This window comes from Flavobacterium sp. CF136, assembly GCF_000282055.1.
Classification (GTDB): domain Bacteria; phylum Bacteroidota; class Bacteroidia; order Flavobacteriales; family Flavobacteriaceae; genus Flavobacterium.
Genome location: NZ_AKJZ01000009.1, coordinates 1 through 55,086, shown reverse-complemented (window position 1 = coordinate 55,086; position 55,086 = coordinate 1). Strand labels below are relative to the sequence as shown.

At 32.3% G+C, this 55,086-nt stretch carries 70 protein-coding genes and 1 tRNA gene (1 of these 71 only partly in view); 13 read left to right on the top strand and 58 right to left on the bottom strand.

Translation table 11 applies throughout. The annotated features are described in order from the left end of the window. On the top strand, positions 1-289 hold the 3' portion of the coding sequence (locus PMI10_RS03370; protein WP_007804487.1) for a GIY-YIG nuclease family protein. It extends 29 nt beyond the left edge of the window; the window shows 289 of its 318 coding nt (coding positions 30-318); its start codon lies beyond the left edge, outside the window; it ends in the stop codon at positions 287-289. 155 nt (positions 290-444) lie between these two features. On the opposite strand, the gene PMI10_RS03365 is transcribed toward PMI10_RS03370, so the two are convergent. The 4 genes from PMI10_RS03365 to PMI10_RS03350 all read right to left on the bottom strand — a co-directional run bounded on the left by PMI10_RS03365 (position 445) and on the right by PMI10_RS03350 (position 3,773). Next, positions 445-1,320, bottom strand: a complete 876-nt coding sequence (locus PMI10_RS03365) for a cation diffusion facilitator family transporter (protein WP_007804485.1) — start codon at positions 1,318-1,320, stop codon at positions 445-447. A gap of 13 nt (positions 1,321-1,333) precedes the next feature. After that, positions 1,334-2,647, bottom strand: coding sequence for a UDP-N-acetylglucosamine 1-carboxyvinyltransferase (murA, locus tag PMI10_RS03360; RefSeq protein WP_007804483.1), 1,314 nt, complete (start codon positions 2,645-2,647; stop codon positions 1,334-1,336). 103 nt (positions 2,648-2,750) lie between these two features. Continuing rightward, entirely contained in the window at positions 2,751-3,473 is a 723-nt protein-coding gene (locus tag PMI10_RS03355) for a DUF4290 domain-containing protein (protein ID WP_007804481.1), read from the bottom strand. A 3-nt stretch (positions 3,474-3,476) separates the two neighbouring features. Beyond that, positions 3,477-3,773, bottom strand: coding sequence for a DUF493 family protein (locus tag PMI10_RS03350; RefSeq protein WP_007804480.1), 297 nt, complete (start codon positions 3,771-3,773; stop codon positions 3,477-3,479). Positions 3,774-3,917: 144 nt separating this feature from the next. Between PMI10_RS03350 and PMI10_RS03345 the strand changes: the two genes are divergently transcribed. The 6 genes from PMI10_RS03345 to PMI10_RS03320 all read left to right on the top strand — a co-directional run bounded on the left by PMI10_RS03345 (position 3,918) and on the right by PMI10_RS03320 (position 9,510). Continuing rightward, positions 3,918-4,703 carry a hypothetical protein gene (locus PMI10_RS03345; protein ID WP_007804478.1) on the top strand — a complete coding sequence of 262 codons (786 nt, stop codon included), beginning with the start codon at positions 3,918-3,920 and terminating at the stop codon, positions 4,701-4,703. Between the two features lie 222 nt (positions 4,704-4,925). Next, the gene (locus PMI10_RS03340; protein WP_035631290.1) at positions 4,926-5,459 is read left to right on the top strand and encodes an AAA family ATPase; all 534 of its coding nucleotides are present in this window, start codon (positions 4,926-4,928) and stop codon (positions 5,457-5,459) included. Between the two features lie 64 nt (positions 5,460-5,523). Then, the gene (locus PMI10_RS03335) at positions 5,524-7,419 is read left to right on the top strand and encodes a RecQ family ATP-dependent DNA helicase (RefSeq protein WP_007804474.1); all 1,896 of its coding nucleotides are present in this window, start codon (positions 5,524-5,526) and stop codon (positions 7,417-7,419) included. Next, positions 7,419-8,366, top strand: a complete 948-nt coding sequence (gene fmt / locus PMI10_RS03330; protein WP_007804472.1) for a methionyl-tRNA formyltransferase — start codon at positions 7,419-7,421, stop codon at positions 8,364-8,366. The genes PMI10_RS03335 and fmt overlap by 1 nt, the downstream gene beginning before the upstream one ends. A 182-nt stretch (positions 8,367-8,548) precedes the next feature. Beyond that, positions 8,549-8,821: an HU family DNA-binding protein gene (locus PMI10_RS03325; RefSeq protein ID WP_007804470.1), complete on the top strand. Its 273-nt coding sequence runs from the start codon at positions 8,549-8,551 to the stop codon at positions 8,819-8,821. 128 nt (positions 8,822-8,949) lie between these two features. Then, the gene (locus PMI10_RS03320) at positions 8,950-9,510 is read left to right on the top strand and encodes a YqgE/AlgH family protein (protein ID WP_007804468.1); all 561 of its coding nucleotides are present in this window, start codon (positions 8,950-8,952) and stop codon (positions 9,508-9,510) included. On the opposite strand, the gene PMI10_RS03315 is transcribed toward PMI10_RS03320, so the two are convergent. Beyond that, the gene (locus tag PMI10_RS03315) at positions 9,507-10,346 is read right to left on the bottom strand and encodes an aminotransferase class IV (RefSeq protein ID WP_007804465.1); all 840 of its coding nucleotides are present in this window, start codon (positions 10,344-10,346) and stop codon (positions 9,507-9,509) included. The two genes, PMI10_RS03320 and PMI10_RS03315, sit on opposite strands and share 4 nt — an antisense overlap. 54 nt (positions 10,347-10,400) lie before the next feature. After that, positions 10,401-10,793, bottom strand: coding sequence for an START-like domain-containing protein (locus tag PMI10_RS03310; RefSeq protein ID WP_007804463.1), 393 nt, complete (start codon positions 10,791-10,793; stop codon positions 10,401-10,403). Between the two features lie 155 nt (positions 10,794-10,948). On the opposite strand from PMI10_RS03310, the gene PMI10_RS03300 reads away from it, so the two are divergent. Then, positions 10,949-11,022: transfer RNA gene (locus tag PMI10_RS03300), tRNA-Met, on the top strand. A gap of 120 nt (positions 11,023-11,142) precedes the next feature. Beyond that, on the top strand, positions 11,143-12,369 hold the full coding sequence (locus PMI10_RS03295) for a tyrosine-type recombinase/integrase (RefSeq protein WP_007804461.1): 1,227 nt from the start codon (positions 11,143-11,145) through the stop codon (positions 12,367-12,369). 193 nt (positions 12,370-12,562) lie between these two features. On the opposite strand, the gene PMI10_RS03290 is transcribed toward PMI10_RS03295, so the two are convergent. The 10 genes from PMI10_RS03290 to PMI10_RS03245 form a co-directional block, all read right to left on the bottom strand. Next, on the bottom strand, positions 12,563-12,973 hold the full coding sequence (locus PMI10_RS03290) for a type II toxin-antitoxin system HicB family antitoxin (RefSeq protein ID WP_007804457.1): 411 nt from the start codon (positions 12,971-12,973) through the stop codon (positions 12,563-12,565). A gap of 46 nt (positions 12,974-13,019) precedes the next feature. Then, positions 13,020-13,208: a type II toxin-antitoxin system HicA family toxin gene (locus PMI10_RS03285; protein WP_007804455.1), complete on the bottom strand. Its 189-nt coding sequence runs from the start codon at positions 13,206-13,208 to the stop codon at positions 13,020-13,022. A gap of 173 nt (positions 13,209-13,381) precedes the next feature. After that, on the bottom strand, positions 13,382-13,606 hold the full coding sequence (locus PMI10_RS03280) for a hypothetical protein (RefSeq protein ID WP_007804452.1): 225 nt from the start codon (positions 13,604-13,606) through the stop codon (positions 13,382-13,384). Between the two features lie 50 nt (positions 13,607-13,656). After that, positions 13,657-14,277 (bottom strand): hypothetical protein, encoded by a 621-nt coding sequence (locus tag PMI10_RS03275; protein ID WP_007804450.1) that lies wholly within the window; start codon positions 14,275-14,277, stop codon positions 13,657-13,659. Next, entirely contained in the window at positions 14,274-14,714 is a 441-nt protein-coding gene (locus tag PMI10_RS03270; RefSeq protein ID WP_007804448.1) for a CHAP domain-containing protein, read from the bottom strand. The genes PMI10_RS03275 and PMI10_RS03270 overlap by 4 nt, the downstream gene beginning before the upstream one ends. A 2-nt stretch (positions 14,715-14,716) precedes the next feature. Further along, the gene (locus PMI10_RS03265; RefSeq protein WP_007804446.1) at positions 14,717-15,313 is read right to left on the bottom strand and encodes a hypothetical protein; all 597 of its coding nucleotides are present in this window, start codon (positions 15,311-15,313) and stop codon (positions 14,717-14,719) included. Positions 15,314-15,317: 4 nt separating this feature from the next. Beyond that, entirely contained in the window at positions 15,318-15,713 is a 396-nt protein-coding gene (locus PMI10_RS03260) for a hypothetical protein (RefSeq protein WP_007804444.1), read from the bottom strand. After that, positions 15,710-16,084 carry a hypothetical protein gene (locus PMI10_RS03255; RefSeq protein ID WP_007804442.1) on the bottom strand — a complete coding sequence of 125 codons (375 nt, stop codon included), beginning with the start codon at positions 16,082-16,084 and terminating at the stop codon, positions 15,710-15,712. The genes PMI10_RS03260 and PMI10_RS03255 overlap by 4 nt, the downstream gene beginning before the upstream one ends. 3 nt (positions 16,085-16,087) lie before the next feature. Further along, positions 16,088-16,837, bottom strand: a complete 750-nt coding sequence (locus PMI10_RS03250; RefSeq protein WP_007804440.1) for a LamG-like jellyroll fold domain-containing protein — start codon at positions 16,835-16,837, stop codon at positions 16,088-16,090. Between the two features lie 2 nt (positions 16,838-16,839). Next, on the bottom strand, positions 16,840-18,633 hold the full coding sequence (locus tag PMI10_RS03245; protein ID WP_007804438.1) for a hypothetical protein: 1,794 nt from the start codon (positions 18,631-18,633) through the stop codon (positions 16,840-16,842). A gap of 303 nt (positions 18,634-18,936) precedes the next feature. Here PMI10_RS03245 and PMI10_RS03235 point away from each other — a divergent pair, with 303 nt between their 5' ends. Next, complete coding sequence (locus PMI10_RS03235; RefSeq protein WP_007804434.1) at positions 18,937-19,251, top strand: hypothetical protein; 315 nt, start codon at positions 18,937-18,939, stop codon at positions 19,249-19,251. 166 nt (positions 19,252-19,417) lie between these two features. Here PMI10_RS03235 and PMI10_RS03230 read toward each other — a convergent pair whose 3' ends face one another. From PMI10_RS03230 to PMI10_RS21520, 18 genes are all read right to left on the bottom strand, one after another. After that, a complete protein-coding gene (locus tag PMI10_RS03230; protein WP_007804430.1) occupies positions 19,418-21,442 on the bottom strand; it encodes a hypothetical protein in 2,025 nt (674 codons plus the stop codon). Between the two features lie 3 nt (positions 21,443-21,445). Then, the gene (locus PMI10_RS03225) at positions 21,446-23,686 is read right to left on the bottom strand and encodes a hypothetical protein (protein ID WP_007804429.1); all 2,241 of its coding nucleotides are present in this window, start codon (positions 23,684-23,686) and stop codon (positions 21,446-21,448) included. Further along, entirely contained in the window at positions 23,686-27,888 is a 4,203-nt protein-coding gene (locus PMI10_RS03220) for a hypothetical protein (RefSeq protein WP_007804427.1), read from the bottom strand. Before PMI10_RS03220 ends, PMI10_RS03225 begins: the two co-directional genes overlap by 1 nt. Then, positions 27,878-28,486, bottom strand: a complete 609-nt coding sequence (locus PMI10_RS03215) for a hypothetical protein (protein ID WP_007804425.1) — start codon at positions 28,484-28,486, stop codon at positions 27,878-27,880. Before PMI10_RS03215 ends, PMI10_RS03220 begins: the two co-directional genes overlap by 11 nt. Beyond that, positions 28,483-28,941 (bottom strand): hypothetical protein, encoded by a 459-nt coding sequence (locus PMI10_RS03210; protein ID WP_007804423.1) that lies wholly within the window; start codon positions 28,939-28,941, stop codon positions 28,483-28,485. Before PMI10_RS03210 ends, PMI10_RS03215 begins: the two co-directional genes overlap by 4 nt. Further along, entirely contained in the window at positions 28,877-29,110 is a 234-nt protein-coding gene (locus PMI10_RS03205; protein WP_035631281.1) for a hypothetical protein, read from the bottom strand. The genes PMI10_RS03210 and PMI10_RS03205 overlap by 65 nt, the downstream gene beginning before the upstream one ends. Then, positions 29,110-29,994 (bottom strand): hypothetical protein, encoded by an 885-nt coding sequence (locus PMI10_RS03200; RefSeq protein ID WP_007804422.1) that lies wholly within the window; start codon positions 29,992-29,994, stop codon positions 29,110-29,112. Before PMI10_RS03200 ends, PMI10_RS03205 begins: the two co-directional genes overlap by 1 nt. A 12-nt stretch (positions 29,995-30,006) precedes the next feature. Next, the gene (locus PMI10_RS03195; protein ID WP_007804420.1) at positions 30,007-30,534 is read right to left on the bottom strand and encodes a hypothetical protein; all 528 of its coding nucleotides are present in this window, start codon (positions 30,532-30,534) and stop codon (positions 30,007-30,009) included. A gap of 1 nt (position 30,535) precedes the next feature. Continuing rightward, positions 30,536-31,114, bottom strand: coding sequence for a hypothetical protein (locus PMI10_RS03190; protein ID WP_007804417.1), 579 nt, complete (start codon positions 31,112-31,114; stop codon positions 30,536-30,538). Position 31,115: 1 nt separating this feature from the next. After that, positions 31,116-32,681, bottom strand: coding sequence for a major capsid protein (locus tag PMI10_RS03185; protein WP_007804415.1), 1,566 nt, complete (start codon positions 32,679-32,681; stop codon positions 31,116-31,118). 3 nt (positions 32,682-32,684) lie between these two features. After that, positions 32,685-33,074, bottom strand: coding sequence for a hypothetical protein (locus PMI10_RS03180; protein WP_007804413.1), 390 nt, complete (start codon positions 33,072-33,074; stop codon positions 32,685-32,687). Between the two features lie 20 nt (positions 33,075-33,094). After that, complete coding sequence (locus PMI10_RS03175; protein ID WP_007804412.1) at positions 33,095-33,766, bottom strand: hypothetical protein; 672 nt, start codon at positions 33,764-33,766, stop codon at positions 33,095-33,097. 139 nt (positions 33,767-33,905) lie between these two features. Then, entirely contained in the window at positions 33,906-35,324 is a 1,419-nt protein-coding gene (locus PMI10_RS03170; RefSeq protein ID WP_007804410.1) for a phage portal protein, read from the bottom strand. Positions 35,325-35,330: 6 nt separating this feature from the next. Next, positions 35,331-36,809: a hypothetical protein gene (locus PMI10_RS03165; protein WP_007804409.1), complete on the bottom strand. Its 1,479-nt coding sequence runs from the start codon at positions 36,807-36,809 to the stop codon at positions 35,331-35,333. A 5-nt stretch (positions 36,810-36,814) separates the two neighbouring features. Then, positions 36,815-37,063 (bottom strand): hypothetical protein, encoded by a 249-nt coding sequence (locus PMI10_RS03160; RefSeq protein WP_007804408.1) that lies wholly within the window; start codon positions 37,061-37,063, stop codon positions 36,815-36,817. Positions 37,064-37,070: 7 nt separating this feature from the next. Further along, positions 37,071-37,451 carry a hypothetical protein gene (locus PMI10_RS03155; RefSeq protein WP_007804407.1) on the bottom strand — a complete coding sequence of 127 codons (381 nt, stop codon included), beginning with the start codon at positions 37,449-37,451 and terminating at the stop codon, positions 37,071-37,073. After that, complete coding sequence (locus PMI10_RS21990) at positions 37,448-37,597, bottom strand: hypothetical protein (RefSeq protein ID WP_157489703.1); 150 nt, start codon at positions 37,595-37,597, stop codon at positions 37,448-37,450. Before PMI10_RS21990 ends, PMI10_RS03155 begins: the two co-directional genes overlap by 4 nt. Positions 37,598-37,669: 72 nt before the next feature. After that, the gene (locus PMI10_RS21520) at positions 37,670-38,287 is read right to left on the bottom strand and encodes a terminase small subunit (protein ID WP_007804405.1); all 618 of its coding nucleotides are present in this window, start codon (positions 38,285-38,287) and stop codon (positions 37,670-37,672) included. Between the two features lie 149 nt (positions 38,288-38,436). Between PMI10_RS21520 and PMI10_RS03145 the strand changes: the two genes are divergently transcribed. The 3 genes from PMI10_RS03145 (at position 38,437) to PMI10_RS03135 (ending at position 39,298) form a co-directional block, all read left to right on the top strand. Next, positions 38,437-38,745, top strand: a complete 309-nt coding sequence (locus PMI10_RS03145; protein WP_157489701.1) for a hypothetical protein — start codon at positions 38,437-38,439, stop codon at positions 38,743-38,745. A gap of 44 nt (positions 38,746-38,789) precedes the next feature. Further along, positions 38,790-39,005 (top strand): hypothetical protein, encoded by a 216-nt coding sequence (locus tag PMI10_RS03140; protein WP_007804403.1) that lies wholly within the window; start codon positions 38,790-38,792, stop codon positions 39,003-39,005. A 98-nt stretch (positions 39,006-39,103) separates the two neighbouring features. Then, positions 39,104-39,298, top strand: a complete 195-nt coding sequence (locus PMI10_RS03135) for a hypothetical protein (protein ID WP_007804402.1) — start codon at positions 39,104-39,106, stop codon at positions 39,296-39,298. Positions 39,299-39,616: 318 nt separating this feature from the next. Here the strand turns inward: PMI10_RS03135 and PMI10_RS03130 are convergent, their stop codons facing one another. From PMI10_RS03130 to PMI10_RS21510, 24 genes are all read right to left on the bottom strand, one after another. Then, positions 39,617-39,823, bottom strand: a complete 207-nt coding sequence (locus PMI10_RS03130; RefSeq protein ID WP_007804400.1) for a hypothetical protein — start codon at positions 39,821-39,823, stop codon at positions 39,617-39,619. A gap of 275 nt (positions 39,824-40,098) precedes the next feature. After that, a complete protein-coding gene (locus PMI10_RS03125; protein WP_007804398.1) occupies positions 40,099-40,701 on the bottom strand; it encodes an ASCH domain-containing protein in 603 nt (200 codons plus the stop codon). 155 nt (positions 40,702-40,856) lie between these two features. Continuing rightward, on the bottom strand, positions 40,857-40,979 hold the full coding sequence (locus PMI10_RS22380; RefSeq protein ID WP_007804397.1) for a hypothetical protein: 123 nt from the start codon (positions 40,977-40,979) through the stop codon (positions 40,857-40,859). Beyond that, entirely contained in the window at positions 40,976-41,233 is a 258-nt protein-coding gene (locus PMI10_RS03120; RefSeq protein ID WP_007804396.1) for a hypothetical protein, read from the bottom strand. The genes PMI10_RS22380 and PMI10_RS03120 overlap by 4 nt, the downstream gene beginning before the upstream one ends. Before the next feature lie 4 nt (positions 41,234-41,237). Continuing rightward, positions 41,238-41,642: a hypothetical protein gene (locus PMI10_RS03115; protein ID WP_007804395.1), complete on the bottom strand. Its 405-nt coding sequence runs from the start codon at positions 41,640-41,642 to the stop codon at positions 41,238-41,240. Between the two features lie 2 nt (positions 41,643-41,644). After that, a complete protein-coding gene (locus PMI10_RS03110) occupies positions 41,645-42,046 on the bottom strand; it encodes a hypothetical protein (RefSeq protein ID WP_007804393.1) in 402 nt (133 codons plus the stop codon). Positions 42,047-42,049: 3 nt separating this feature from the next. After that, a complete protein-coding gene (locus PMI10_RS03105; RefSeq protein WP_007804391.1) occupies positions 42,050-42,364 on the bottom strand; it encodes a hypothetical protein in 315 nt (104 codons plus the stop codon). Between the two features lie 50 nt (positions 42,365-42,414). Beyond that, positions 42,415-42,711, bottom strand: coding sequence for a hypothetical protein (locus tag PMI10_RS03100; protein WP_007804389.1), 297 nt, complete (start codon positions 42,709-42,711; stop codon positions 42,415-42,417). 291 nt (positions 42,712-43,002) lie between these two features. Next, complete coding sequence (gene dnaN / locus PMI10_RS03095) at positions 43,003-44,118, bottom strand: DNA polymerase III subunit beta (RefSeq protein WP_007804385.1); 1,116 nt, start codon at positions 44,116-44,118, stop codon at positions 43,003-43,005. After that, positions 44,096-44,407 carry a hypothetical protein gene (locus tag PMI10_RS03090; RefSeq protein WP_007804383.1) on the bottom strand — a complete coding sequence of 104 codons (312 nt, stop codon included), beginning with the start codon at positions 44,405-44,407 and terminating at the stop codon, positions 44,096-44,098. The genes dnaN and PMI10_RS03090 overlap by 23 nt, the downstream gene beginning before the upstream one ends. After that, positions 44,407-46,218, bottom strand: a complete 1,812-nt coding sequence (locus PMI10_RS03085; RefSeq protein ID WP_007804381.1) for a DNA cytosine methyltransferase — start codon at positions 46,216-46,218, stop codon at positions 44,407-44,409. Before PMI10_RS03085 ends, PMI10_RS03090 begins: the two co-directional genes overlap by 1 nt. Beyond that, entirely contained in the window at positions 46,215-48,857 is a 2,643-nt protein-coding gene (locus PMI10_RS03080; RefSeq protein ID WP_007804379.1) for a DNA methyltransferase, read from the bottom strand. The genes PMI10_RS03085 and PMI10_RS03080 overlap by 4 nt, the downstream gene beginning before the upstream one ends. Next, entirely contained in the window at positions 48,835-49,095 is a 261-nt protein-coding gene (locus tag PMI10_RS03075) for a hypothetical protein (protein ID WP_007804378.1), read from the bottom strand. The genes PMI10_RS03080 and PMI10_RS03075 overlap by 23 nt, the downstream gene beginning before the upstream one ends. A 95-nt stretch (positions 49,096-49,190) precedes the next feature. Next, on the bottom strand, positions 49,191-49,628 hold the full coding sequence (locus PMI10_RS03070; RefSeq protein ID WP_007804376.1) for a hypothetical protein: 438 nt from the start codon (positions 49,626-49,628) through the stop codon (positions 49,191-49,193). Next, positions 49,625-49,849 carry a hypothetical protein gene (locus PMI10_RS03065; RefSeq protein ID WP_007804373.1) on the bottom strand — a complete coding sequence of 75 codons (225 nt, stop codon included), beginning with the start codon at positions 49,847-49,849 and terminating at the stop codon, positions 49,625-49,627. The genes PMI10_RS03070 and PMI10_RS03065 overlap by 4 nt, the downstream gene beginning before the upstream one ends. Before the next feature lie 3 nt (positions 49,850-49,852). Further along, positions 49,853-50,077: a hypothetical protein gene (locus PMI10_RS03060; protein WP_007804372.1), complete on the bottom strand. Its 225-nt coding sequence runs from the start codon at positions 50,075-50,077 to the stop codon at positions 49,853-49,855. Continuing rightward, on the bottom strand, positions 50,074-50,484 hold the full coding sequence (locus PMI10_RS03055; RefSeq protein ID WP_007804370.1) for a hypothetical protein: 411 nt from the start codon (positions 50,482-50,484) through the stop codon (positions 50,074-50,076). The genes PMI10_RS03060 and PMI10_RS03055 overlap by 4 nt, the downstream gene beginning before the upstream one ends. A gap of 4 nt (positions 50,485-50,488) precedes the next feature. Further along, a complete protein-coding gene (locus PMI10_RS03050) occupies positions 50,489-51,112 on the bottom strand; it encodes a hypothetical protein (protein WP_162129556.1) in 624 nt (207 codons plus the stop codon). Between the two features lie 4 nt (positions 51,113-51,116). After that, positions 51,117-52,037, bottom strand: coding sequence for a DUF4373 domain-containing protein (locus tag PMI10_RS21515; RefSeq protein ID WP_007804367.1), 921 nt, complete (start codon positions 52,035-52,037; stop codon positions 51,117-51,119). A gap of 5 nt (positions 52,038-52,042) precedes the next feature. Then, on the bottom strand, positions 52,043-53,203 hold the full coding sequence (locus PMI10_RS03040) for a DEAD/DEAH box helicase (RefSeq protein ID WP_007804366.1): 1,161 nt from the start codon (positions 53,201-53,203) through the stop codon (positions 52,043-52,045). 2 nt (positions 53,204-53,205) lie between these two features. After that, positions 53,206-53,793, bottom strand: a complete 588-nt coding sequence (locus PMI10_RS03035) for a hypothetical protein (protein WP_007804365.1) — start codon at positions 53,791-53,793, stop codon at positions 53,206-53,208. Positions 53,794-53,804: 11 nt separating this feature from the next. Further along, complete coding sequence (locus tag PMI10_RS03030) at positions 53,805-54,092, bottom strand: helix-turn-helix domain-containing protein (protein ID WP_007804363.1); 288 nt, start codon at positions 54,090-54,092, stop codon at positions 53,805-53,807. Beyond that, positions 54,089-54,529 (bottom strand): hypothetical protein, encoded by a 441-nt coding sequence (locus PMI10_RS03025; RefSeq protein WP_007804360.1) that lies wholly within the window; start codon positions 54,527-54,529, stop codon positions 54,089-54,091. The genes PMI10_RS03030 and PMI10_RS03025 overlap by 4 nt, the downstream gene beginning before the upstream one ends. Before the next feature lie 6 nt (positions 54,530-54,535). Continuing rightward, a partial coding sequence (locus tag PMI10_RS21510; RefSeq protein WP_007804358.1) for a hypothetical protein occupies positions 54,536-55,086 on the bottom strand: 551 nt, incomplete at its 5' end.

Here is a 55,086-nt window from a genome sequence, read left to right as displayed (position 1 = left end):
TTATTATGTTTATATCATAACAAATAAGCATCGCTCTACTTTTTATATTGGAGTTACAAATAATTTAAAACTAAGACTCGAACAACATAAAGACAATCTAGAAACCGGAAGCAAAACTTTTGCATCAAAATACAACATCGAATTTCTGGTTTATTATGAAAAGTTCACTTGGATCCAGGAAGCAATTGCTAAAGAAAAAGAATTAAAAAAATGGAGAAGAGATAAAAAATTAAAATTAATTAAAGAATTCAATCCTGAATTTGAATTTTTAAATTATCATTTTGAATAAACAAACAATACTTGTCATTTCGACCTTTTTGGGAGAAATCGCATCCAATATTCAACTACTGTATTTCTCTGCTTGTGTGACTTCTCCTTCGTCGAAGTGACAAAAACGAGTCACTAAAAACCCTCTGAACCTTTACCACTTTGAACCTTCAAAAATCAATGATAATCATCCGGTTCAATATGAATTAAAACATTCCCTAATTGAGGTATTTTTTCTTTTAAGATATCTTGTAATTTATGTGATAATTCATGTCCTTCTTTTACAGATATTTTTGCTGATACAATGGCATGAAGATCTACATGATACCGCATTCCCGTTTTACGAATAAAACATTTTTCAGTTCCTAAAATTCCATCAACAGCTAAGGCAGTTACTCGAATTTCTTCGACTAAATCATCATTTAAATGCTCATCCATAATTTCGCCAAGTGCTGGCCTGAAAATTTTATAACTGTTGTATAGGATAAAAAAAGCAGCAAAAAGTGCCGCCCAGTCATCTGCAGATTCATATCCTTTTCCCATAAACAGTGCAATAGATATTCCGATAAATGCCGCTACAGAAGTTATGGCATCACTACGATGATGCCAGGCATCAGCTGCTAATGACGAACTATTGATTTGCTTGCTGCGTTTCATTACCAATCGAAATGAATATTCTTTCCAGATAATAATAGCTCCTAAAACATATAATGTCCATGATTTTGGCAAATCATGTGGAGTTTGAATATTGGCAATACTTTCATATCCAATAATAGTTGCTGAAGTAATTAAAAATCCGACTACTAAAAAGGTAATTAATGGTTCAGCACGGCCATGACCATAAGGATGATTTTCATCAGCCGGTTTATTAGAATATTTGATTCCGAATAGAACCAGACAAGACGAAAATATGTCCGTAGTTGATTCGATCGCATCGGCAATCAGGGCATAAGAATTGCCAAAAAAACCTGCCAGCCCTTTTAAGATGGCCAAGCAGGTGTTTCCAGCTATACTAAAGTAAGTAGCTTTTATAGCTTTTTGTTCATTCGTCATTTGAGACTTTTATCTACGCTCTCACGATTTTTGCTCCAATTGCTCTTAAACGCTCATCGATACGCTCGTATCCACGATCGATTTGTTCAATATTTTGAATTGTACTTGTTCCCTTTGCAGAAAGTGCAGCAATTAATAATGAAATCCCCGCACGAATATCAGGAGATGACATTGTTGTAGCTTTTAATTGAGATTCGAAATTATGTCCCATAACCACCGCTCTGTGCGGATCACATAACATAATTTTCGCACCCATATCAATTAATTTATCTACGAAAAACAAACGGCTTTCGAACATTTTCTGGTGAATCAAAACATCTCCTTTTGCTTGAGTTGCCACAACCAAAACAATACTCAATAAGTCAGGTGTAAATCCTGGCCAAGGAGCATCCGCAATTGTTAAGATCGAACCGTCAATATCTGTTTTTACTTCGTACCCGTCTGTATGGGCAGGAATATAAATATCATCTCCGCGTCTTTCGATTGTAATTCCAAGTTTTCTAAATGTATTCGGAATCAAGCCTAAGTTTTCCCAGCTTACATTTTTAATTGTGATTTCACTTTTTGTCATAGCTGCAAGACCAATCCAGGAGCCAATTTCGATCATATCCGGTAAGATTCTGTGCTCACATCCACCAAGGCTTTCAACACCTTCGACAGTCAATAAGTTAGATCCAACTCCGGTAATTTTAGCTCCCATTGAGTTCAGCATTTTACACAATTGCTGTAAATATGGTTCACAGGCAGCATTATAAACAGTAGTTGTTCCTTTTGCCAAAACAGCAGCCATTACAATATTTGCTGTTCCGGTTACTGATGCTTCATCAAGTAACATATCTGTTCCTTTCAATCCTTCTTCCGGTGATTCTACTCCATAAAAGTGATCTTCTCTGTTGTATCTGAATTTTGCCCCAAGATTAATAAACCCTTCAAAGTGTGTATCTAATCTGCGACGACCAATTTTATCACCACCCGGTTTTGGAATATATCCTTTTCCGAAACGTGCCAAAAGCGGTCCAACAATCATAATAGAACCACGAAGCGCCCCTCCTTCTTTCTTGAAAGCTTCGGTTTCTAAATATCCAACATTAACCTCATCAGCCTGAAACGTAATCGAACCCGGCTCATTGCGTTGGATTTTTACCCCTAAATTACCCAACAAAGTAATTAATTTATTGATGTCAATAATATCGGGAATATTATTAATTTTTACTTTATCTCCCGTTAAAAGCACGGCACATAAAATTTGTAATGCTTCGTTTTTTGCTCCTTGCGGAGTAATTTCTCCTTTTAAAGGAATTCCTCCTTCGATTTTAAAAATTCCCATATATTCTTTTTAAGGTTCTGAGTTACTGAGATTCTAAGGTTCTAAGTTTTCTCTTTAAAAAAGACTTAGCAACTTAGTTACTTAGCTGCTTAGCAACTTTTTTTTATTTCTGATTGTTGTTTTTTTGAAATGGCTTTGGTTTTCCCGGTCCTTTATTGTTTTTGTTGCCTTGAATTTTTGGTTGTCCGGGCGGTGTAATTTTATTTGACATACGTTTGTTGGTACGCAGTAAATCAGTTGTGTTTAAAAGTTCTTCTGTGCTTTGCAACAAGTTGATTTTCCCTCCGGATAATTCAAATAAATGTTCAAAAATCACATCGTCTTTCACTGTGTCTTTGTTCCAGCTTAAATACGATTTTTTCATGTGATTGGCGATTACCAGCACCAATGCATTTTTCATCTCCCCTTCCTCCCATTTATTGGCAACATCAATCATATATTTGATGTTATTACCATAAAATCTGTATTTTGGAAAGTTTTGAGGATACTGTAAAACATCCGGTTTTAGCTGTAACACATCACGTGACGGAATAGGATATGGCGATTCTACATCTAATTTAAAATCAGACATGATAAAAAGCTGATCCCATAATTTATGTTGAAAATCAGGCACATCACGCAAATGCGGATTCAGACTTCCCATAACCTGAATGATGTATTTCGCCGCTTTGTTGCGCGTTTCAGCATCTTCAATAATGGTAGCCTGATCGATCAGTTTTTGCAAATGACGACCATATTCCGGAATAAGTAAACGTTGTCTTTCAGAATTATATTCTAAGTTGAAAACAACGTCATTCGCGACTTCTTTTTTATATTTTTCGACCATAAGTTATAATGAAACTATACCTTCTATTGTAGAAACTTCTTTGTATTTACTGATGATTTCATCAGCACTGTTCATCGTTACATCTACAGAAACACTGGTAAATTTACCTGTTTTAGATTTTGTTGTTTTGATAACCGCACCCATTCTGTCAAAAGCTTTTTCAACCCGCTCCACATTATCGGCTACGGTAGGCACTATAAATTTATACAAATATTCTGCCGGCCAAGTGTTTGAATTGTCTAACTCAACCTTTAATCTTTCGTAAAATTCAGCGGTATTTTTTTCTTTATCGTTCTCCATTCGTAATTAAAAATAAACGCAAATATACGGTTTTGATTTCAGATTTTTTATATTGAAAAAAGATATTAATACGTGTATTTTTTTCACCACGAATTACACTAGTTTGCACTAATTATTATTACGAATAAACTTAGATATAAAGTTATGAATACAAGAGTCATATTGTCCTTAGCTATTTTAGTATTATTTATTCAGTGTAAAGAGCAAAAAACTAAAAAAGATACAACTAAAAAGGAACAAATTACTGCGCAAAATACATATAATTTTATTGGAACCGGAAGTATCAAATTTCAATTATTCTCTGACAGCAGCTATATTTTTACCGTAATACAAAAAGATTTTGATTATGAAAAAATCGAAAAATATAAAGGATTTTGTTATTTAAAAAGTGATACTTTATACTTCATGCCTATTAAGTTTAAATTTAATCGAAGTGAAAAAGCAGTAATTAAAAACAATTTCATCGAATTTGTTGATGGTGAATCACCTTTAAAAATAGAAATTAAAAAAAATCTATTTCACACAAAAGCCAAATTAGATCTTAAAAAATATAATGGTTACGCGTTTTTTACTTTTAATCCAGAATTTCAAAGATTCACATATTATGGTTATAAGCCCAAAACTATAAAACCTTCTGATTTAAATCAAAGTGAATTAATTGAACTTGATAAAATCCTACAACGATGTTTTAAAGAAAACGCTTCTAAACTAAGAAATATCAATCAATATGTCAAACAATGTGTTGTTGTGATAAATGAGAAACAAGAAAAAGAAGTTTGGATAGCATGTTATTGCAAAGATCCTTACAATAAAGAATCCTATAAATATTCTTTAATTAGAATGAATGACGGAGGAGAATGCAACATTAATTTAAAAATCAATTTAACCATTCATAATTACTCAGATTTAAATATTTCTGGTCGGGCATAAATTTATTTTTCTGCAGATTTTAAGATCACTCCCGAAAACAAAACCATGTTTCCTACCTAGCCCTGATTGAGGTGATATCCTTTTGTGGCAGGGTTTGCCATAAAAGATATAGCCGAAAGCAGGAACCCATATCCACTGAAAATGCTAAATTATTCGCTTTTGACAAATATTCTTTTTAATTACAAATAACTTTAGGTAAATTTGTGCTTTATTTTTAGAATAGTGCAAAAAGAAATCATAGTTCTCCTTGGCGGTCCTGGTACAGGAAAATCTACTCTTATTAACGAATTAGTCGCTCGTGGCTATTGCTGTTACCCTGAAATTTCAAGACAAGTTACACTCGAAGCACAGCAACGTGGAATCGATCAATTGTTTTTGGAACAGCCTTTATTATTTAGTGAAATGCTGCTGGAAGGACGCATCAAGCAATACGAAAAAGCTCTTAAGGAACCTGATAATGTGGTTTTTATTGATCGCGGAATTCCTGATGTTGTGGCCTATATGGATTATATTGGTGATGAATATCCAGAATCTTTTAGAGAAGCATGCGAGGATTATAAATACTCAAAAACTTTTATTTTACCACCTTGGGAAGAAATTTATATGAGCGACACTGAGCGTTACGAGAATTTTGAACAGGCTGTAACGATTCAGAATCATCTTATTGAAACATATAAAAAATACGGCTACGACTTAATAGAAGTACCAAAAGATACGGTTGAAAACAGAATTCTTTATATCTTAGATAAAATTTAGTCGTGTTTTAAAGTTGCGAAACTAGAAACTGCTTTCTAAATTTTTTAACTTTAAAACGAGACCAATGCCAGAAGCGCAAGAAATTCTTTTAAAATACTGGAAACACGAAAATTTCAGACCTCTCCAAAAAGAAATTATTGATTCGGTTTTGGATGGTCAGGATACTTTTGCTTTGTTGCCAACCGGGGGAGGAAAATCGATTTGTTTTCAGGTTCCGGCCATGATGCAGGACGGAATTTGTCTGGTGATTTCGCCTTTGGTAGCACTGATGAAAGATCAGGTTGCGAATTTACAGAAAAGAGAAATTAAAGCTATTGCGCTCACAGGTGGAATTCATACAGAAGAGATCATTGATCTTCTGGATAATTGCCAGTTCGGGAATTACAAGTTTTTATATCTTTCGCCTGAAAGATTACAATCGGATTGGATTTTGGAACGTATCAAAAATTTGCCTATTAATTTAATTGCGATTGATGAAGCGCATTGTGTTTCGCAATGGGGACATGATTTTCGTCCGGCATACCTGAAGATTTCAGAACTTAAAAAATTCTTTCCCAAAATTCCTTTTTTAGCTTTGACTGCCACAGCGACACCAAGAGTCATTGAAGATATCAAAACCGAATTAGGATTAAAAGACACAAAACTTTTTCAGCAGTCTTTTGCCAGGGAAAATATCGCGTACATGGTTTTTGAAGTTGAAGATAAAATGTATCGCGTTGAACAAATCCTGAAGAAAAACCCACAACCTTCTATTATATATGTGCGAAACAGAAAATCATGCCTGAATCTTTCGACACAATTGCAGTCGCTGGGTTTTAGGGCAACTTATTATCACGGCGGACTTTCGTCTAAAGAAAAAGATAAAAATATGCAGCTGTGGATGTCGGAAGAAGCACAGGTTATTGTGGCAACAAATGCTTTTGGAATGGGAATTGACAAAGCCAATGTAAAAACGGTTATTCACACACAACTTCCTGAAAACATAGAAAATTATTATCAGGAATCCGGAAGGGCCGGAAGAAATGGTGGTAAATCTTTTGCAGTTTTACTGACCAATTCATCAGACACCAATCAAACGGAACAACAGTTTTTGAGTGTTCTGCCTGATAAAAAGTTTCTGAATATAGTTTACGTCAAACTTTGCAACTATTTTCAGATTGCTTATGGCGAAGGTTTAGACGATTCATTTTCGTTCAAACTGAATCACTTTTGCCAGAAATACGACTTCCCTACCCTAAAGACTTATAATGCTTTACAGTTTCTGAATCAGCAGGGAATAATTACAATGTCTCAGGAATTCTCAGAAAAGATTACGATGCAGTTTTTAATCGAATCCAAAGAAGTCATTCGATACATTAGCCTGAATCCGAACGAAGAAGAAATTATTTTGGCTATTTTGAGAACTTATCCGGGGATTTACGAAATGAAAGTTGCTTTTAATCTTTCCTTAATTGCAAAAAAATCGAATCACACTGAAGAACAAGTTTCTGCCGTTTTAGAAAAATTAAGAGAAAAAGAAATTATTGAATATAAATCTAAAAATAACGATGCTACCATATTATTCAATGAAATTCGGGAAGATGACCGAACGATAAACAGGGTTTCTAAATATTTAGAAAGACAAAATCAACTTAAAAAAGATCAGCTTATGTCTGTTCTTCATTATATAAAGGAAGACAAGACCTGCAAAAACCGATTAATTCTGGATTATTTTGGAGAAAAGACCGAAGCCAATTGTGGTGTTTGTTCTTATTGCATCACGAAAAAAGGTAAAATCACCGAAGCTGATTCGATTGCTGACAAAATTCTGGCATTATTAAAAACAGCAGCTTTAACATCAAGGGAAATTCAGACCCAAATAAAAATGGATGCGAATGATATTATTTTGGTGCTTCAGGAATTACTGGAAAACAATCATATTACCATATTAGCGAATAATAAATACACTTTAAAATCATAATGGAAAAATTGAGAATTATATTTATGGGAACTCCTGAATTTGCTGTAGGCATTCTGGATACCATTATTAAAAACAATTACGATGTTGTCGGTGTGATTACCGCTGCAGATAAACCTGCAGGACGCGGGCAAAAAATAAAATATTCGGCAGTGAAAGAATATGCACTGGCGAACAACCTTACTTTATTACAACCAACTAATTTAAAAGACGAAAGTTTTTTAGCTGAACTAAAAGCCTTAAATGCTAATTTACAAATTGTGGTTGCTTTTAGAATGTTACCAAAAGTAGTTTGGGAGATGCCGAGTTTTGGCACTTTTAATCTTCATGCTTCTTTATTACCAAATTATCGTGGTGCAGCGCCTATTAACTGGGCTATTATTAATGGGGAAACCAAAACCGGTGTTACGACTTTCTTTATTGATGATAAAATAGATACCGGGGCAATGATCTTAAATTCGGAAATTACGATTGAACCAACAGAAAATGCCGGTCAATTACACGATCGATTAATGCATTTAGGAAGTCAGACTGTTATTGATACTTTGCAGGTTATTGAGAAAGGAAATGTTACTACAACAATTCAGGAAGACAATGCTGAAATTAAAACGGCTTATAAACTCAATAAAGAAAATTGTAAAATCGACTGGACAAAATCCGGAGATGAAATCAATAATCTGATTCGGGGTTTAAGCCCATATCCTGCAGCGTGGTGTTTTCTAAAAGACAAAAATGAAGAATTAAGTATCAAAATATATGAAGCAAAACTGATTGAAGAAGTCCATTCTTATGAAATTGGAAGCCTGATTAGCAGCAAAAAAGAAATTAAAATTGCTGTTCAAAATGGCTTTATTCAGCTTTTGAGTTTGCAATTACCCGGAAAAAAGAGAATGCAAGTAGCGGAATTATTAAATGGAAGTGCTTTTTCGGAGACAGCAAAAGTCTATTAAGCTCAGTAAAACAGGGGTTTTTACCTGTTTTTGACCGACAAACAACACGTTTTATGAACAAAAAAAGCAAGTTATTAACAATTTTTACTAAATTTAAAGAAAACACTTGCAAGGAACGGATTTCCTGCTAAATTTGTGTATTAACAATTTTTTTTTTAACCAACAATTAATAACTAATTATTATGAACAAATCAGAATTAATCGATGCTATCGCTGCTGATGCAGGAATTACAAAAGCTGCGGCTAAATTAGCTTTAGAATCTTTTTTAGGTAATGTAGGGTCAACTTTGAAAAAAGGAGGAAGAATTTCATTAGTAGGTTTTGGATCATGGTCAGTATCAGCCAGAGCTGCCAGAGACGGTAGAAATCCTCAAACAGGAAAAACTATTCAAATCGCTGCTAAAAATGTAGTTAAATTTAAAGCTGGAGCTGAATTAGAAGGTGCAGTGAACTAAGTAAGAAAGTTCCCTAAACTTATAATATAATCAAAACCTTCCACATGGAAGGTTTTTTTATACGGTTTAACGATTTTATTTGGGATTTTAAATATTTTATGATTAAATTTAATAAAAATTGTAGCCGTATGATTTCAGAAAAATTAAAAAAAGGACACCTGCTTATTGCCGAGCCTTCTATAATTGGAGATTTATCATTTAATAGATCGGTAATTTTATTAGCAGACCATAACAAAGAAGGATCAATAGGTTTTATCATCAATAAACCATTAAAATATACTATTAATGATTTAATACCTGAAATTGATGCCTCTTTCAAGATATATAATGGAGGGCCTGTAGAACAGGATAATCTTTATTTCATTCACAATATTCCAGAATTAATTCCGAATAGTGTTGAGATTTCTAATGGAATTTATTGGGGAGGTGATTTTGAATCAACCAAAGACTTAATAAACGACGGATCTATCAATAAAAACAATATTCGTTTTTTCTTAGGATATACCGGTTGGGACGAAAATCAGCTTGAAAATGAAATGCAGGGCAACTCCTGGATTATTGCCGATAATAATTATAAAAATAAAATTATCGGAAAATCTACCACCCATTTTTGGAAGGAACAAATTATTGAGCTGGGAGGCGATTATCTTATTTGGTCAAATGCACCTGAAAATCCATATCTGAATTAATTTTCAGAAATGGATTCATTCAGTTTTTGCACTAATAAATGAGCCACATTATTCGTAAACTCTTTTTTTCGGTATTTTGTTATCGGCTGTATTCCCGTGATTACGTTTGTCAGAAATAATTCGTCAGCTTTTTGAAGATCGAAAGGCGAAATTATTTCTTCAACAACTTCAATCCCTTCTGTTTTTTTAGCCAAAGCCAAAATTTGCCTGCGCATTACTCCATTTAGGCAGCCTTCAGAAATTGGCGGGGTAATTATTTTTTTGCCAATCACCATAAATAAGTTTCCCTGTAAAGCTTCAACAACATTTTTAGCATCATTAAGCAAAATACAGTTTTCAAAACCATTTTCACTGGCAAAAATACTTCCGGTAATATTAATCATCTTATTAGTTGTTTTAATGGATGATAATAATTGTCTGGACACATAGAAGTCTTTATACAAATCAACTTCATAATGAGACTCATTTAAAGCATAAGAAGCATTTTCAAGCGAAGTTGTGTGAATCAAAAAAGAAACCTCGTTCGTTTGAGGTAAATATAATCCGCCATTATTTCTAAAAACAGTAATTCTTGCTCTGGCCGATGCAGAAAATCCATTTTCCTGAACCACTTTTAAAATTTGTTCTTCAAAGTATTCCATTGTAAAATTCATCGGAATCTCCATTCGAACAACACGCATAGAAGCCATTAATCTAAAATAATGATCTTCAAGAAATAAAATTTTATTGTTAACTATCTTTACTGTTTCAAAAACACCGTCTCCATACAAAAATGCCCTGTTTTGAGTTAGTATATTATCGCCCTGCGCTATTATGTTTCCGTTAAAATTGATCATAAAAAAACCCTGAATTTTGTTCAGGGCAAATATAAGTCATAAAATAGAATTTTACTAAACTGATCCTATTAGATGTTTCAAATCCGAAATTTGATTCTCCCACAATTGTTTAGCTTCTCCTACTTCCTCTTTTTCAGCAAAATCGATAACCATTAATGACACATCTTTTGTTAATTCATCGACTAATATATGTAGTTCAAAAAAATACTCAGTGTCTTTACTAGCTTCATCTACCCATTTGAATTTTACTTTTTCACCGGTTTTTTTCGAAGCCAAACGCGCTTTTTCCTGCGAATCATTCCAGATAAAAGTAAAAAACTCACCTCGAGAATTTACATTATCAGCAAACCATTCAGACAAACCGGACGGAGTTGATATATATTGATATAATAACTGAGGAGAAGAATTAATCGGAAACTCTATTTCGTAGCGTATTTTTGAATCCATGTGATGCGTTTAATTTTTTTGGAAATATAAGAATATCTGTTCAAAAAAAAAGGTTTTTTAAAAATATTTTTTTTTCTTTGATTTATGCTTGTCAGCTTTAATATAATTTTTATATTTGCACCCGCAATGAGGAACTCGGTTCCCGATGCAATATTGGCGAGGTAGCTCAGTTGGTTAGAGCGCAGGATTCATAACCCTGAGGTCACGGGTTCAACTCCCGTCCTCGCTACAAGAAGGAAATAGCTTAAAACCCACTCCCAACAAGGGTTTTAAGCTTTCTTCAATCACTTTCGAAATGTGTAGTTACATTAAACGACAATGTAAACGGCAATGTAAAACTACACAATCAATGAAAAATTTACCTAATGGATGCTCATGCACTGAATTGTGGGTATCGCCTGAAAACTGGCAAACAACAACGTCAAAAGCTTCTTTAAAAAAACAATGGTACGTCCAATGCGATTACTATGATCCATTATTTAAAGAAAAATATCCAAAGGGATTTCCGTTCCGGAGAAAGCTAAATAAAATAAAAACTCTTGAAGGCCGAAGAGCTGCAGCAAAATTACTTTTAGAAGAAATTCCTAAGCTTTTTGAAGAAATGGGGTATAATCCCATAACCAAACAATATATGATTGAGACGGAATCTGAGCCAGAACCTGAAGATAAATATTTAACTGAAATTTGCCCAGACACTCCTTTTTTAACTGCATTGGATTTAGCACATAAAAGCATTAAAGTTGTAGAATCAACTTATAATGATATAAAATATATGCTTGATAGATTCAAAGTAGCCGCTCAACAGTTGAGGTTTGAAGAAATAAAAATATATGATATAAAAAGAAAACATATCCGTTTTACATTGGATCAATTAGAAAAAACAGAAGAGAGTTTCTCAGCTCACAAATTCAACAAGTATCGCGGATATCTTTCTACACTTTATAAAGAGTTGATGGAATATGAAGCTGTTGAGAGTGATATTATTTTGGAAATTAAAAAGCGTGTTCATGAAACACAAATAAGAGAAATTCTTACTGAAGAACAGAGAAAATATGTTAATGAACATTTAAAAAATAACTTTCCTGACTTTTGGAGATTTACAATTTTATTCTTCCATTCTGGTGGTCGTATTACTGAGCTACTAAACTTAAAAGTTGATGACATTTCGTTAGTCAATCAAAGATATCGTGTTCTTATAAAGAAAGGAAAGCAAAATAAATGGGTTGAACGTGTAATAAAAGATGTTGCAATGGATATTTGGATTAAATCTCTTTATGGAGCGAAAAAAGGAGATTATTTATTTTCTCGTGGATTGGTTCCTGGTCCTACTACTATTCGTAGGGAACAGATAGATAGACGTTGGAGAACACATGTAAAGAAAAAGTTGAATGTTACTGCTGATTTTTACAGTTTGAAACATTTAAATCTTGACCAAACGGCTGCTATGTTATCTTTGAAGGATGCAGCTGCTATGGCTAATCATACATCTACAAAAATGGTTGAGAAGCATTATGCTGTTGGAGAAAAAGAACGTCAATTTGAAAGGCTAAAAACGCTTAATAATAAATTTGCATAATGGAAATACCTGATATCATAATCTCATTAATAATACTCGCTTTAGTATTTACTATACTTTGGAATAAATTTAAAGGAAATCCAAGCAATAAATATCATAACGATAGCTGGAAAAAAAGAAAAAGCGGCCGTTAGTGGTCGCTTTTTCATTATTAATTGTAATAATAAGTTATAAAATATTGTCTTGTCAACTTTTATACCAAAGTTAAATCGCTAAGTTCATTTGCTAATTTGTGTAATCCTTTGGATATTTGCTCCATTTTATCTCCAGATAAAGGTGCTAATCCTTTTGTGTATTGTCGGAATAAACTTTGATTTATTTCTGCATAATGTTCTGCAAAAGCAGATTTATTAATCACATTGAAATAATCAAATACTTGCTCTAAATCTATCTCATAGGATAATTCAAAATCTCCTATCGTAACGGTTTCTCCTTTTTCCTGTAAATACTCTACATGATATTGAAGGACTTCGTTAAAATTTTCTTTTAATTCAGATATGCTACTCCCGACTGTAGCTAATCCATTTGTTTCTTTTGCATAAGCGGAAAAACCGGTATTAGTTTTCTCGATTATGACTGTTATCCTGCTTTTTTTTGCTTTCATAATACTTTTTGTGATTGTTTTTTTTGGTTTTTAAAAATCAACAGGACTATTTAAGCCCTGCTGATTTTAAGATACTGTTTAAAGTACCGTTTGCCATTTCTTTACTCCCATGTCTTGGTATGGTAAGTTGACCCGGCTTGTTGGCATGTCTATATAAATCATGGTTTGCACCGCTCCTATGTAGATACCAACCATCTTTTGTGAGTATTTTTAATAACTCATTGACTGATGCCATTTAAATTGGTTTTAGGTTAGACAATATTTTAAAGAACTTCCTTATTACTCAACAAATATATAACAATATTGTTATATAACAATATTGTTATAGTGTTTTTTTTAAAATATTTTAAAATAAAAAAGCGCTTCATTTCTGAAACGCTTCAATTAACTAACCAAAAAACAATAAAACTATTCTATTTCTGTAAAATCTACAAAGTAGTTTTTACCCGGTTTAAACACTCCGTCCGCTGGCGCATCATTTGTAATATTCACCTCTATACTGCCATTAGGGGTATATTTTGTGAAATCCGCATTTTCTTCAGCAGTTCCATATACTGCTCTTAATTTAGCTGTTTTACTTCCTTCGAAATTTGTAACTGATTCACAAACGAATTTTGCTCTTACTACTGGCATAACTTTTATATTTATTTATTCACTCCTACTCATTAGCTTTTCGGATCCCGCTATTTTTTCTTTTCAATTTTCATCACCCTGCTTTCGCCACACTCATCAAAATTTATTGATGTAAATTCCTTTTTACCAAATAACCGGGTTTTAATTCCTAAAAATTTCCATTGTCGGCGCTCCCAATAAGCAACAGCATCAGACTTATTTTTAAATTCACGATCATTCACCACAACTTTCAATTTCTGTCCATCAAACGAAACAATTCCATCAACAGTTAGACATTTAGTTGTGTCGCTCCAGGTTTGTTCTTTCGGAATACTGTTTTTGATTGCAGCTACCAACCCAGACACATCAGTTTCGCGCTTTGAAGTATCACGATATTTATAAGAATTAGAAACAATGCTTTCAATTCGGCTTACTTTTATACCGGCATTATCAAGCTTCTTTTTTAAATCTGAATTTTGATACTGAAGATAATCTTTAATCTCGTTAGCCGTCAAAATTTGAGTTGTAAAACGCAAACTATCAGACTTTCGTAACTGGCTTGCATTTTCGGTTTGCCTGGAATTTTCTAATTTTTGGAACTGATAATCTTTATAAAACCAAACCACAGCAATCACTAAAGCAATTACTGCGATGTATTTTATATTTTTCCAAATCAAACTTAACGTAATCATGGATGAACGAAAATTGCAGTTTTCTTATTTCGGTTTCTTCTCATAACCGAACCGCCGTTACTATCATTTCCGACAGCCGTATTACCCTCAATTGTTTCAAATGTGTCGGATGTTAGCCACCTTACAAATATACCGGTATGATCATATCTTCCGTCTGAATTCCAATCAAAAAATACAATATCACCTTCAACCGGTGTACTGGTTATTTGATTCATTTTTTTAAAGTATGCTACAGCCGTTTGACATCCGGCATATCCTTTTGAAAATCCAATTTTTGGTAACATAAAACCTGCCTGAGCATAACACCAACTTACGAAAATTCCACACCAAGCAACACCATCAAGTCCAAACCATTTACTATATTTAGTTTTATTTGAATTGGCTGGCTTTTCTGTTTGTCCAATTTCTTTTTCCGCTATTCTTATTATTTCGTTCATAATTATTCTTCTTTAAATTCTTTTTTAATTTCTTTATAAGACCTGAAAACTGAAAATATTTTATCAATTAAATCATAACCCAATTTTTTCACATTCTCCATAACAATTGAATGAACTTCAAAAACACAGCATATAGCTATTACAACAATTGTTATTGTCCACTTTTCATCAGAAAAAGAAAGCAGAAACGACTTTATCTTAAACATGCTTTGAATTGTTTTAGTTCCAATTATAGCAAACATATACATGGTCATTTTTAGCAACGAAAGACGTAATTTTTCACTTTCAATCACATTATAATAAAACTTTATCTTAAAAAGTAAACGTGCAAAATATTTATGATCCGTAGTATCTTTCGTAGCAAATTGCCCTTTCTTTTTTGCGGCATCTTTTGCAATTTTAAATGAAACCAAAATCCCCGTTAAAAAATCTATAATTAATAAAACTCCCAAAAGCATTAATACTTGTTTTTCAATATGTAAAGTCGATATTAATGCAAGAGTAGGAATTGAAAGGGCAATTCCTTTTGATGTTGTGCTTACTTTTTTAGCAGTCAGTAAAGGCTTTGCCAAATAGTTTATATAATTAGAAATATCCATATGCTTAATTATTTTCGTGGTAAAATTTATCTTCAATACTAACAGCATCAACACAATGATTCTTTCCAAGTACTTTGTCTAAAAAAATACGCATTTTGGTATCTTTTATATGTAATAAAATTAATCCTGTTACAGCCGATATGGTTTGATACCACTTGCCATATTTAATAGATCCTGTAATCTTAAAACAATCATTCAACAACTCACCAGCCCCAGCATTTGCCAGACCATCTAAAATTAGATTTACACTTCTCAGGATTGGAGTAAACTGTTTTGAAAAGGAATAATCCAATTTCCATATGTGTTTACCGCAGGTATAAATTATACCTACTACAAATAGTAATGGAAATATTAAAATTGCCATTATAAAAAGTCCGATTTCGATTATTAGTTTTTTCATTCTGCTGTGAATTCCCAATCAATTGGTGTTAGTCCATAGATAGTATTTCCGCTATCTAGTAAATTTGTCTGAGTGTCGAGCATCAAACCTATTTTCATTTTTTTGCGCTCTCGTTCCGTTTTTGGCAGCAATAAAACTTCTGGGAAATTATCTTCGATGTAAGAATCTAAATAATTAATTTCGTCAGCAGTTTTAGTTACCGATTTGGAATCACGATATGTTTTATTTCCGTCCTCATCCACAACCCAATCAGTAACTGTGAACGTTGTTGCTCCTGATTGGTCAACAATTGGATTTGTCAATTCTATTCTTATTTTTCCTGATTTTTGACTTCTTGAATAATACAAGATAATCTCCTTTGTTTGTATCATAATTTAATATGGATAAGTTCTACTATTACCTCCGTTATATACATAGTCTATTTCAGACTGATTCAACGCTTTATTTTTAGAAACACCTACTTCTTCTATATATCCCTGATGTCTCAAATAAGGGCTTGATAAATCCCAAGAATTCAAACCTATCCTAACGCCATTTGTGCCATTTGTCATTCCAGTATATGTGCCACTATTATTATTTGAAACAGTTTGTAAAACACTGTTTATATAAAATTTCATCCCAGCATTTGTTTTAGATCCATCATCTGTATAAACTAAATTATACCAAGTATTTAAAGAAAAAGGATTCGCCATTTTTATACCCTGATAAATAGAACCGGAAGCATTAAACTTAAAAAACTTTAATTCTCCCTCGTGCAACACAAGCTGCCATTCATTATTCGTACCTGTACCTCGTTTATTTATTAACCAATTACCATAAGTACTCCCACTTATTGCTACAGTAAAAACTGTAAAATTTACCCACATAGACATAGAAAAAGCAAGATCATTCACTCCGTCAGTAAATGAAAAACTATTTGTGTCGGCTATATCTATTCTATCAGTTGAACTATCAAATCTGGCCGCACTCCCTGTTTTTCCAGCAACATAATCAATTCCTGTAGCTGATCCGTTAGGACTTAAACCTGTTGATTCATTTGCGTTTCCATCCAGCTTATAATATGCTGACAAAGAAGCGTTAATTCCTTTTTTATTGCCTAATATTTGTCTTTGAAATAAATTCATAATTAAATAGTTCCAGCCGTTAAATATTCGTTCGAATTTCCAGTATTTAAAAAAGTACAGCTTAGTTTTTCTGCCATTGTGGTACCAACATTGTTAAGCAATGTTACTGAGCCCCCAAGTGACATTGTTAAAGTACAACTCGCTTTTGTTGCAATTGTAACTCCGAAATTAGTTGCCAATCCATTAGGAAGTGTAACTGTATAAGATCCTGTAAGCAAAAGAACCTTTCCGTTATGAGTATCATCCAAAGTGGTATTTCCGCTTATTATTACTACTGGCGTATATCTTGGAGAATAAAGATTGTCGTTGTAAGTTTTAAAAAATGCTTTAAAATTAGTGAGAGAAACCTTTTTTTGTTTATTAGAATCAGCTGAATCAACTACTGAAATACTATCGGCATCAACAGGAGTAGTTTTTGATGTTAAAGAATTTACAAAAGTTCCGAATATTGAATCAGTTAATTTTTGTTGAAAATATGCAATTGCCCCAGCAATGTGTAAATACAAAGATGTAGAAGCTTCATTTCCGACAACCGTTCCAGTTTTATTTGAAGTATTTTCTTTACCTGAAATTGCTGAAGTTATTAAGGCATTAACAGCAGAATTGAAATCTGATAAATCAGAAGAAGTGATAACTACATTTCCTGTCCTACCCGCTACAGTATTAACTCTGTCTGTGTAATCAGCTAAATACCAATTTGAAGCATAAGTAGAAGTACTCGCATTATCCACAACAGCAATTATTCTGTCACCATTGTTAAATTTAACTCCGTCAATAGTAGTTTCAGTTACACCATTAACTAAATAACTCCAGCCAGCTTGTGCAACTCCTGAACCTGGAAATACTCCAGTAGTCTGATCCCAAGTTCCTTTAAGCACAACAGCTGCATCCAACTCATTTACACGAGTCTCAATATCATCTAAATTAACCGCTTGAGTAATTGTAATGAACGATACTTTATTCTTTTCAGCGGTTGTATAATCTTCTGTACTTAGTCCTTTTCCGGTAACTTTATCAACTTTCAAGTCAACATCTTCCATTAAAGCAATAATACCATCTTTACCTTGAAGTTGCTGTATATAATCTCCAATTACATCACTAACAGCAGTAATTGAGACACTTCCATTATCTTCAGATTCTTGGTTTTTATAAAACCTGAAAAAATCTTCAAAAATAGCCGTATAACTATCTGTTGCATCAGATCTGAACTTTGTAATTTGCCTAAAAGTCTTTTCTCCTTCTATATCTTGATTTGAAAATCTATCAACAAAATTATCTCCTGTGATTGGTGGAGTTGGATCTCCAACACTTGAATCTGTTACATCTAATTCAGTTACTAAAACTGTATTTATTGGGATATTAGGTCTGAAAGTTATTCCAGCAGTTTCATCTCCCTGAACCAAAACTATATTATTAGAGGTATTAGCGACTAAAATATCTTTTCGCTGCAAACCGGTAGCACAATATGGAATTGTGATTTCAATAGGTGAAATATTGCCATAATACACATCTGAAATCCTCCAAACAGCATCTGCAGGTATTGTAATTTCATTACCATCTAAAGTTATTTCGCCAATTGAAACTAACATATCGTAGTTCCCTGAATTTAAAATATCAATTAACTGCTGAATACTTATTCTTTGTGAAACTCCGTCAATAGATACATGGATTCTGGATGCAGGATTAATTGTGTCCTGAGGCTCTAATTCATCAATTTTTTTTGCATTATTAGAAGTTGCATTAAGCATTGCCGTAAGTGCAGCTAAACGTTCAGTTACAAATGTTTGAAAACTCATGATGAAAAATTTATTCAACAAATGTAAATATTTTTTATCTATTTATAATAATTCTAAATAGATAAATGAATTAGTTAAAACTTTAATTTTTAATAACTTTGCTTTTATGATTCAACTAATTATACTTTTTTTCGTTGTTGTTGGCGGTTGTACGCTAATTGGTAAGCTATTGGGTAATGCCATATTTACAAATAAAAGTGATTCAAGCTATGTTGATCGTTCAACTACAATAGTACATCATCACCATTATCATGACAATAGAAGTGTGTATGTAGATGGCAAACAATTTAAAGATTTTAAAAAATGAGCACAGTTAATAAATACCTTGATTCCTGTAAAAATTTATTTCAATCTATAAGAGAACTAGATGCGTCTATAGGGTATTTTAACTATGCATTAAATGATCTGTCAAAAAATAACCTTGCTAAAATTTCAAAATTTGATAGGAACACTCTTGATTTTATTCAGGAACATACAAAACTATATTTTTGGGTTTTAGAATTTTTTTATATAGAATTTGAAATATTTCCATATGATGAAGAATTACACCTATTTGACACTATGGAATGTGATGATATAATTGAGCTTATTAAAAAAGATTTTAAAAATGGAAAGTAAATTAGTGAGCCAATACGAATCTTTGAATAAGTCTTTAATGAAAATGAAAGCAGAATACAAAATTACACCTTCAAAATTTCTATTAAAAAATATAGAATATAACTAAAACAAGAAAAGCCACTAAAATTAATTAGTGGCTTTTTTAATTCCCTATAATTCTAGGGAATTAGTAACTTACATATCCGGATTCCGTTGAAATTAATCCTGGAACTTCAATTTCTGTTCCATCAAAATCAAGATTACCACTACCTTGTGAATTATAAACATTGCCGGTTTTAAGCATGTTAGCTGTTAAAACATATAAATTTGATTTCTCCAATGGACCTTCGGTATTAAAACTTCCATTTTTTACATATCCTACACCGTTTAACCAAACTCTCTCATGTGATAAGGCTATCATAATTTTTCTCCAAATTTCTTTTGTTACCGGCTCAAAAACAACTTCATCACCTTCGTATAAATCAGCAGTCAACAAAATTGTATCTGTATCTGTTTTATGAACTTCGCTATCTTCGTCAACTTTACCTCTTATAATGGTATAAGGAATTCTAATTTTAAATTCAATTCCCGTAGAATAGAAAACATCAGTATTAGTGGTATTATAGTAATGAATTTCCAATACATTATCATGTTTCACTTTAGACCAAATTACCTCACTCAAATGTGTTATAGTAGTGAAATTGGGATCCGAATTCACAAGCCTAACTCTAAATTTTTGATCAATGTAATTAACCATATCAATAGAATATTCGTAAACTTCATAATTAAATCTATTGAATATTGATCCGGCGACAACACTAATTTCAGGACCAATGTAATTTTGTGAAAAAACGATTACATCGGCATTCTTGGTTTCATCATACACAATTTGCTCAATCAAAAACCACGCATTCGAAATAACAATATAATTTCCAACGATAGCCCACTCCGGCAATAATCCATTTAATGAATAAGTGCCGCTTACAACATCAGTATCATAGTCATAAGTGTTTCCAGATAAAAAATACACTCCGGTTTTCCCATCTCCTAAATTATACTTTCTGGCATCTCGTTTGTCTTTTATTCCAATATTATTTGTTTTCTTAACTATAGGTACATTCACCTCTGTGAGATCTTCTTTTATCACTGTTGCTACATTTGAAGCGTAATTGCTTTTAAACTGAGTTGCAGGAATATCAGCGCTTTGAAACTGTTGATATTCCTTATATGGTAATTCAACATCAACTTCACAACTCAATGTGTTTTCATCATTTTTATAATTTTCAGAATCTCCCCAAGTTATGCGATTTGCATAACGAATAGAATTAGCTTTTGAGATGTAAAAATATGGTGACTGAATACCAAATTCATTTACTGAAAAAGGCTTATTAAATGAACACCCAAATTGATCACGAACATATAAGGTAAAATTACCAACATCAAGGCCTGAAAAAACATTTTCTGTTTGCCAGGTTGAATTGTTTAATGAATATTCTAAATCTAACCCAGAAGTATTAACGTTTTCAACGGTTACAGTTGCACCATTTGGACTATTATTTACATTTATTGTAAAATTAGAAGCAGTTAAAAGAGATGGTAAAACAATTAATTGTGATACTTGAGTACCATTTACATCTTCTAACAATAAGTTTATAGTATCACCTCTCAACCAGTCAAAAGATAATGGATTGTCAGTATTTGGATTAACAGATATCGGACTTAATATTTTTGTAGCTAACTCATCAGTTTCAACAATTACTTTTACATTTTGACACTGATTTGTTGTAGCGGCATCGAAAGATGTGTCAATTATATTAAAATCAGGCAATGCTTCCTCATTTTCAATAGTAACATCAACATCTGCAGTATTAATATCAACAATAAAAAAAGCATTCGGATAATTGGCTTCAATAATTACGGTTCCAGTGCCTGAATCGGTAGGTCCGTTAATTGAGGTTATTGTAAATTGACTTCCGATGTTGTGATCCAGATTAAAAGCCGATTTATAATAATTTGATATAAAACCAATATAACGATCTGGATGTATTCCATCATCCGGCAAGAAACCAGGTATTTGAGTTTGATAACTTGCGAGTCTAGTTTCTTTAAAAACTTCGCTTAAATATCTTGACTGAGTTGTTTCAGCAATATTTAAAATGTTACCATCAACCGGAACATCATTAAAAACTATTGTTATTTTTGAATTTGCCATAATTTATCTATTTGCTTTTAAAACTCGCCAACTTCCTTTACCGTTTGGCTTTAAGTTCATTAAAAAACCTTTTTCAATCTCATTTTCTTCATTTACAAATTCAACTAATCCATAAAGATTAATAATTCGTTTACCCAGAATTACAGATACTCCATTTACCTGTTGCATCACGTCAAAATCACAAACATGTTCGAATTCAATTTCTTCCGGAATAAAACGAGCATTTTTTAACTCTGAATTTATTATATCGTCATTTTCAGCATACTCATGGCCGCCGATAAGTTGGGTTTTAAGCTGCCTGTTTGCAGTAGAAGACCCAAACTTTAATTTATTTGTGGCATATTTTATAACTGAAGCCGAAATCCACCATCCATGACGTAACAAGCAATTTACAGGAGATAATCTTAAATTGGTTGCAGTTTCCGGGCTAAATATACCTGTAGGTTCTTTCTCAAAATCATCCTGCCATTTTCTTTGAACAAATAGACTTGACAATCCTCTTTTTAAATCCAAAAAGAAAATATCTTCATCGTAACTTGTATCTTCAGTATCGTTTATTGATTTTGGTTTTCTTCTGGCAAACTCCATCCCGTAACTATCTGCTCTATATTTTGAAACTTCAGTAAAAATATTTTTAAGTTTGCTGATTATGGTTGAAAAATTTGACTTTACATTAAATTCATCCAGTCCAAATGCTTCTTCATAATTTCCACCTTTTTCATAACCAACCTCAATAGCTGAATAATACTTATCAATTGCAATGGTTCTTTTTACACTTTTCACCTGATTAGGCAATTTTATAGTGACATTATTGTTGTAGAAAAAACTCTTTTCTTCAATTCTAACTCTTTCAATGTTTCCAATTTTTTCTATTCCAACGCCAATATTTAGAACTGCCTCATTTGAAATAACAAAATCTTTAAATGATGTTGTTAGTGGTTTGAATAAATTAGTTACTTTATTTTGTGTTGGCGTTTCTTCCTTTGGAATTGGTAATTTGTCGAATTTACGGACCCAGAATCCATGAGTAAATCCAATAAACGCACCCGGTCCATCAACAGCATATCCTAAATCAGTTCTTCCAAAATAATCAGAATAAAAAACATTTTTTTTATTCGTGCAAATTGTTACTAATCTATCTGCCAGTTCATGAGCTAATATTGCTTTTGTTGTTGATTTTTCTTCAAAACTATCTTCATCAACATTCAGATCACAATTAATATTGTCAACGCTTATTTCTAAAGTTTGAGAAGACGTATTTATAAAATTTGCATTTTGATCAAAAACTAAACCTAAACTTTCCCCGGCCAATAAAGATATGGTATCTTCAAAATCTATAGAAAAAGTATTTCCATCCAATTCTACAAAATCATGTTTAAAAAATAACATTCTATTTTCTTTAAAAACAAAGTCTCCTCCATCTTTATAAGTAACTATTCTTGCCCAAAATCCAAAACCCTCAACATCATCAAAACTTACTATGTTAACTGTAAATTGAAGTTTTAGTTTTAGTTTTAAATCCCTTCTTTTATCCGAAACTGCAAAAAACAAAATATCTACTTCACCATTATTATGCCTTTCCCATGAATTATCTCCAACTCTTGAATCTGGAATTGGCTCATGAGCATTGTCATGAGAAAAAGCTACTTTCTTTAAAGGTACAGGAATAGTACAACCTCTGGTATTACCATCAGAAGAAGTGTTTCTTAAAAAAACAGAATTTTCGGTTGGATTTATTCCAAATTTAGTTTGAAGAAAAATTCTTCGCCCTTCTAATTCAACATCAATCGTATTTAATTCAGGAATAGCAGTATCATTTATTGTTGTTAAACGGTCAACCTCTACATTCTCTGATTCCCTGGCTTTTAATTCTTGTTCTAAACCTCCGGAATTGAATTTTACAGATACTTGTTTATTTTCACGGCTCCAAGTAGACAAATCCAAAAATCCTGAATACGTCAAAGTCCAAACATCAGTTTGCGGATGCTTTTCATTACGGACCAATTCTATTTCGGCCATGATGCCATATAGATCTAAAATCAACTGAATATATTCCGAAGCATCTTTTACAAATTTTAATGAATTAGAAAACTTAGGGAATATACCATGATACTGTTCGTGTCTGGAATATTCTTTATCATCATCAGTCCATCCTACAGGTTCAATAGTAATTAAATCTCCTAAATCTTTGTTTTTCAATATATACTGAACACGATCATTATATTGTGGATTAATATTTCCCATTAGTTCCAGTTTGTGTTTTTAGATTTCCAAATTGAATGAGGAATATCAATTTTTGGTCCGTGGTAAATAATTGGTTTTTGTTTTTGAATTGCTTTTCTTGTCAATTTCATTTCCTCTAATAATTCTTTGCCGTATGTGGCTTCAAAATGTTGGGAAGCTTGAAAATCACTCATTTTACGTCCTTCCATATTAATACTTGCCATCATTGCTGATCTTTGCAATCTATTATATTCATCAATATTTTTATGAACAGTATCGCCTTCATACAATTGAACAATTTTATTTTTACCTGTTGGAACTTCAACAGCACCACTCCTGCGCTCAATTACCTCTTGAATATACTGGCCGTTAGAACCTACTCCATCATTAAGCATTGCTATTTCTTTCTTACCGCCTTTACGCCCATCTTTATATTTTGGTATTGGAGTAGAAATAATAGTTGCTAATTCAATTGCACCAATTGCAGCGGCTAAAATTGCACCAACATAGCCACTATCTGCAAATCCTTTCATAACCGCCTGAGCTGTGTTAATTGTTGTTTGAACAATAGCAATAGCTTTATTGAACTTGGCTTGTTTTTCCTGTTCTTTTCGCTTCTTTTTTTCTAATTGATCGTTTTTCTTATCGCGTTCTTTTTGAAGCAAATCCTTTTGCTTTTCATCCTTACCGGCTAATTCAATAAGCTTATCATATTTCTCATTGTTTTTTGAAATCTCAGTATCAATATTTTTGATTCTGGTTTCAAAAATTGAATTACCTAAATCAACCAAAGCATTATTTAAATTTTGAGACATTTCTTTGATTTTTTCAACCTTTTCTCTCTCTATCTCTAATCTTTTTTCTTTAGTTAAAGTATCTAAATTTGTTTGCTCTACACTTAATACTTTTCGATAAGTAGCTAATTCGTTTTCTAATTTTTTTATTTTATCAATTGAAATTGCAGAACCGTCAGTTCTAGATTTTTCAGCATCTAATAATTTTTGTATAGTATTAATTTGAGTTTTTAAAGCTTCTTTTGCAGCGTCAGATTCTATTTTTAGCTTTCTTTCTTCATGATCTTTTTTAGCCTTTTCTAATAACGCATAGTTATCACCGGCTAATTGATACTCTGTTTTAAACTGCTCATTTTCTATTAATAACTTATTTTGAACTGCTGTATCCTGAGCCAATAACTGATCTTCAATTCTTTTTTTTACTTCATCAACCTCAAAATCAATTATTTTTTGACGATCCTTAGCTCCTTTTTGGACTAGCCTTTTTTGATCATCCTGAAATCTTTCAATTATTAATTTTTGACCATCAGTAAGTTTCTTTTTAATCTCACCATTTTCAAGCAAAGTTTTAATTTCTAAATCAGAAAGTTCACGAGCAAATTTTCCGGTTTTCTCATTATATTTTCCTAACTGAGTTAATTCATATTCAGCAGCATTCCGTTTTTTTTCAGATTCTAACTGAATATTATCGTTAAGCGCATCCAATTTATCATCATAGAACATTTTATCGTTATTCAGTATTTCATCATTAATATCAATTGCAACTTGAAGTCTGAATTGTTGAAGCTTAAATAGATCTTCTTGTGCCTTTTTTTCAAGTTCATATCTCTCTTTCATTCTTTTTCTCAATGCAGCAAGAGCTTTCTTAGAAAGTTCATTTTTTAATTCTGCATCCTTGACAGCAGCATCTTTATCCAGGTCCTGAAGTTGTTTATTTAATCTGGCTAATTCTTCTGTTGTAAGTTTTGAATTTTGTGTAAGTGAAGATTTTTTTAAATTCAATTTATCTTTCTCGGTTTGAATAAACTGATCAAGTTCCTCAGTGGTTCTACCTTGTTTACTTACCCTAAATCCGCTTTCATTTAATACTTTTTGCTCAATTTGTAACTGAACTATTCTTTGTCTAGAACTGTTAATTTCAGTTTTAGTTCTTTCTATCTCAGCATTTTTTAAATTAGTGTAAACATCAATTGATGATTGAATTACTTCTTTTTTCCTTGCTATTTCTTCTTTATCCAATTTATCTGAATTCTCACCCTGTGCCTTTCTTAATTTTATATCATCTTCAATTGCTTTAAATCTTTCTGCATTAAATTTATCTCTTTGATCAGAATAGAATTTTTCGGTCTTTTCCAGTTCTTTATTTGCCTCAACAATTCGTTGTATATTTTTTTCGGCATCTGACATTTCATCATTGAATACCATGTAAGCAACTATAGCAGCTGATAAAAAAGCAAGTATTAACCCCCATGGAGTAGCTTTTACTGCAATATTCAAACCTTCCTGAGCAACCATTGCTTCCCGGGCAGCTGCTGCCTGAGCAAGAATAGATTTTGTACCTATTCCGGTGGATAAGGCAAATCTAATTTGAGCAGCCGTTGCGGCCGTTGAAATAGCATTCCAAGTAACCATTATAAAGTTTACTGTTCTTAAAACTCCGATATAAGTAAACAATATTGTACCAACCTTTACAATAACATCAATAATTTCTTTAAAGTTATCTCGTATAAATTTTAGAGTTTTAGCTAAAGATGCAGTTCCAGAATTTGCATCATCTGCATTAAGAATATATGCTTCCCATTTATCTTTTATATCAGATAAAATAGACGAAAGGCTTTCAGAAGCAGCAGCAACTTCTTTATTTAAAGCTGCATTGTCTATATATTCCTGCTTAGCTTGTGCCATAGCATTTGCTAACAAATCATAATTTGCAGCTAATGATCCAATTGTTTTAAATGATCTTACTTCATCTAATCCTAATTGGCCTAAAACAACAGCTAAATTTTGCCCTCCTTTTTTTGCATCACTAAGCCCTTTTACAAACTTTACAAATACTCCAGTTGCATCTTTATTAAATTGCTTAGACAATTCTGCCTGAGTTAAATTTGTAAGTTTTAAAACGTTCTCTAAGTTTTTTCCAGTAGCAATAGCTTTATTGATTACTCCAAAAGTCTTTTGAATAGAACTTGCCGAAACCTCAGACTCTGATCCTAAAGAAGAAGTCGCGGCTCCTAATGCTAAAACGCCCTGAGCAGAAGTATTATAAACAGCTACTCCTTTTTGAATTTCAGTAGCGTTTGCAAGAACTTCTTTTTCAGTTGTGGCAAATGAGTTCCCTAATTGTGTAATCACAGAAGCCAAACGATCTGCATTTTCAAAACTATCTGACGAAACCTCAATGAATTTTGCAAACTGCGCAACTTGCTCATCAGAAATAATATCAGAAGTAAGTTTTAATTTTTCAATTGCCTCAGAGAATTTTAAAATATTGGCAGTTCCTGTAACACCTAATTGACCGGCCACCTCAGCTGATTTAATCAAACCCTCAACCGTAACTCCATTCAATCTATCTCCAAGTTCAACAACTTCTCTTCCGAATTGTTTTAAATCTTCTCCAGTAATATTTGTTGTTTTACCAACGGCAATTAATTGACGGTCAAAATCCTTAATTACACTAAAAATATCTTTTACGATTTGTCCAAATAATGCAAGTCCAGTAGCTAAACCAAAAGTAGACATCAAGTCTCTGAATGTTCCGTTTAGACCTTTAAAAGCATCTCCATAATTACCAATATTCTTTGAGTAATTTTTGATAGCAGCATCAACAGCCTTAACTCTTGCATCAAGTTTGTCGAATTCTTTTTGAGCAATTATAACCTCAACTGTATTCTTTTTCTGCGCAGAAATTAAATCAGCCAAACGTTTTTGAGCGTCTAAACGAGCTTTGTTAAGTTTTTCATACGCTCCAACCAAACCCAATCTTTCACGGGCTTGATATTTTAATTCTTTTGTGGTTTCCGCTAATAATATTTTTTCCTCAAGTGTCATTTTAACGCCGGAATCTTTGGCCTTTTGAAGTTTACTCTCAGAATCTGCCAATGCTAATTTGGCTTTTCTTTCCGCTTCAGATAATGCAATAGACGATATCTTAATTTTGTTAGCAGATATTTCGGCAGCTTCTTGTTCTTTAATTGCGGCTATTGCTTGCTGTGTTGCAAGTGTTGCGGCTTGTTTGGCTGTTATATAGTCTTTTTGATTATTTGCAGTTTTAAAATTTTGAACTTCGCTATTTAATTCTTTAACAGATTTAACTAAAACTTCATTCGCATCAATAGCAACTTTCAGCTGTTTGGCGTATACTTCACCAAAATTCAAAGCATCATCAGAAATGATATCTTTTCGTGTAATTATTCCGTTATTATTTGCCATTGTTCTTTTGAATTTGGTTCTGAATAGATTTTATTTTAGCATTCACCTGCTTTTCTGTTGCGTAATATTTATTGTAGGTCACCAGGTTATAATCTGCTCCAATATCATATCCTAAAATTGCAGAGTGACTGGCCATGATATCATCAACAGTATAATCAGTATTTGTGTTTTCTTCAGGATCCGGCAACATGCCTTTATAATATTCAGCTTTAATTATATATGCATTAGCCTCTCGCTCAATTTTATCTATATCAGAATAATATGAAAGAGTATCTTCAATTGATAATTTGTAATTTTTTGAAATTAGAATATTATACATGTCCTCATTAAATTCGAACCTAAGCGAATAACAAGCCATTAAAACAACTTTATGAAGTGTAATAAAAGTGTCAACTTCTTTGGATAATTTGAATATTTTTTTTGATTCAGAAGTTTGATTTTTACTCAAATGCTTATCATAAAGATCATTCCAGATATTCGTTAATTCTTCAATATCAACTTCTTGATTTTCATCACTACATAAGAGTTTTACATTAAGTGTCTCTGAAATTTCAACAAATAATTTATATGGAATTGTATCAAGTGATTTGTAAATCATATTTGAAGTATATTTTTAGAATTTTTTATAAAAAAAGGAAGTAACCTACTTGTGATTACCTCCTTTAATTCTTTATCAGTTAATCCAAATAGCTCATCAGATAGCCAAGTATTGTCTGGTCCATTGCTAAGGATTATTGAATTTTTAGAATCAGTAGAACTAAATCTGATAACTCCTGCAACTTCTTGCATATTGAATCCCTTAAACCAATCACCAGTATCAATACCGGTAAATGGATCTCCTGCTTTTTTATTCCCACCGGATAATATTTCCGTAGCTTCTGAATAAAATCCAATTGGATTTCCGAAAATATCTTTACTATCTTCTGAAATTCTTTTTTTCTCCAGGTCTAGTAAATCTTTTTCAATACTTCTGATATATTTAAAAAGATCATTCTTCAGCCGGTTGGGTTGTAACTTCTTTGACCTTGCCAATTGTTCCTGAAACGTTCCCATCTGATTTTGTTGATCCTGTTGCTATTTTATAAGCCTTTTTTAATTCTTGCTCTCTTTCCTTTGGTTGGAATTTTTTAAAGATGTGATTTGAGCCAAAATCAGCTTTAAATTCCGCAAAGGACTTATTATAGTCCTCTGCGAATTCTATTCCTAAATAAACCTTTTTCATTATGGTGTAACCGTTACAGTTAATGCTTCAGGAGATTCATACATAATTGTTGTTTGAGCAACAACTCCATCTAATGAAATAGTATAATCGGTTGTAAAACCTGTTCCAACAATTTCATAAACTCCATCGGCATCAGCCGGAGTTAAAGTGAATGTATCAGCTGCACCTGTAGGATCTAATAATACAAAATCAGCAGCAACCAAAGATGTCACTAAAGCACCTCCTCCGGAACATCCTGCAGTAGCCGTAAATTTTATTGATGTAGTTGATGCTGTTCCAACTTGTGCCAGTTCAACATCAAAAATTCCTTCCAAATCGGTTTCGGTAAGATCTGATTTTACAATTACAGCATTCAAAACATCGTCTTTATCTGCAAAAGTGATTTCTCCTTTTACATACGGAACTTTGTCTTTAGTTGCGCGAATTCTGGTTACGGTTAATGATTTAATTTTTCTACCTTTTACTTTAACGCCATCAGCAGCAAAAACTCCAGAATAATCACCATCTTCATTGAATTCGAACAGTTCACCATACTTGCCTGAATTTTCATAAGATTTTAAAGCAGCATAAGCACATACGCTGATGTAGCATTCAAATGTTATCTTTTCAACTCCTTTGGCCGTAATTTTAGAAAAGTTACCGCTTTCAAACTTTGTGTCTTCAGTAGAAGCATCTGCCAATTCATAAACCGGAAATAATGGTACTAAATGTTTGTTTTGCTGGGCAGTTTTCCAAGTTGCTACAGTTTTAAATGCTGAAACAGTTGCGAATTCATACCCGTCTGATATGATTGGAATTTGTAATTTTGATTCGATACATTGCTCCTTGAAGCCTGTATTCTTTGTTGCGGCTTCACCGCCACATATTTCTAAGTGTGTACTCATGATTAATTTTTTTTAGTTTGTTAAACAACTTATTTGATAAGTAAGATCTCCGTTTACTGAGAAAACATGATAAGGCTGCATATCGATAAGTTTTATACCATCAGTATTGAATCCTTTGAATACCTCAGCAACTCCCTTTTCAATTTCTGTCATAGAAAAATTTGCCCGGGTTCTTAATAATTCAACTGCCTCAATTTCTACCTCCATATCAGCTCTGTGAGCAATGTCCGGATAAACCTTATTTAAATTTACCATAAAGACTACTTTAACCTTATTTGTAAACCTTATTCCTTCACTGGTTGTATGCTTATTGTCCTCAATAAAAAAGATAGTTGCGGTATTTTTATCATTTAGAAACACATCTTTATAGTCTTTCCCAGATTTGAACGCCTCAATTGTAGTTCCTTTTGATTTAGATGGGTTTTCAAACACCCGGCCATAAACTTTAACATCACTCCAGGTTAATTTATCAAACAAATGAGTTTGAATTTTTTGAATTGCTTTATCAATTCCTTTTGGATTTGTGATAGTATAGTTCATTTTACCAAACAGATTTAGACGTTACAATTGGCAAAATTGGAAATATAATTTCCCTTGCCTTTCTAATTGATTTCTCCAGTTTGTAAACAATCCCTTTAGCAATGAAATGACCGTTTTCGTTTTTCGCTCCTTCAAGTTCAACCTTTAAAGATTGATAACTCATTTTAGCATTTCGCTCACTGAAGTTTGATCTGGTTGTAGAAATGAACAATTCAATCATTTTAATAGCAACTGTGTAGCCTATAACATCATCAAATATGTTCGATCTCTGTTCAATAACTGAAGAATAATCCTGAGTTAAAACATAATCCACATGTTGATCAAAAATAGATGTCAAAACATTCAAAACAGCCTGTTTACGGATATCAGAAAGAAATAAATTAAAGTCTTCTTCATCCATTTCAGGATCCGGAACCGAAGCGTAAATATTATCTACCAAAACTAAATAGTGATAGAAACTAAATGTTTTTCCCGAATCAGATGTTTCGTTTTCATCAGATAAATCGAAAGGAAGGTCTGATGATATATCAGACCAACCTATTCTTGTTATTAATGCATCTATTGCGTCTTGGCTATACATATTATGCTACTGTTGCTACAACTGAAATTGTATCACTTGCAATTGTTCCTTCACTATCTGTAGCAGTCAATTTAAACACATATGTACCAGTAACTAAACCTGTAGCATTTGTACTTAAAGCTGTAGCAGCACTAAATCCAGCTGTATTTGGTCCAGATACCTGAGTCCAAAGAACTGATTCAATAGTTTTTCCAGTTGCAGCAGTTGCAGTTCCTAATAACGCTTTAGTTGCTGAGTTGGCTGTTGTATCTGCTCCGGCACTAACTATCGGAATAGCAAGTATAGATTTCAATGCAGTTTCTTTTGCATCACTCAATGCATTTACTAACCCAATCAATTGAACATCCGTCATATCAGTTGTTGCAGCAGGTTTAGATTTAACACCATTCAAGGCATTAACCAAATTAACTACCGTTACAGTTGAATCTTCGTAGATGGTAATAGTTGCATCATCTTCTGTTTGTTCTTCTGTTGTTTGAGCTTCATTCGTATCCATTTTGAAAATAGAATTAACATTTTCAATTACAGGAATACCAAATCCAGAAGCCGTAGTAAACTCTTTAAATGGATTAGTTTCTGAATACTTAGAAATTAAAATCCAACTATCAACCGTTGCATAAGTTGCCTGTTTAACTGGAGACTGAGATTCCGGCAAGTCTGACCACACAAACGAACCTACATTCATACTTGTAGTAAAAATAACTGAGTTAGCTTCCCAAGGAGATTTTGAAGTTCTCACTCCGTTTTTCTCGAAATTAACCTTTCTGTTATATACAACAATTGTTAAACCATATTGGTCCATTAATGCAGTGTTAATTGCGCTTAACGAAGGTGCCGCTAAAGGAGTTCCACTAATTAAAATTTGAGTCACGGATTGAGTGTAAAACTCTTTTACTTTTGTATTGTTTTTAAACAAATTAAAAGTAGCTTTATCCATGTGCAAAAACTGAGGCGTTACACCTTTTTCAGACGCTGCATCTAAAATATTATCAATATCTGCTATTGGATCTGATGTTGGATCTGACCAAATCTTTGAAACTCCAAACTTATTGCTTTCCGGATATTTATAGTCAAATCTAATTGCTAATCCTGGATTATCGGCATCAGAAATAGATGTAACCCCAGAAGACAATGCCTCAAGAAACATAAACTCTGCGACTTCCATCATACCTACAATTGCACGAACAGGATCTTGAAATATAAGATTCACAATTTGACCCATCAATGATTTGAAACCTTGCGCTTTCATAATCATTATTTTTTTGAATGTTGATTCATTCAAAGCAAACATTAAACCCACTTTAGGAATTGTTCCAACATTTTTAGAAACAGAATCACGAGTTTTTAACGCTAAACTAGCATCTGTAGAAACCACATCAGCTGCAACAAATACGTTGTCAGAATTTAATGTAGAAACATCAAGTGTAGGTTCATATCTCATTGACAACATTTCTTTATAGGCATACTTTAATGGAGCTTCCGAACCGTTAATTGTTGCATATGTTTGATCAGCTACTGTTTGAAGAGAATTGCCGTCAACGTATTCTATAAATAAACTACTTTCCATTTTTTAGTCTTTTATAAAGTTAATATTTCCCAATGCCGTTTTGATTGTTGAACCAATTTCGTATGGTGCTAAAGCATCGTTTACTACTCCTGCAATTGTTATTGCGGCCATAGGTTTTGCTTTTAGAATATCAGCTGTAAGCACACCTTTATAAGTGTGAGCTCCTGGCAATGATACATATACTCCTGATGAAATATCTAAAGGTTTTAAATTACCTGTTGATGTTTCCTCAATTATTACATGACCTTCTTTGATTGTCAAATCAGTTGGAGTATAACCAGAAACATCTAGTGTTTTCCCTGCTCTGACATCTGCTGTCGTTTTAATAACGCACATCCCAGCAGTAGGATTGATTATTTGCTGAACTGTTCCGTTCAAGTTAGCTGGATCCATGTTTTTAAATTTTGATTAAATTAATTTTTTAATATCCCCTCAACAATGGATTTAGCTGAATCAGCAGACATTTTTTCAACGCCTCTACCTCCACCAGCTGGACCTCCATAAACATTACTATCAGCAGTTACTTGAACTAAATCGGAATATTCAGATTCTAATTCTTTGATTTGATCCTCGATTGGAGTTTCGGAATTAATATCTATTCTGTTTACCCAGCGGTCTTTTAATTCAGGCTTTAATCCTTTTAAGATTTCTGAACTTTCAAAAGTTTTTTGAGCAATTTCTTTTTTAGATTGAGTAATATTTCCAGATTTGATTGATTCTAAGTCAGCAGTAAGTTTTTTGTTTGATTCCAAAATAGCTTTAGCCCAAGCTGGAATATCTTTATCAATTTCAATAACTTCTTCTTCCTCTTCTTCTTTTGATGGTTTTTTCTTTGCTGCTAGTTCTTCAGATTTCTTTTTTTCCGCTTCAAGGGTGCGAGTTCTATCATCCCCTTTTGCAATTTCTTCTATGCTTAACACATCGTTGAAATCATTTATCACTGCATCAATAGCTGTATCATCAGCATCATCTGCTGGTTTTTTTGCAAGTTTATCCGCAATTGCGTCTAGCCTTTGTTGTGATAAATTAGCCTTAGGGAATAACACCTTAAGTCTTGCAATCACTTTTTGTTTTTCTACTGCCATAGTTGTGAGTATTTGTTTCTTAATTATTTAGATAACAAATGTAATAAATATTATTTTTATTTAGACTAAATAAAAATAAGAAATTAAAACATAAAAAAACCACTCGGTTAGGAGTGGCTAGTTAGTGATTTTCTTGTCTCTATTTTGTTACTATTGGAGGTTTAGCTTCTGTTATTTTATTTTCTAATTCTATTTGAAGTACCTCAGCATCATGATCATCTACCAAATCAATTAGTCCTATGGCTGTTTTTTGACTAACAAATTTACCCTCTACAGCATCTTTAAGATAAGTAACTGTTTCAGCAATATCAGATGGTAATATTGAATTAAATTGAATATCATAATATAGCCCTTTACCCTCATTAGCCATTGAAGTATTCGTTGTTTTTGTAACACCTGAAATAATTATATTCAAGCATCTTTCTACAAATGTTCTAGTGTAAGATTGTTTCAAAGAAGCCTTAATGTCAGTTGCCAAAAACATCAGTTTTACTGTTTTTTCAGCAACATTACCAAGTGATTTTAATTTTTCAAGCGATAGATTAGGTATCCCTGAACCGTAAGCGATAGTGTCCTCTAGTTTATCCAGTTCTAGTTTATTGCTTTCGGGTGCCGTTTTTGCTTCAAGAAAACTAACACTTCCTTTTATTACTGTTTTTCCATCATCACCACCTAATTTTATTGGAATATTGAAATGCTTACCACTTTCACTCTTTAAAGGCATATTTTCAACCACACCTTCAGTCACTAAAATAGGATGCCCAGAATAATCATTTGCATCACCTAATTTTGATAAAGCAACTTCGTGTCTATCAATTGGCGATTTAACAGTATACCAAAGTGGTTCGTCTTGGCTATCATATACAATAGGAATTCTATCGAATCCATGAGGTAAATAAGAAAAAGGCACTAAATCTTTTAAATGCAACATATTGTCTGTATTCCATATCTGCACATTATTTATTTCCTTATCACCTTCCTTCATTTTATACTCCCACATAAACAACAGCATATCTCCTTTGGTGTCAAAATAAGGCGTCATTGTTCCTTTAGTATTGTCAAGAACTTTTACTTTTATCTCTTTCACACCTGCTTTGATACTAAAGAATGCTAGAATTTTACTTAAGATAGATGATTCTCCAGCGTCTACAATATAAAATTGCATTGCTACTTGGGTTTGAGAAAATTTTATAATGGTTGAATCTAAAATTTTAGAATCTATTCTGTTTACCCTCCATATCTGTTTTACTAATTTAGCTAGGTTATTATCTTCAGAAGGAATTAAAGTAACAGGTTTTCCAATAACAAAAGCTGCTAAGGTTTCAACAATATTTTGAGCATGATTAATGTATATTTTAACCATTTTAGATACTTTACCAGCATCTAAATTTTTATCCATTTGTATTTTTTCAAGCTGACCTTCTCTTTGGTTTCTATCAAAATCACGGTATTCTTTGATGTATTTATCAATATCATCAGATTTTTTTGTGCTTTGAGATCTTATTGTTTCGATAGCTTTTTTAGGATCTGATTTTAGTAATTCAAGAATATCTTCCATAATATTTTAATAGTTTAAGTTTTTGCTTTGTTCTTCTGTCATTTTGTATGTGGTTGACGTAGTGTTATGCGCCATATGTCCGTATCTGGATGAATCCCATATGTGATTGAAAGAATCTATTGGTTGATTTATTGCAATTCCATTCACCTCTTTCATTCTGTAATTTTCCTTTTCTTTTTTAACCTGTTTGTATAAGTGATTTTTCACTATGTGTATTTTCTTTGCTTTCATTGAGTTAAGCCAAAACATAATAGATTTGGTTTTACTTACTTTAGAGGCGTTGAATAAATCTTTTTTTAATGCTGAAACCATTTCAACAGTTCCTTTATTTTCGCCGGTATACTTATCAGAACTATCGCAAATAACTATATCTCCATCATTACTATATTCATCGGTATTTTTTTTAACACCATGAGCAATTAACACTTCAGCTAATTCAGAAGATGTTTCAATTGGCTCATAACACAAAGGTTCTATCCAAATATTAAACTCATCTTCAGCATATCTATTTAATGAATTAGGATCTGTTGTAAAACCAAAGTCGTTAGTATAAATGTGTGCAATATCTGGAAATGTATCAATCCATGTAACGTGATTGAAAATAACTCCTTTCATTGCACCTCTTAATCCAAGTCCGTAAACCTTCCACATAAATTCATCAGAGGTTCCGTTTTGAATATTTTCCGGATGCGGAGGTGGCTGATTTGTTTTGCTGACTATTTCAACTTTAGACGTTGAACTATTGAAACAGTATATTTCAGAATCTTCTACAAAATAAGAATCAGGTAGCCACGGCTCATAGGATAGTATTTTATTTTTTTCTCCTGATGAAATATGTTTTATATTATCCAAATATGTAGTTCTTAAAAACCCAACATCCGGCCTAGATAATACACTATCAAAAAACCAATGCTCAGTAACCGAAGGATTATAATCAGCCCACCAGAATTTACGGCAACGCATTTCAGATTGATCAAAAACATGTTGCCTTAAAAACATTACCTCATTGTAAAAAGCATAATCACAACCTCCCCCGTGCTTTCCGTCACCCAAAAAGAAAATCGTGCTTTTACCTATTCTAAAGCTTTTAATTTCTTTTGCTTTATGAAATGGATTTGGCAAATCAAAATCATCTAAACGTCTTTTGAAATCATCATAAAGAGTAGTTTTAAACTCGTTGTATGTTTCACGATAAATATTTATTGTGCAAGAATCATTTTGATGAACGTTCAAGCAAAGCCAAATAATTATATCAACTCCGGACCATGTTTTGCCAGATCTGGAAGATCCTTCTAATGCACAGCCTCTGAATCCGGATATTAATTCACCACGTTCATTATAATTTTGTTCAAGTATTGCTGAATGTAAAAAATCATAATTGACATTTTTATCTTTAGGATTGTTGAGCCCTTTTTTTAAAATATCAATATCTCTTTCTTTCAAAAGATATTCTAATTCTAATATTTCGGCATCCGTTATTGGCATTCAATTTAATTTTTAATGAAAACGGTTTTAGTACAGTCAATCCAAACTGGAGGTTGAGTTTGTCCAGATAAAACTCCTAACCATATTTTACCATGAAATAAAAACTTTAGACGCTCCCAAAAAGATGTGGTCCAACATGAGATACATGTCCCGTCTGGATTTTGATAAACGTGAAGTCCGGAGCATTCTTCATCTGTCATTGATACCGGTTTACCTAATTCTATTGTTGATTCTTTAAAGGGTATTGCATTCATCTTTTAATTATTTTGTAGTTATAAATTCCTGTAGACTATTATCATTTGTAGACTTGTTTAAAAAATCCATTAAAGAGTCTGAGTTATTAAAACACATTGATATAAATAATGCATGATTTAGAGCCTCTTTTTTTTCTGGGCCAATATCGATATAAGGGATTCTAGCAATCTTATATTTATTCCCTAAGCTTGTACCAATTACATTAAATGCATCTTTGGTTTTAGAATGAACTACTTTTGTATTTATCTTAGGATTTACAATCTTTTTTGGAGAATCACTTTTAATAACCGAGTTTTCAGCTACATCCAACACGGCGTATCCTATCAAATTAGTATCAACAGTTTCTTTTCCTTCGACAAATACTCTTCCGTTTACAATTTCTATCATGATGTTGGTTGTTTAATTTCAAATCCAGTTTCATAAGAAACAGATTCGATTTTTTGCTTTTCCTCCAGCTTGGCAGTAGTGTTTGCCGTGACCGTTGTAAACATCATCCCGATGAATGCAATTAAGAGATATCTGACTTGTTTCATAGAATACAAAGCTAACATATTTTACAATTAAGTAACAAATTATGTTATTTTTTAATCAAAAGAATATTAACACTAATCTTTTAATTTTGCTTTCAATGCTGCAATCCTTGCATCACGCTCTTCCGGGCTTGAAATCTCAACTTTATTCTTCTGTTCATTATCCTTTTCGTAAAATCCAATATGCTTATTGATTTTCTCCATTGACCATTCTTTTCCGTGAAGTTTAATTTCAATGCCATATTTCGTTTGTTTGATTCCTTCAATAGCTTTTAATTGATCTTCAGTGAGTTTATCGAAAGTCTTTAATCTTAACTCAGTTCTTTTTTCTATAATGGTTGAAACAACTTTATTCTTTCCGGATCCGGTTGTTGTAGTTATTGGAAAGTCATATTCAAAATACTCTACGTATTCATCGATTCTGGCTTTACGAAGGATGTTTAAATGATGAAGCATCTCCTCAGAAGTGATCTTAAATTCTTTATCAGCGATATCAGCAACAACAGATTGCAATTCTATTATCCTTACCGATACCTTACCGACTTTTGATAGTTCGTTGGCTTTTACATGAACTGTTTCAGACTTCATTTTAGAACAAGAATAAGCCTCACGATACGCAGCTGACTTGTCTCCCAAACGAATATAAGCTTGGCAGAATGCTTCTTGTTTTAAAGTGAGATTATTTATTTTCATTGTGGAGTATTGAAAGAACAAAAGTAACAAATATTGCTATTAAGTTGCAAAATATGTTAAAGTTTGTTAAAACCTTATTACGATACCAAAAAGTATCGTACATTTACATGGTAGAATTGAAACGATTATTAATTATTAAATTTAAAATTATGATTACAAGAGAAGTTTATTTGAAAGCTTTAGATATCGTGGAAGCATATCACGATCAGGTTAGATTAGAATCTTTGAATATTAAAGAAGTAGTTGAACCAAAACAAAAGTTAAAAGATTTAGAAGAGGTTGAAATTGGGGATTTTGTAAAATGTGTTTTTGTCCATTCAGCTAGCACAATTCACCTGACAAAGGAAAAAAAATATGAGGTTATAAACACTGACAACTACAGATTCATGATTGAAACTGACTCAGGAAAAAAGAAGTGGTATCACAAAGACAATGGACACTTTAGAGCTTTAAATTAATTAATCAGAGGGGGTGTAAAAACCTCCTCTTAAAAAAAACAATTATGCCTAATAAATTAAAAAATATACCTAAAAAAATTGTTATTTGGTGGAAAGCAGAAATACTTGATTATCCATATTGGAGAGTTTCTAATCAAGATGATGAGTGGATTGGAGGGTTTACATATAAAATAAACGCAAAAAGAATTGCAAAATCAAAAAACGGTAAATTTTTCATTGATTACAATTTTATAATAATGCGTGATCATAATTCAAAATAAACAAAAAAACCTCTCAATACGAGAGGTTTTTACCTTTTGTAGAAAGGAAACTTAACTATTAAAATTAAATTTGCAGTAAATATAATAATTAAAACAATATGGAACCAATTGACAAAATACACAAAGTACTTAATGATTTCGGAATGACTGGCGTTAAAGCTGCCGATGCTATGGGAATTGCTTACGCTACTTTCAAAAGCAAAAACAATCCAAATAACACTAGACATTCATTCAATGAAAAAAATCACCAAGATCTTATATCTTTTATCAAAAAGCAAGCTGAAAAACTGTAATAATATTTTTATCTCCGGCCCGTGTAACTTATTGCCTTAGATACTTATTTTAAAGGAATGTTTAAAATACTGAAATACGAAAAAAATGTAGTTCAAATTAATTTGATTGAATACTAATTTCGTAGCCAAATAAATTGTTTCCCTTTCCATTTATGTAAAAAATGGCTTCATTTTTGGATTTCATTTTAACGCTATCGCAATATATCCATGAATAACTAGAATTTTCGTTAGATTTTAATCTTATACAAAAATCTCTTCTTTTGCCAGTACATGACACTAAAATTAATATAGTCAGAAGTAAGGTTATTTTTTTCATAATTATTTTATTGGTTTTATTTTGTTGACTTTATTTAGGATATCATCAACATCTGAATCTTTTATTTCAGAAACAGATTTATATCCTTGTGCTTTTCCGTACTCTAAAACTGCCTGTACTTCTAATTTTGTCAATGATTTACCGTTATGTTGAAAAGCTTTGTAACTTCTGTCTATTTGATTTAGACAGCCTTGTATATCTGCATCCATAAATTATATTTTTAAAATAATGATAATTGATCCTGTTGAGGTTGTTCCTGGACTATAGGAATTTCTTCTTTTAATTCTGGTTTATTTTCAAACATCCGGTTTAGATAATCAATCATTGGTTGTGTTAGTTTTTGGTGATCTGGATAGTAAAACCATAATTCTTCAATCTGTCTGAAGCGTAAACCCCGAATTGTATTATAGCTTTCGTATACTATCTTATTTTCGGTCCAAAAGTGAGAGTGGTTCTGTTATTTTGTCAGCATGAAAATAATTTTTTAGTTTTTATCATCTTTATCTGCACAATAATTACAGCAGTTATAATCTATTTGGCTAAATTGATTATAAGGAGCTTGACAATATGAGCAAAATTCCTGCTCACATCTTTCACAAACATGCAATTCTTCATCTGCTTCATTATTAGTGCAGCAACGGCATTCTTTTAATTCTCTGAACTCCCAGAAAGAAAGCTTTCCTTTTACATTTAGAATTGGTTTGTCATAAAGGATAGGATTAGCTAACACCCAATTATAAATTTTTTTATCTTTTGGAATTGGATAGTGATTCATTGGTGTTTTTTCAGCCCAAATACTTGAATGATTAATAACGCAATCAACAATATCAACTTCACCGATAATAGCAGAGGTTAAAAAGAATTTATCATGCTCTTCTTGTTTATGTACATCAACCCTCTTCTTTATCACCTCCCATTGATCTACTGGAAACGCTAAATTATTTCCTTTGAAAAATGGATAAACTTTTCCAGATGCATGAATATAAATCCTGCCTCTGAAATTAGTTCGCCAGGTTCTGTTCTCAATGTCCTTTATCCCGGCAGCTATTAGATGCGCCCAAGGTTGTTTGATAGATAATGCTTTCATGATGTTACACGATTAATTATTTCGTCAAGCCTTTTGTAAGTCTCAGTTCCTTTATCGTAGGTTTCAAATATTTTAACCAGCTCTTGAAACATTACAGGAGCAACTGCAATCAAATTAAAGTTATCCGAAACCTCACTTTCAAGTTGGTCCTGAGTTTATTCTGTAGCTTCATCGTAAATTGATTTTGTACAAATGACGTTTCCATCTTGATCCTGAATTGAAGTGTCGGACCAGCTATGCTCTACTACTTCCCATTTTACATTTTTAAACTTACTCATACATCTATAGTTTTAATTAGTTGTTTTGCTTTCTCCCAAACTTCCGGCATAGATTTTAAATAAACTTCATCTTTGCCTTGACTATCTTTCCAGTCTTTAAGTTGAACCAATTCTTTTAAAACTTCCTTTATCGGTTCAGCATAATCAACTGCCAGTTGAGTTATATCTTCAATGGTTTGCTCTTCTGTTTTTCCTAAGAATTGCATTAAACCAATTTGAAATCCTATCTTGTATTTTAATTGATCTGTTGTCATGGCTTTAGTATAATGGTGGATTTAATACATCAGTTGGTTTATAATGTGTAATTAATTTATCTCTTACATGTAATTTAAGATTACTATAACCAATAGCCTTGTCGGAAACAAATGTTCCATCTTTCTCAAATCTGCAAATATCAAATTCTATAGATTTATCTTTCGGTAAATCGGCTTCACTATCAATTTTAATCCAACCGTTGTTATCTTCTAAGCCTCTCAAATCTTTAGGGCGAACCAAAGTAGTTCTGTAATCCACATCAGGTTCTTGATAATGCTTTGCATCTAAGTTGCCTATGTCGAAGTCCTCCGGGAGATCATTGAAATCAATCCAACCACCTTCATCAAAGCTTGATGGCTCGAAACCAAGTTCGATCCATTCCATTTGTATTTTTGTTTCTTTAGTCATCACTAAGCTATTTTATTAATCAAGTCAATAGGATTCAATCCTTCCCTTTCAGTAAGATTGTAAATTGTCATTGCTTGATTATTGGTTTTAGTTAATCCGGTTTTTAATTCTATTTCCCATAACAAACCAAATAACTTAGCTTGCTCCAAATCAATATCCTTAACATACATTTGCCCCGGAACTAATTCCTGTGCCCAAAAGTTTGAATAAGCATCATAGTCTTTTTCTTTATTAGGAACTACAACTTCATCATAATGCTTTTTCACTTCATCCCAGTTTAGCCAGGCAACATAATGAGGCGTATATCCATCGATTTGAAAGCCACTTTTAAAAGGTTTAGAAACTTGTTCTGGTTTGAACTGATCAACTACTGCTTGTGAGCAGAAATAATAATTTGCATCCATAATTTATAATTTTATTAATCGCGGTTTTGTAAAGTCGAAAAGCTTTTCTCTGACTTTTTCAACTGGATAGTTTTTGATTAAAGCTTTGTAAATTTTATAATGTTTTGCACACATGAAATAGAAATAGTTCATGTTCATGAAATGAGGAGTAATTCGCTTATGATAGTAAATTGGATGAATACCATAATCTCTAACTTTTGTTGATCTGCAGCAGTTTTTTCCTGAGCATATCCATTTGAATAAATCATGATCTACAAGTTCAAGTTGTTCACTTGACATATTCATTAATTCCTGTTTTGCATTTTCTTCATCATTCATAAGTTTATGGTGTATTTATGTAATAAATTGAATTATTACGTATTTTGGTTTTATTCTATATCGTGACCATTGTCAGCCAATTCTTTTAGTCTTTTCTTTGCTGTTGAAATAGTATCTTCAGCATCAGAAATTGTTTCTTTTAGGTCTGAAATTTCTTCATCAATATCAATCTCATCTTCTTCAAGTTCGTGACAGTCTGAGCATATTGTTGTTTTAGGAAACCATTTTTTTGAACCATATCCGGTATGTAGATCAAACCATTCACCGCATTTTTGACATGGAGTCGGCATCTCCATATTTTCCAATTCAGATCCTTCATATTCGAATTCACCATCTATAAATTCCATAAGTTTAATTTTTTTGAGTTAATAAAAAACCGCCCAATTAAGGACGGTTTGAAAGTCTGGCTATAATTTGACTGGATTCAATGAAAATTCCCTTATTATTCCATTCAGTGATACGATCATTATAACTAGCTACCTTGGCGACAACCAAAAATTCCCATATAGAATAAGGATATTATCTTTTTCCATTGTCTATGATATACATAGACACTTTTACAACTACTGCGAATAGAATTACTATAGAAATCCATTCTGTGACTGTAAATCCTAAATATTTTTTCATGATTGTATTTTTTAAGTTATTAATGATGGCATAATTAACATGAGAAGTTTTTCTTCTGGAACTTCTCCATCTGCAGGAGTTATAATTGCTGCTCGATTTGGTAGTGAAAATTCAAAGTTCAGTTCTTCAGAATTTAAAATGCTAATGATTTCGGACATGTATTTTGCATTAAAACCGATTATAGTGTCTTCGCCTTGATAATTGCAATTTAATCGCTCATCAGCCTTATTTGAGTAGTCAGCATCCTCAGCAGAAAGCTGTATTTCGTTACCGGCAAAATTAATCACAACTTGTTTGGTTGTTTTATTTGAGAATATAGAAACACACTTTACGGAACTTAAAAGCTGATTTCTATTAATAATTGCTTTATTGGGATTTTCCTTTGGAATAACACTTTCGTATTTTGGATATTTACCTTCAACCAGTCTCGAAAGAAGTACGTAATCCTCAAAAGTAAAAATTGCATTTGTTTGATTGTATGATAACTCTACCTCAACATCTAATGTTGAAAGAATACCTTTTAAAACATTCAAAGGCTTTTTTGGAACAATTAAATCGATTTCCTCATCTGAAATAATATCTGTTCTTGAATATTTTACCAACTTATGAGCGTCCGTTGCGACAAAGTTTAACCCTAATGGTGAAAACTGAAACAAAACACCTGTCATTGTTGGCCTTAAATCATCTGTTCCGGTGGCGAAAATTGTTTTATTAATTGCTTTTGCTAAAACTTTAGAATTGATAATTGAAGTCTGAGCATTTTGGAGTTCCACGGATTTAGGATAATCTTTTGCATCGGCATAAGCAATTGAATAAATTCCGGACTCTGAACTTATCTCAATAATACTGTTTTCCAAAACCGAAAAGACAAGAGGCTGCTCCCGAAACGTTTTTAAAATATCTATCAGCATTCTGGCCGATATCGCAACGGATCCTTTGTCCGGAGATGTAATTTCCAATGTTGAGGTAATTGTAGTTTCCAAATCCGTTGCGGTTATTTTAAGCTGATTCCCATCAATTTCAAATAAGAAGTTATCCAATATTGGGAGTGTGTTTGAAGAATTGATAACTCCATTTAAGATTAATAGTTTTTCTAATAAATTTTTACTGTTTAATGTGATTTTCATATTGTGATTTGTATTTAGTTAAATCTTGTTTTATGTGCTGAATGTTTCGCCAGCATGAGCCAAATTCCCTTGGCACATTTCCGTCCAGATCAAGGATATTAAATATTGCATCCTTGAATTTATTTACTGCCATCAATACAATTAAGCCGCCTTCCTGAAAGTAATAGTGAGGTTCATATTTTACTTTCATTCCATCATTTACAGCTGCCAATATATCATTGGCAGCCTTTGATAGTTTTTCGTTTCTTTGATCTATTTCGTATTCTTCGAAAAGGTTTAGCTGGCTCATTATCCTGATATTTTCATTGAGTGTTGTTGCAATGATCTGTAATTGTTTTTCACTAATGCTTTTGCTTGGTTTACCTCAACCGCATTTCCGATAAACTTCTTTTGCTCAGTTTGGGTACCTATCAGTTTATAGTCTTTTGGAAATCCTTGAATTTGTTTTAATTCAGGAATATTTAGCATTCTCATTTTAATATCAATAACTCCATGAGAAACCATAAACTTTTTAATAAGGATCATCGTTTCAGAATCACTTTCATAAATTGGAATTGTTATTTCGCCAAGTTCAGTTGAAACTAGATACAAAGGGGCTTTATCTTGTCGCGCAACAACCGTACAACATGGATTTTCAATACTACCATTATTTCCACCCCAAGCCGGATTGAATATGTATTGCTTAGCTTTAACTATATAAGGGTACTTATGACAAGCTAATATAGTTGCAGATGGTTCATCAATGCTTTTTCCAATATTATTAAAATTGGTATCCATTATCCAAGGCTTTGTTTTAACTAAGGCAAACTTTGGATTTTGCGTTAAACTTCCTATTGGACTTTCTATATCTGTAGGTAAAGAATTACCGTATTGTTGATCTATAAAATTTACATCAACTTTAGCAACTCTATCCTTAGTTGTTATTGTTGGACATGGTTTATCAATTGAATGAACGCCTCCATTACCATAATAAGTATTCAGATGTGAAGCTGTGACAATAGCTTGGCCACCTACAGTTGTAATTGTTCCGGCCGGACCATCAACTCCAATTACTTTACCTTCTGGCCTTCCAGAATAATACTTCTTCAGGAAAACAGATTTTACCAAAGCATGAGTTCCATTTGTACAAATTGTACCCATTGGTTTTTCAATAGAATTTACTTTTTGTTCTGGTTTTATTTTGCCACCATTGTAACGTTTAGTGAAAACTTCATCTCCATTAGCGACAAATTTTAAAAGACCAGCGTAAATTCTTTTAAGTGTATTGTCTGAAAGTCCCTTTTTTCTTTCAAATATGCTTACACCTTCATCATCTAGATCTAAAACTTCTCGAACTGCTTTCCATTTATCCATAGGAAATAATGGACTTTCAACTTTGTCTTTTGTATGTGTTTGTTCTGGCCATGCTATTGGTAAAGATTTAATACCAACTCCAGTAGTTAGCCTTTTTGCAAATTGAATAAATAATCTTTCTCTACTTTGGTAAGCTCCATAATTAGCCGAATTCAATATTCTTGAATCGTATTGATAACCATGTGAACAAACTTTATCAATCCAGTATATATAATCTTTACCAGCTGTTCTTGATATTGGTTTACCTTTTTCATCAAGAGGACCCCAGCTCATAAACTCCCTGACATTTTCAACCCAGAAGTAATCAGGATCTAAAATTGTTAAGTACATAAACATGTGATCTGCTAAAGTCCGACTATCCGCATCTCTAGCCTGACCCCCTTTGGCCTTTGAAAAATTGGTACATTCCAGAGAAGCCCAAATATTTATTTTACAGTTAGGAAAAGCTTTTCTAAGTTCATCACATAAATATTTAAGTTTTTTAACAACTTCGAAATCTCTAATATCTTCTGTAAAATGCAATGTATCAGGATGATTTTGAGCGTGGCTTAAAATTGCCTTTTTATCATGATTAACACATGCTGCAACAAACATATTTGGAATGTCTGTAAAGTGAATTCCTGTAGAAGTTCCGCCGGCACCGCAAAATAAATCAATCCAAAAAACAAGCTGAGTTGATGAATCAGCCTGTTTTTTTACATGATCAATAAATGCTTTTGTTTCTATTTGTAATTGAGAATCTGTCATATCGCTAAATCAAATAAAGTTGGAACACTGATTTTGTACTCGATTGATTTCAGGTAAAAAAGACCATCATCATAATAATTTGGATTCAGCTCTGCAGATATCGATTTGCGTTCCATTTCAAGTGCTTTATATGCCGTGGAAAACAAACCTCCGAAAGGATCATCAACGACATCGCCTTTCATTGTAAATCTGTTTATCAATCTTTCGATGATATCCAATTGAAGCGGGCAAATGTGCTTTTCCTTTTTTCGATTGGCTTGATTTGCGTTAAGAGTATGCATTCGATTTACATCTGTCCAAACCATATCCGTTGGAGATGTTGGTGGAATGGTCATAAATAAACGACTTAGTTTATTTGCCTTTTCCAGATCATTGCAAACTTTCAAATGCTCATCATAGCTGTAAACATTATTTTTGTCAAATTCTCGCCAACGGTTAAAAACTGCTTTCATATCACATGCAGCCAATTCTTCATAACTCATAAATCTATCGCCGGAGGATTTCCAATATGCGTGAGCATCAAGTTGCCATTTATCAATTGAATAAATCTCTTCAATTGGTGAAAAATCATTTGCTTTACATTTTGCACAACAAACATCTTCTTCAATAATTACAACTTCCTTTTTCTCCTTTATATCAATAATCTTTTGACAAGTATTACAATAAACCTCACTTTCGTTTTTAGCTTTGATTACTGGCTCATCTGCATAGGCATTATTCATCTCACTTGGTCGCTTTCTGAAAAGCAAAACATACTCCGGAAGTCCAACTCCCATTTTTGTAGCATCTTTGCATTGTTCTGACCATCCTAAACGATACGTTTGATTATTTTCACGAACTACATCGGTTGTTACGGTTATTTTTCCAACTAAATAAAAACCATGTTTTACAAAGTGTGCAACGGTTTTTCCTGAGAAATCATCGATTGTTGTAAAAGATGTTCCATTTTGATATGAATAACGGATTCTGTCTTTAACATGGATTGCAGCTATTTTGCCAGGCTTTAAAGTTCGAAGCAAATTAGGCGTTAGAAAATCCATTTGTTTGAAGAATTCTTCATTTCCATTATTATGTCCGAAATCATTATAATTGTCTGAGTATTCATAATGATCACCAAAAGGAATTGAAGTCAAAATCATGTCGGTTGAATTATCTTCCATTTGTTCATGAACATTAACCGTATCATCATTGAAAACTTTTGCATTTCCGATTACTGCACTTCTTGGATTTTCAAATATTTGTCTTTTCATGTCAGCTGTAATTTTATCTGAGTTAAGTCCATATTCTCGGACGATATTTATCATTTCAGTTTCCATTTCAATGTGTTGTTTCCATTTTCGCATGAGCTCTTTAAAAACTTCTCTTTCAGCTTCTGTAAAAATTGCCCAAACATCAACTTCAAATTCTTGAAGGAACCTCATAATTCTGTGAATTGCCTGAATGAAATCATTGAATTTATAATCAATACCAACAAAAACAGCTTTATGACAATGCTTTTGAAAGTTGCATCCTGAACCGGCTATTTTTGGTTTAGTCGAAAGAATTTTATATTCACCATGTTTAAATGAAATCAGTTTTTTTTCCTTTTCGGTGTTTTTCTGACTTCCTGTTATAGTTTGCAGATCAAAACCCTTGAATAATTTTTGAATACAATCTCTTTCTCTGTCTACATGATGCCAAAGAAGCCAACTTTCATTAACACCATTCTCTTTAACAATTTCAAGAGCCTTATTGGTTCTGAGTAAAACAGTATCTCTTTTTTCTTTGGAAGTTTCTGACAAACCTTTTCTTGGTTTTTTAAACATCACCAGATCCCCATTTTCATCTACTATTTCACCTTCATAATCATCTGGTATTTCTATAGGGTGAAAATTCAATTTTGGCAAATTGTAACCTGTATCATCATATCCCAAATCAGAAGGTTTGTTGATGAAAACCGCCCATGATGAAACCCATTTCCAGAATTCTTCTTTTTTATTTTCGTAAAGTGTAAGATGGCCGGCTTTTGTTGAATCTCTTTGAAAGAATCTTGTAAGTGCGTGACCTCGATCAATAACTCCTAAGTAATCTGCATAATTTAATATCTCTATGAAATCATTTGGCGTTGGAGTGGCTGTAGCAACAAAACGGTATTTTATTTTACGGAAATGTTTTAAAACGTAGTTTGTTGTATCTGTTTTAAGATTTCTCAAAATACTTGCTTCATCAAAAGAAACACCTCCAAAAAATTCAGGATCAATATCTCCTTTTCGGACACGCTCATAGTTGGTTACGTATATTGCAAGTTGTGATGTATCAACCTCATCAGTATCTGTAATATATTTTAGTGAAAATTCTGCTCCTAAGAGATCATTATCATCTCGGAACTCTCCAACTACGCCCAATGGCATACAAATCAAAAAAGGTTTTCCCGTAATTTTTATAATTAATCTGGCAATTTCAAGCTGCATTAATGTTTTACCTAAACCGAAGCTGGCAAATATTGCCCGGCGACCTCCTGATATAGCCCAATGAATAATATCTTTTTGATGAGGTTTTGCTATCGGATTGATTAATGATTTATCAATTTCAGTCCCGAAAGTTCCGGCTACAACAATCTTTGCTTCTAAAAATTCTTTATAATTTTTCGGATTCTGCATTTGTTGATTTATTTTTAAATTGATAGATTTTATTTCCGTTTGGCAGCTCTTTAATTTCGGTAGGCTTTTGATTAAATGATAGAAACTTTAAAAGGTTTTCATAAGCATTAATTTCGCTTACTCCTTTTACTTCTATTTCTATTTTGTTTGGATTATAAATTGTTGTATTTGCAGTCCAAACACTATTTACAATTTTGATTGTTTCAATTTTATCAACACTGATATGTTCTAAATTCATGATGATTGTTTTCAAGGTTATTTTGAATTTGGTTAGGCAATAAAAAAGCCCTCTATATGAGAGCCAAATTTTTTAATTCGATAAATTGAAGAATACTATCTTCCAAATATTAGCATGAAAGCATCACGCTGTTCTTGATTGGTTCTTCCATCATAACCAGTCAACTTTTTGAAGTAGTCATTGGTTATTTTGGATTTTTTAGGTTGAATCTTATGATGTGTAATTTTTAAATACTCACACATTTCCACAATCTTATTTGCAGTTTCAAAGTTTCGGCCTAATGCAGCACCAATGTTTGAATTCCATTTTGAAGATTTGTCTGTTTTTGAGTGCCAGTTTGATTTATTAAGAGAACCTAATTCTACATATACTTCTAAATCTGGGTGCAATTCTTTCAATTCTTTGAAATAATCAAAAAGTTGGAAGAAGGCAAGATTATCAAGTTTTAGTTGGTTTCCGTTTAAAAAAGCTACACCGGATTTATCAACATCAGGATCAATACCAACAAGAAATTTTTCTTTTGGTTGTTTCATGATTTCAGGCAATTTTGTTTAGGAATGGATCCTGGAATAACCTCGTAACTTAATTTTTTAATTGAATTATCCAGAGAATGCCCTATTTCAATAAAAGGCTTAAGTGTTAGACCTACATCACTCAGATCAACAGGTATTTTAGTTTCTAAATATTCAATTCCTAATTTGGATATCTGAATCTTTATGTCAATCAACTTATTTATTATATTTTGGTTTTCCATTTTTTAGATTGTTTTAAAATTAGATTTGCTTTGAACAGTATCATAATGAAATTGAACTTCTTCTACCAACTTATCCAATGTGAATTCTTTTATCTTTTCAAGCCTGCAGTGAATTTTCATCATTTCATTCACAAGCTTTGGAAAAGAATCCGGCGGGCAAAATGGCATAAAATCTCTGTAGCTTTTAAGTTGAATTTCTAATCGGTTTCGTTGGCTGATGTGGTTCATGACTTTAAGATACTTTCAAACCAGTCATTAGAAGTATCTGGGTTTGTTGAAAAATCAGAACATTTTTTTGGCATTGGTTCTTGATATTCAAATGTTGAAGGATATTCGACATGAAGATTTTTTCTTTCTATTGACCATGGGAACATTAATTTATCCAATTTAGCACACTTAAAAACTAATATTTTCTTGGTACTGTAATGCTGCTCTTCATTTCCATAGTCATAATAACTTTCAAAATCAACATCCAATTCTTCTTTTTCTAAATGGATACAGCCATTCATACACGCTTTTTTATTTTCAGGATTACAATTACATATTTTTTCATGTGTATCCATTGCGTGCTTTCGCTTCAATTCTTTTTTACAAAAATCACATTTGTAAAGCGTTACGTTTTCAATTTTTTTCATAAAATCAGGGATTATATTTACCAGGAACCGAACGTCTTTTTAATATTAAATAATGCATATAAGGCTTCATTTCTTGCTTTTTTTCCCAATCAGAAATAGTGTCTTCAAGCATTTGCCTATCCATATATTTCACCATTTCGTCAATTTCAAGATGCATTTTTGTCTCTTTTTCTTTTCTTGTTTTTTCAATTCTTCTTTTTTCATAAAATTGAGCTACTGGATGGTTTTTAGAATCAATTTCGTTAGAAATTAAGCTATATTCTTGTTTTTTCAAGCGTTCAAATTCCATATATTTTTTTTCTAAATATTCCGGAAACCATTTATTTAAAATGTTCTGACCGTCCAATTTATAATCTTTTCCATCGCCAATAATGCCTTGCCGTACTTGCTTTAACATTAAGACAACATCTTCAATAGTTTCATATGGATATTTTTCTATGATGTCAATAGCTATTAATGGCGCCTGAGTATTGCTAATATTTTTACCAACATTAAAACTTTCTGAAAATCGCATTAGTAAGTATGTAACAACTTTTACCATGTTTATTTCTCCTAAAGATTTTTCCAGGCTTTTAATTTTTGTGCCGTCAATTGCATTTTGAAGGTTGATGTTTTTTTCAAGAATCAATAATTCAACTTGGTCCTGTGATACCAAACATTGCATCAACTGCATTGTTAGCGGATTTTTTAAGGTCAGCATCTGTTCTTTGTGAATGGACACTTCGTATATTTTCTTTTCTTGCATAATTATCTTCTAAAATTTTTAAAAAATTAGCCGGCTTGAAAATCCAATCAAAACTGGCTATCCAATTATCTTTGTTGATTCCTTGTAGAAAATCTGAATCTCTAGTTTTTTGAATTACAAGTTGAATGGATTCTTTACCATGTTGTTTTTCTAAAACCAATATTCTTTTTTTTCTGGCATCTGACATTTTTTTTACTTCTGGTAAAAGGCCTCGGTTTGCATTAAAAAAAGAAAGAAGTTTATTAAAATCAATCTTATGATTGTCGGGTTGATTTTTTAAATCAACAACTCCGTTAGGAGTATCTTCTTTACTTTTCTCTTCTTTTCTCTTCTTTACTTTATTCTTCTCTTCTTTAAGGATAACTTCCGTAAGATTGACCTCTTTAACGTTCAATCTTACGCTAGATTGACTGTTTTTTTGCCTTATTTCTTCCAATATGTCGCTATATTGAAACATTTTGCCTTTTCTATTTCGATATGCATCTTGAATACTATCTGAAAATTTTTGACTATAAATCACTTTAAAATCATCAAACAATAATTTGTCTATAGCGCCTAATTTTGCCAAATCGGTTAAAATAGCAAGTGTTTTTTCTTCATCAATTTTAAATACAGAAATTAAAAACATCAATGTCATATCATCAGAAATGTCGATATAATGATTTTTAGCTTTTCCAAGTTGCTCCAATAATTTAAACCAAGTAGCATAGCCATCATTTCCGTACTTTGTTTCAATAATATGCATTTTACGTCCATGAGTACAATCATGCGGAAAATAGTCTACATCTTTTCTTTGCTCTCTTGCCATAATTACTATTTATTAAAAGGTACATTTGTTAGTTGCCGGCCATTATTCCAAATAGCAAATCTGCCTTTAGAATCAACCTTAATTTGCATTGTTTCTATCTTTCCAAAGAAGTTTATATTACCTCCCATATCTACAAACCAACCTGTTTTTTTTGTGCCATCTGGATAAGTAAATATTCTCATCACTCGGCCAACAATTTGATAATACAGAGAAAGTGACATTGTTGATCTGGCCATCAAAACAGCTTCAAGTGCTGGATAATCAAAACCAGTTGTCAGAACACCTACATTTATTAGGCATTTTATTGTTCCGTTTTTGAATTGACCGAGAATTCGTTCCCTTTCTTCTTTTTTGGTTTCTCCGGTTAAAATTGCAGATCCTGGAATACGTTTTTGAACAGCTTTAGCTTCTTCAATTAAGGAGCAGAAAATCAAAATATTTTTCCTTTTACTTAAAATCGTTAAAGCCGTTTTTACAATTCTTGATGGCATATCAATTGACTTATAATATCTTCTCAATGATGTTTGAGTAAAGTCAGTTCCGGAACTATTAAGTTCTAATTTGCTTCGATCAATAACATCGAAGTTGTAGTATTCCAATGGCGCCAAAAAGCCGGCATTAAATAAAACATCATTTTGAACGTAATACAAAACATTATCAAAAATTGCAGGTTTACTACGAGTTATAAAGGTTAATTGCGGACCGGTTGAAGTTTGCTCTAAACGATAAGGTGTTGCTGTTAATCCTAAAACTTTAGATTCCGGAAATGCTTTTATAAAATCGTTATACATTCCAGCATCAGAATTTACCAAATGGCATTCATCAATTAAAATATTTTTCAATCCTTTGAATAAGTGCTTTTTATTAATGATACTCCCAATAGTACAAAAGGTAACTTTATCAATTCTTTTTTCACCTGCAGATGCGCTATAAATGGAAGCTTTACCATAATTACTAAATTTTTCGAAGTTCTGTTCAAGAATTTCTTTTGAAGGCTGGAGAACAATTGTTTTGCCCTCCAGCGGTTCTAATATTTTAGCAATTACAACAGATTTTCCTGATCCAGTTGGAAGTATAACCAACGAATTACCCTTTGATGTTCCTTTAAGAAAATTAACGCTTAGATCAATGGATTCACTTTGATAAGGTCGTAATTGAAAAGCCATTATTAAATTTTTGCATTATCAAAAGCAGCATCTTCTTCAGAAAAGGACATATGAACCTGATTAGGATCATCCTGAGGTGCTGTTTTTCCATTCATATACAATTCAACCTCATCAATTGCATTCTGTACTCTTTCCTTCATCTCGCTTAAATACAAATAAGCTGATGAATATTTAATTTTTGGAGTTTCGAACTTAACAATTCCATTCGTTACCTCTTTCCATCCTGAAAGAATAACAGACTTATTTTCTTCAACTCCTGATATTTTAAATCCAGTAACATGGTATTTTTCAGTTTCGATTTCAGCCTCTAATTCTTCCAATGGAGTAACATTAGTATTGCCGGTATAGGCATCATCAAGATGTGCGTAAAATACATCAAGCTGATCGAATCTAATTTGTAGTTCATCATGAACAATATGAGCTCCTTTTCTATTTAATGTATCTCCTTTTGTAGGCCCTTTCAAAAGTTCGTATGAATAAGCACATAAGGCATCACTTATTGACGCTCCTTTAATCTCGACCTCTTTATCTGAGATTTTTTCTAATGCATTTATAAATTTATCAGAATTGATAGTTATTGTCTTTGTCATGTAATTATATTTTATTGGTTAATCTTTATAAAAAATTCTTTGTAATTGCCTTCCTTGTACTCCCATTCAATCGGTACGTTCCAGATATCCTTCAAATCTTTAATCCTTCTACGCAAATCGCCAATCTTATAATCGAGTAATGCTTTAGTTGTTGTTAAGCGTTCGCCTCTTAAAAGTGCCTCATAAACGATTCTGCATTGATTTGAAAATTTTTCTTTGTTTCTTTCAAAATGCTCCTGATTACTTATTTTATTTTCCACATGATGAAGTTCATCGAAATTGATTTCTTGCTGGTTCATAAATATTGCTCGTTATTCTTTACCTGAATTTCTATTTCTCTCAATAAAGCTAAGTCAGAAGGTTGTGGAAGATAAATACCTGCTTCTTTGCTTGAATAATCTCTAAATCGATCAATTGCTAATGTCAATTCATCTTTAGTAAGGTTGGCTAAGCTTTTGTATTCAATTCTAACTTCTGCAGTTATCCGGTTTACAAATTCATATTCAAATATTCCCGGATTTACAAGTTTTTTGAAGTACTCTAACTTGATATATTCTAATTGTTCACCATATTCCAATGCAAACCATGACATAATCAAGTGTGCATATTTTAGCTGAGGATAAGTTTTAGGAACTTTTTTTGCAGATAGCTCAAATACTTTATTATGCTTTACAAAATAGTTGAACTTCTCAACAGCTCGCTGGATATCGATGGGTTTTTCTGGATTGTAAAGCATAATTTTTTATTTAAATTGTACCAGTTCTTTAAATTTATCTAATCCATATGCATTGTTTTTTATCAACAATGGCAACAAGTCTTTTGCTTTAATTGGATTGATTTCTTTAGTTTCGTTATTTACAACTTCAAACTCTAACCCATTTCTTTGCATAAAATCTCTAACTCCAGTATCACATGCCCCAGTAATCAATCGATAATGTTTAACTGTCAATAAGGAATCTTCTTGTATTGGCTCTTTTTTTAGTTTTTCTGATATAATTTTAAATTGTAAATCTTCATTAGCTTGCTTTAAAGATTTACCATGAGCGTGTGTGTTTTTACCATCTGTAACGATGTACATTTTTTCTTTAGAATCAAGTTTTCTAACAAAATAATGCCCTTTTTTCTTAGATAAAACCTCTGTAAATATGCCATCACATAAAATGTATTTACCATTTTCCCATGATAAAATTGGATTTCCATAATCTTTACATTGTACATTATGTTTCAGGCTTCCGAGGTCAAGAGAACCGCCAACCGTTGGGTTGAATCCGTCAGGAATTGAAGTCAGGCTTC

What these genes read in the sequence shown, in the direction of transcription:
- PMI10_RS03165 (WP_007804409.1), bottom strand. Translation starts at nt 36,809, where the DNA reads ATGCCAATAACGGATGCCGAAATATTAGAATTAGAATATCTTTTGAAA.
- PMI10_RS03105 (WP_007804391.1), bottom strand. Translation starts at nt 42,364, where the DNA reads ATGAATGATGAAGAAAATGCAAAACAGGAATTAATGAATATGTCAAGT.
- PMI10_RS03255 (WP_007804442.1), bottom strand. Translation starts at nt 16,084, where the DNA reads ATGATACAAACAAAGGAGATTATCTTGTATTATTCAAGAAGTCAAAAA.
- PMI10_RS03025 (WP_007804360.1), bottom strand. Translation starts at nt 54,529, where the DNA reads ATGCTTTACAATCCAGAAAAACCCATCGATATCCAGCGAGCTGTTGAG.
- PMI10_RS03280 (WP_007804452.1), bottom strand. Translation starts at nt 13,606, where the DNA reads ATGCCAGTAGTAAGAGCAAAATTCGTTTGTGAATCAGTTACAAATTTC.
- PMI10_RS03265 (WP_007804446.1), bottom strand. Translation starts at nt 15,313, where the DNA reads ATGGATATTTCTAATTATATAAACTATTTGGCAAAGCCTTTACTGACT.
- PMI10_RS22380 (WP_007804397.1), bottom strand. Translation starts at nt 40,979, where the DNA reads ATGAGTAAGTTTAAAAATGTAAAATGGGAAGTAGTAGAGCATAGCTGG.
- PMI10_RS03120 (WP_007804396.1), bottom strand. Translation starts at nt 41,233, where the DNA reads ATGACAACAGATCAATTAAAATACAAGATAGGATTTCAAATTGGTTTA.
- PMI10_RS21520 (WP_007804405.1), bottom strand. Translation starts at nt 38,287, where the DNA reads ATGAAAATAAATAATCTCACTTTAAAACAAGAAGCATTCTGCCAAGCT.
- PMI10_RS03030 (WP_007804363.1), bottom strand. Translation starts at nt 54,092, where the DNA reads ATGAACCAGCAAGAAATCAATTTCGATGAACTTCATCATGTGGAAAAT.
- PMI10_RS03285 (WP_007804455.1), bottom strand. Translation starts at nt 13,208, where the DNA reads ATGGCATCAGTCAATGAGTTATTAAAAATACTCACAAAAGATGGTTGG.
- PMI10_RS21990 (WP_157489703.1), bottom strand. Translation starts at nt 37,597, where the DNA reads ATGAAACAAGTCAGATATCTCTTAATTGCATTCATCGGGATGATGTTT.
- PMI10_RS03145 (WP_157489701.1), top strand. Translation starts at nt 38,437, where the DNA reads ATGATTACAAGAGAAGTTTATTTGAAAGCTTTAGATATCGTGGAAGCA.
- PMI10_RS03210 (WP_007804423.1), bottom strand. Translation starts at nt 28,941, where the DNA reads ATGGGAACGTTTCAGGAACAATTGGCAAGGTCAAAGAAGTTACAACCC.
- PMI10_RS03090 (WP_007804383.1), bottom strand. Translation starts at nt 44,407, where the DNA reads ATGAGCCAGCTAAACCTTTTCGAAGAATACGAAATAGATCAAAGAAAC.
- PMI10_RS03215 (WP_007804425.1), bottom strand. Translation starts at nt 28,486, where the DNA reads ATGATTTACAAATCACTTGATACAATTCCATATAAATTATTTGTTGAA.
- PMI10_RS03110 (WP_007804393.1), bottom strand. Translation starts at nt 42,046, where the DNA reads ATGGATGCAAATTATTATTTCTGCTCACAAGCAGTAGTTGATCAGTTC.
- PMI10_RS03160 (WP_007804408.1), bottom strand. Translation starts at nt 37,063, where the DNA reads ATGAATGCAATACCCTTTAAAGAATCAACAATAGAATTAGGTAAACCG.
- PMI10_RS03080 (WP_007804379.1), bottom strand. Translation starts at nt 48,857, where the DNA reads ATGCAGAATCCGAAAAATTATAAAGAATTTTTAGAAGCAAAGATTGTT.
- PMI10_RS03245 (WP_007804438.1), bottom strand. Translation starts at nt 18,633, where the DNA reads ATGAGTTTTCAAACATTTGTAACTGAACGTTTAGCTGCACTTACGGCA.
- PMI10_RS03315 (WP_007804465.1), bottom strand. Translation starts at nt 10,346, where the DNA reads ATGATCAATTTTAACGGAAACATAATAGCGCAGGGCGATAATATACTA.
- PMI10_RS03180 (WP_007804413.1), bottom strand. Translation starts at nt 33,074, where the DNA reads ATGGATCCAGCTAACTTGAACGGAACAGTTCAGCAAATAATCAATCCT.
- PMI10_RS03225 (WP_007804429.1), bottom strand. Translation starts at nt 23,686, where the DNA reads ATGGGAAATATTAATCCACAATATAATGATCGTGTTCAGTATATATTG.
- PMI10_RS03235 (WP_007804434.1), top strand. Translation starts at nt 18,937, where the DNA reads ATGAGCACAGTTAATAAATACCTTGATTCCTGTAAAAATTTATTTCAA.
- PMI10_RS03190 (WP_007804417.1), bottom strand. Translation starts at nt 31,114, where the DNA reads ATGTATAGCCAAGACGCAATAGATGCATTAATAACAAGAATAGGTTGG.
- PMI10_RS03085 (WP_007804381.1), bottom strand. Translation starts at nt 46,218, where the DNA reads ATGACAGATTCTCAATTACAAATAGAAACAAAAGCATTTATTGATCAT.
- murA (WP_007804483.1), bottom strand. Translation starts at nt 2,647, where the DNA reads ATGGGAATTTTTAAAATCGAAGGAGGAATTCCTTTAAAAGGAGAAATT.
- PMI10_RS03200 (WP_007804422.1), bottom strand. Translation starts at nt 29,994, where the DNA reads ATGAGTACACACTTAGAAATATGTGGCGGTGAAGCCGCAACAAAGAAT.
- PMI10_RS03130 (WP_007804400.1), bottom strand. Translation starts at nt 39,823, where the DNA reads ATGGATGCAGATATACAAGGCTGTCTAAATCAAATAGACAGAAGTTAC.
- PMI10_RS03275 (WP_007804450.1), bottom strand. Translation starts at nt 14,277, where the DNA reads ATGATTACGTTAAGTTTGATTTGGAAAAATATAAAATACATCGCAGTA.
- PMI10_RS03195 (WP_007804420.1), bottom strand. Translation starts at nt 30,534, where the DNA reads ATGAACTATACTATCACAAATCCAAAAGGAATTGATAAAGCAATTCAA.
- PMI10_RS03060 (WP_007804372.1), bottom strand. Translation starts at nt 50,077, where the DNA reads ATGAACCACATCAGCCAACGAAACCGATTAGAAATTCAACTTAAAAGC.
- PMI10_RS03125 (WP_007804398.1), bottom strand. Translation starts at nt 40,701, where the DNA reads ATGAAAGCATTATCTATCAAACAACCTTGGGCGCATCTAATAGCTGCC.
- PMI10_RS03290 (WP_007804457.1), bottom strand. Translation starts at nt 12,973, where the DNA reads ATGAAAGCAAAAAAAAGCAGGATAACAGTCATAATCGAGAAAACTAAT.
- PMI10_RS03065 (WP_007804373.1), bottom strand. Translation starts at nt 49,849, where the DNA reads ATGGAAAACCAAAATATAATAAATAAGTTGATTGACATAAAGATTCAG.
- PMI10_RS03175 (WP_007804412.1), bottom strand. Translation starts at nt 33,766, where the DNA reads ATGGCAGTAGAAAAACAAAAAGTGATTGCAAGACTTAAGGTGTTATTC.
- PMI10_RS03345 (WP_007804478.1), top strand. Translation starts at nt 3,918, where the DNA reads ATGAATACAAGAGTCATATTGTCCTTAGCTATTTTAGTATTATTTATT.
- PMI10_RS03220 (WP_007804427.1), bottom strand. Translation starts at nt 27,888, where the DNA reads ATGGCAAATAATAACGGAATAATTACACGAAAAGATATCATTTCTGAT.
- PMI10_RS03350 (WP_007804480.1), bottom strand. Translation starts at nt 3,773, where the DNA reads ATGGAGAACGATAAAGAAAAAAATACCGCTGAATTTTACGAAAGATTA.
- PMI10_RS03185 (WP_007804415.1), bottom strand. Translation starts at nt 32,681, where the DNA reads ATGGAAAGTAGTTTATTTATAGAATACGTTGACGGCAATTCTCTTCAA.
- PMI10_RS03310 (WP_007804463.1), bottom strand. Translation starts at nt 10,793, where the DNA reads ATGGATTCAAAAATACGCTACGAAATAGAGTTTCCGATTAATTCTTCT.
- PMI10_RS03100 (WP_007804389.1), bottom strand. Translation starts at nt 42,711, where the DNA reads ATGGAATTTATAGATGGTGAATTCGAATATGAAGGATCTGAATTGGAA.
- PMI10_RS03205 (WP_035631281.1), bottom strand. Translation starts at nt 29,110, where the DNA reads ATGAAAAAGGTTTATTTAGGAATAGAATTCGCAGAGGACTATAATAAG.
- PMI10_RS03135 (WP_007804402.1), top strand. Translation starts at nt 39,104, where the DNA reads ATGGAACCAATTGACAAAATACACAAAGTACTTAATGATTTCGGAATG.
- fmt (WP_007804472.1), top strand. Translation starts at nt 7,419, where the DNA reads ATGGAAAAATTGAGAATTATATTTATGGGAACTCCTGAATTTGCTGTA.
- PMI10_RS03070 (WP_007804376.1), bottom strand. Translation starts at nt 49,628, where the DNA reads ATGAAACAACCAAAAGAAAAATTTCTTGTTGGTATTGATCCTGATGTT.
- PMI10_RS03355 (WP_007804481.1), bottom strand. Translation starts at nt 3,473, where the DNA reads ATGGTCGAAAAATATAAAAAAGAAGTCGCGAATGACGTTGTTTTCAAC.
- PMI10_RS03170 (WP_007804410.1), bottom strand. Translation starts at nt 35,324, where the DNA reads ATGGAAGATATTCTTGAATTACTAAAATCAGATCCTAAAAAAGCTATC.
- PMI10_RS03155 (WP_007804407.1), bottom strand. Translation starts at nt 37,451, where the DNA reads ATGATAGAAATTGTAAACGGAAGAGTATTTGTCGAAGGAAAAGAAACT.
- PMI10_RS03035 (WP_007804365.1), bottom strand. Translation starts at nt 53,793, where the DNA reads ATGACAAAGACAATAACTATCAATTCTGATAAATTTATAAATGCATTA.
- PMI10_RS21515 (WP_007804367.1), bottom strand. Translation starts at nt 52,037, where the DNA reads ATGGCAAGAGAGCAAAGAAAAGATGTAGACTATTTTCCGCATGATTGT.
- PMI10_RS03140 (WP_007804403.1), top strand. Translation starts at nt 38,790, where the DNA reads ATGCCTAATAAATTAAAAAATATACCTAAAAAAATTGTTATTTGGTGG.
- PMI10_RS03055 (WP_007804370.1), bottom strand. Translation starts at nt 50,484, where the DNA reads ATGAAAAAAATTGAAAACGTAACGCTTTACAAATGTGATTTTTGTAAA.
- PMI10_RS03075 (WP_007804378.1), bottom strand. Translation starts at nt 49,095, where the DNA reads ATGAATTTAGAACATATCAGTGTTGATAAAATTGAAACAATCAAAATT.
- PMI10_RS03040 (WP_007804366.1), bottom strand. Translation starts at nt 53,203, where the DNA reads ATGGCTTTTCAATTACGACCTTATCAAAGTGAATCCATTGATCTAAGC.
- PMI10_RS03260 (WP_007804444.1), bottom strand. Translation starts at nt 15,713, where the DNA reads ATGAAAAAACTAATAATCGAAATCGGACTTTTTATAATGGCAATTTTA.
- PMI10_RS03320 (WP_007804468.1), top strand. Translation starts at nt 8,950, where the DNA reads ATGATTTCAGAAAAATTAAAAAAAGGACACCTGCTTATTGCCGAGCCT.
- PMI10_RS03115 (WP_007804395.1), bottom strand. Translation starts at nt 41,642, where the DNA reads ATGACTAAAGAAACAAAAATACAAATGGAATGGATCGAACTTGGTTTC.
- PMI10_RS03365 (WP_007804485.1), bottom strand. Translation starts at nt 1,320, where the DNA reads ATGACGAATGAACAAAAAGCTATAAAAGCTACTTACTTTAGTATAGCT.
- PMI10_RS03295 (WP_007804461.1), top strand. Translation starts at nt 11,143, where the DNA reads ATGAAAAATTTACCTAATGGATGCTCATGCACTGAATTGTGGGTATCG.
- PMI10_RS03270 (WP_007804448.1), bottom strand. Translation starts at nt 14,714, where the DNA reads ATGAACGAAATAATAAGAATAGCGGAAAAAGAAATTGGACAAACAGAA.
- PMI10_RS03335 (WP_007804474.1), top strand. Translation starts at nt 5,524, where the DNA reads ATGCCAGAAGCGCAAGAAATTCTTTTAAAATACTGGAAACACGAAAAT.
- PMI10_RS03230 (WP_007804430.1), bottom strand. Translation starts at nt 21,442, where the DNA reads ATGGCAAATTCAAAAATAACAATAGTTTTTAATGATGTTCCGGTTGAT.
- PMI10_RS03250 (WP_007804440.1), bottom strand. Translation starts at nt 16,837, where the DNA reads ATGAATTTATTTCAAAGACAAATATTAGGCAATAAAAAAGGAATTAAC.
- PMI10_RS03325 (WP_007804470.1), top strand. Translation starts at nt 8,549, where the DNA reads ATGAACAAATCAGAATTAATCGATGCTATCGCTGCTGATGCAGGAATT.
- dnaN (WP_007804385.1), bottom strand. Translation starts at nt 44,118, where the DNA reads ATGAAAATCACATTAAACAGTAAAAATTTATTAGAAAAACTATTAATC.